The 56,402-nt window shown below is 58.9% G+C and carries 55 protein-coding genes and 1 pseudogene (1 of these 56 running past the window's edge); 21 read left to right on the forward strand and 35 right to left on the reverse strand.

Annotation, left to right across the window (positions count from 1 at the left end):
• Positions 1–135, reverse strand: a pseudogene (locus A37O_RS16590) (IS256 family transposase); the annotation flags it as partial.
• 126 nt (positions 136–261) lie between these two features.
• Between A37O_RS16590 and A37O_RS16300 the strand changes: the two are divergent.
• The 3 genes from A37O_RS16300 (at position 262) to A37O_RS0113120 (ending at position 3,133) form a co-directional block, all read left to right on the forward strand.
• Positions 262–678, forward strand: coding sequence for a PfkB family carbohydrate kinase (locus A37O_RS16300; protein ID WP_342661965.1), 417 nt, complete (start codon positions 262–264; stop codon positions 676–678).
• 26 nt (positions 679–704) lie between these two features.
• Complete coding sequence (locus tag A37O_RS0113115) at positions 705–2,789, forward strand: PTS fructose transporter subunit IIABC (protein WP_018297964.1); 2,085 nt, start codon at positions 705–707, stop codon at positions 2,787–2,789.
• 77 nt (positions 2,790–2,866) lie between these two features.
• On the forward strand, positions 2,867–3,133 hold the full coding sequence (locus A37O_RS0113120; RefSeq protein ID WP_018297965.1) for an HPr family phosphocarrier protein: 267 nt from the start codon (positions 2,867–2,869) through the stop codon (positions 3,131–3,133).
• A 74-nt stretch (positions 3,134–3,207) separates the two neighbouring features.
• Here the strand turns inward: A37O_RS0113120 and A37O_RS0113125 are convergent, their stop codons facing one another.
• Positions 3,208–4,500, reverse strand: coding sequence for a uracil-xanthine permease family protein (locus tag A37O_RS0113125; protein ID WP_018297966.1), 1,293 nt, complete (start codon positions 4,498–4,500; stop codon positions 3,208–3,210).
• A gap of 8 nt (positions 4,501–4,508) precedes the next feature.
• Positions 4,509–6,065: a GTPase HflX gene (hflX, locus tag A37O_RS0113130; protein WP_018297967.1), complete on the reverse strand. Its 1,557-nt coding sequence runs from the start codon at positions 6,063–6,065 to the stop codon at positions 4,509–4,511.
• A 150-nt stretch (positions 6,066–6,215) separates the two neighbouring features.
• On the opposite strand from hflX, the gene A37O_RS0113135 reads away from it, so the two are divergent.
• Together A37O_RS0113135 and A37O_RS0113140 are read left to right on the forward strand one after the other, a co-directional pair.
• Positions 6,216–6,953 (forward strand): hypothetical protein, encoded by a 738-nt coding sequence (locus A37O_RS0113135; RefSeq protein ID WP_018297968.1) that lies wholly within the window; start codon positions 6,216–6,218, stop codon positions 6,951–6,953.
• 23 nt (positions 6,954–6,976) lie between these two features.
• The gene (locus A37O_RS0113140; RefSeq protein ID WP_018297969.1) at positions 6,977–7,495 is read left to right on the forward strand and encodes a hypothetical protein; all 519 of its coding nucleotides are present in this window, start codon (positions 6,977–6,979) and stop codon (positions 7,493–7,495) included.
• Here the strand turns inward: A37O_RS0113140 and dapF are convergent.
• From dapF to A37O_RS0113155, 3 genes are read right to left on the reverse strand one after another with little or no spacing between them, the layout of a single operon-like run.
• Positions 7,492–8,292, reverse strand: coding sequence for a diaminopimelate epimerase (gene dapF, locus A37O_RS0113145; RefSeq protein WP_018297970.1), 801 nt, complete (start codon positions 8,290–8,292; stop codon positions 7,492–7,494). The genes A37O_RS0113140 and dapF overlap by 4 nt on opposite strands.
• On the reverse strand, positions 8,289–9,191 hold the full coding sequence (gene miaA, locus A37O_RS0113150; protein WP_018297971.1) for a tRNA (adenosine(37)-N6)-dimethylallyltransferase MiaA: 903 nt from the start codon (positions 9,189–9,191) through the stop codon (positions 8,289–8,291). The genes dapF and miaA overlap by 4 nt, the downstream gene beginning before the upstream one ends.
• The gene (locus A37O_RS0113155) at positions 9,188–9,784 is read right to left on the reverse strand and encodes a hypothetical protein (RefSeq protein WP_245533849.1); all 597 of its coding nucleotides are present in this window, start codon (positions 9,782–9,784) and stop codon (positions 9,188–9,190) included. Before A37O_RS0113155 ends, miaA begins: the two co-directional genes overlap by 4 nt.
• 166 nt (positions 9,785–9,950) lie before the next feature.
• Here A37O_RS0113155 and A37O_RS0113160 point away from each other — a divergent pair, with 166 nt between their 5' ends.
• Both A37O_RS0113160 and A37O_RS0113165 read left to right on the forward strand, forming a co-directional pair.
• Positions 9,951–11,321 carry a DUF349 domain-containing protein gene (locus A37O_RS0113160; protein WP_051078000.1) on the forward strand — a complete coding sequence of 457 codons (1,371 nt, stop codon included), beginning with the start codon at positions 9,951–9,953 and terminating at the stop codon, positions 11,319–11,321.
• Between the two features lie 2 nt (positions 11,322–11,323).
• On the forward strand, positions 11,324–12,427 hold the full coding sequence (locus A37O_RS0113165) for a GNAT family N-acetyltransferase (protein WP_018297974.1): 1,104 nt from the start codon (positions 11,324–11,326) through the stop codon (positions 12,425–12,427).
• Here A37O_RS0113165 and A37O_RS0113170 read toward each other — a convergent pair.
• The 3 genes from A37O_RS0113170 to miaB all read right to left on the reverse strand — a co-directional run bounded on the left by A37O_RS0113170 (position 12,424) and on the right by miaB (position 15,759).
• The gene (locus A37O_RS0113170; protein ID WP_156802610.1) at positions 12,424–13,269 is read right to left on the reverse strand and encodes a hypothetical protein; all 846 of its coding nucleotides are present in this window, start codon (positions 13,267–13,269) and stop codon (positions 12,424–12,426) included. The two genes, A37O_RS0113165 and A37O_RS0113170, sit on opposite strands and share 4 nt — an antisense overlap.
• Positions 13,270–13,456: 187 nt before the next feature.
• Positions 13,457–14,137, reverse strand: coding sequence for an Rv2732c family membrane protein (locus tag A37O_RS0113175; RefSeq protein ID WP_018297976.1), 681 nt, complete (start codon positions 14,135–14,137; stop codon positions 13,457–13,459).
• Positions 14,138–14,235: 98 nt separating this feature from the next.
• Positions 14,236–15,759, reverse strand: a complete 1,524-nt coding sequence (gene miaB / locus A37O_RS0113180) for a tRNA (N6-isopentenyl adenosine(37)-C2)-methylthiotransferase MiaB (protein ID WP_033378241.1) — start codon at positions 15,757–15,759, stop codon at positions 14,236–14,238.
• Between the two features lie 188 nt (positions 15,760–15,947).
• Here miaB and gluA point away from each other — a divergent pair, with 188 nt between their 5' ends.
• Genes gluA through A37O_RS0113200 form a run of 4 tightly spaced genes read left to right on the forward strand, consistent with a single transcriptional unit; the run spans position 15,948 to position 19,244 of the window.
• Positions 15,948–16,676, forward strand: a complete 729-nt coding sequence (gene gluA / locus A37O_RS0113185) for a glutamate ABC transporter ATP-binding protein GluA (protein ID WP_026196380.1) — start codon at positions 15,948–15,950, stop codon at positions 16,674–16,676.
• Positions 16,677–16,701: 25 nt separating this feature from the next.
• On the forward strand, positions 16,702–17,589 hold the full coding sequence (locus tag A37O_RS0113190; RefSeq protein ID WP_018297979.1) for a glutamate ABC transporter substrate-binding protein: 888 nt from the start codon (positions 16,702–16,704) through the stop codon (positions 17,587–17,589).
• Between the two features lie 30 nt (positions 17,590–17,619).
• Positions 17,620–18,306: a glutamate ABC transporter permease GluC gene (gene gluC / locus A37O_RS0113195; protein WP_018297980.1), complete on the forward strand. Its 687-nt coding sequence runs from the start codon at positions 17,620–17,622 to the stop codon at positions 18,304–18,306.
• Entirely contained in the window at positions 18,306–19,244 is a 939-nt protein-coding gene (locus tag A37O_RS0113200) for an amino acid ABC transporter permease (protein ID WP_018297981.1), read from the forward strand. Before gluC ends, A37O_RS0113200 begins: the two co-directional genes overlap by 1 nt.
• Before the next feature lie 91 nt (positions 19,245–19,335).
• Here A37O_RS0113200 and recX read toward each other — a convergent pair whose 3' ends face one another.
• From recX to A37O_RS0113215, 3 genes are all read right to left on the reverse strand, one after another.
• Entirely contained in the window at positions 19,336–19,923 is a 588-nt protein-coding gene (recX, locus tag A37O_RS0113205; protein WP_018297982.1) for a recombination regulator RecX, read from the reverse strand.
• 5 nt (positions 19,924–19,928) lie between these two features.
• The gene (recA, locus tag A37O_RS0113210; RefSeq protein ID WP_018297983.1) at positions 19,929–21,068 is read right to left on the reverse strand and encodes a recombinase RecA; all 1,140 of its coding nucleotides are present in this window, start codon (positions 21,066–21,068) and stop codon (positions 19,929–19,931) included.
• A gap of 239 nt (positions 21,069–21,307) precedes the next feature.
• A complete protein-coding gene (locus tag A37O_RS0113215; protein WP_018297984.1) occupies positions 21,308–21,523 on the reverse strand; it encodes a DUF3046 domain-containing protein in 216 nt (71 codons plus the stop codon).
• Positions 21,524–21,611: 88 nt separating this feature from the next.
• Between A37O_RS0113215 and A37O_RS0113220 the strand changes: the two genes are divergently transcribed.
• Genes A37O_RS0113220 through A37O_RS0113230 form a run of 3 tightly spaced genes read left to right on the forward strand, consistent with a single transcriptional unit; the run spans position 21,612 to position 23,493 of the window.
• A complete protein-coding gene (locus A37O_RS0113220) occupies positions 21,612–22,181 on the forward strand; it encodes a biotin transporter BioY (protein ID WP_018297985.1) in 570 nt (189 codons plus the stop codon).
• Between the two features lie 11 nt (positions 22,182–22,192).
• Positions 22,193–22,882, forward strand: a complete 690-nt coding sequence (locus A37O_RS0113225) for an energy-coupling factor ABC transporter ATP-binding protein (RefSeq protein ID WP_018297986.1) — start codon at positions 22,193–22,195, stop codon at positions 22,880–22,882.
• Entirely contained in the window at positions 22,879–23,493 is a 615-nt protein-coding gene (locus A37O_RS0113230; RefSeq protein ID WP_018297987.1) for an energy-coupling factor transporter transmembrane component T family protein, read from the forward strand. The genes A37O_RS0113225 and A37O_RS0113230 overlap by 4 nt, the downstream gene beginning before the upstream one ends.
• Before the next feature lie 68 nt (positions 23,494–23,561).
• Here A37O_RS0113230 and A37O_RS0113235 read toward each other — a convergent pair whose 3' ends face one another.
• From A37O_RS0113235 to pgsA, 4 genes are all read right to left on the reverse strand, one after another.
• Positions 23,562–24,392, reverse strand: a complete 831-nt coding sequence (locus A37O_RS0113235; protein ID WP_026196381.1) for a PspA/IM30 family protein — start codon at positions 24,390–24,392, stop codon at positions 23,562–23,564.
• 87 nt (positions 24,393–24,479) lie between these two features.
• Entirely contained in the window at positions 24,480–24,842 is a 363-nt protein-coding gene (locus A37O_RS0113240) for a helix-turn-helix domain-containing protein (RefSeq protein WP_018297989.1), read from the reverse strand.
• 23 nt (positions 24,843–24,865) lie between these two features.
• A complete protein-coding gene (locus A37O_RS0113245) occupies positions 24,866–25,405 on the reverse strand; it encodes a CinA family protein (protein WP_018297990.1) in 540 nt (179 codons plus the stop codon).
• Positions 25,398–25,961 carry a CDP-diacylglycerol--glycerol-3-phosphate 3-phosphatidyltransferase gene (pgsA, locus tag A37O_RS0113250; RefSeq protein WP_018297991.1) on the reverse strand — a complete coding sequence of 188 codons (564 nt, stop codon included), beginning with the start codon at positions 25,959–25,961 and terminating at the stop codon, positions 25,398–25,400. Before pgsA ends, A37O_RS0113245 begins: the two co-directional genes overlap by 8 nt.
• A 90-nt stretch (positions 25,962–26,051) precedes the next feature.
• Here pgsA and A37O_RS0113255 point away from each other — a divergent pair, with 90 nt between their 5' ends.
• Entirely contained in the window at positions 26,052–26,345 is a 294-nt protein-coding gene (locus tag A37O_RS0113255; RefSeq protein ID WP_018297992.1) for a YciI family protein, read from the forward strand.
• Between the two features lie 79 nt (positions 26,346–26,424).
• Here the strand turns inward: A37O_RS0113255 and A37O_RS0113260 are convergent, their stop codons facing one another.
• A complete protein-coding gene (locus A37O_RS0113260; RefSeq protein ID WP_018297993.1) occupies positions 26,425–27,600 on the reverse strand; it encodes a TerC family protein in 1,176 nt (391 codons plus the stop codon).
• Positions 27,601–27,866: 266 nt separating this feature from the next.
• Here A37O_RS0113260 and A37O_RS0113265 point away from each other — a divergent pair, with 266 nt between their 5' ends.
• Complete coding sequence (locus A37O_RS0113265; protein WP_018297994.1) at positions 27,867–29,615, forward strand: SulP family inorganic anion transporter; 1,749 nt, start codon at positions 27,867–27,869, stop codon at positions 29,613–29,615.
• Here A37O_RS0113265 and A37O_RS0113270 read toward each other — a convergent pair.
• The 6 genes from A37O_RS0113270 to dapB form a co-directional block, all read right to left on the reverse strand.
• Positions 29,612–32,716 carry an FtsK/SpoIIIE family DNA translocase gene (locus tag A37O_RS0113270; RefSeq protein WP_018297995.1) on the reverse strand — a complete coding sequence of 1,035 codons (3,105 nt, stop codon included), beginning with the start codon at positions 32,714–32,716 and terminating at the stop codon, positions 29,612–29,614. The genes A37O_RS0113265 and A37O_RS0113270 overlap by 4 nt on opposite strands.
• An 80-nt stretch (positions 32,717–32,796) precedes the next feature.
• The gene (locus tag A37O_RS0113275) at positions 32,797–33,402 is read right to left on the reverse strand and encodes a TIGR03085 family metal-binding protein (protein WP_018297996.1); all 606 of its coding nucleotides are present in this window, start codon (positions 33,400–33,402) and stop codon (positions 32,797–32,799) included.
• 37 nt (positions 33,403–33,439) lie between these two features.
• Entirely contained in the window at positions 33,440–35,461 is a 2,022-nt protein-coding gene (locus tag A37O_RS0113280; RefSeq protein WP_018297997.1) for a ribonuclease J, read from the reverse strand.
• Positions 35,462–35,463: 2 nt separating this feature from the next.
• Complete coding sequence (dapA, locus tag A37O_RS0113285; protein WP_018297998.1) at positions 35,464–36,372, reverse strand: 4-hydroxy-tetrahydrodipicolinate synthase; 909 nt, start codon at positions 36,370–36,372, stop codon at positions 35,464–35,466.
• A gap of 231 nt (positions 36,373–36,603) precedes the next feature.
• On the reverse strand, positions 36,604–37,362 hold the full coding sequence (gene thyX / locus A37O_RS0113290) for an FAD-dependent thymidylate synthase (protein WP_018297999.1): 759 nt from the start codon (positions 37,360–37,362) through the stop codon (positions 36,604–36,606).
• 42 nt (positions 37,363–37,404) lie between these two features.
• Positions 37,405–38,151, reverse strand: a complete 747-nt coding sequence (gene dapB, locus A37O_RS0113295; RefSeq protein ID WP_018298000.1) for a 4-hydroxy-tetrahydrodipicolinate reductase — start codon at positions 38,149–38,151, stop codon at positions 37,405–37,407.
• A 134-nt stretch (positions 38,152–38,285) separates the two neighbouring features.
• Here dapB and A37O_RS0113300 point away from each other — a divergent pair, with 134 nt between their 5' ends.
• Positions 38,286–38,681: a VOC family protein gene (locus A37O_RS0113300; RefSeq protein WP_018298001.1), complete on the forward strand. Its 396-nt coding sequence runs from the start codon at positions 38,286–38,288 to the stop codon at positions 38,679–38,681.
• Here the strand turns inward: A37O_RS0113300 and A37O_RS0113305 are convergent.
• A complete protein-coding gene (locus A37O_RS0113305; RefSeq protein WP_018298002.1) occupies positions 38,678–39,820 on the reverse strand; it encodes a D-serine ammonia-lyase in 1,143 nt (380 codons plus the stop codon). The genes A37O_RS0113300 and A37O_RS0113305 overlap by 4 nt on opposite strands.
• A gap of 82 nt (positions 39,821–39,902) precedes the next feature.
• Here A37O_RS0113305 and A37O_RS15530 point away from each other — a divergent pair, with 82 nt between their 5' ends.
• Positions 39,903–40,562, forward strand: a complete 660-nt coding sequence (locus A37O_RS15530; protein WP_018298003.1) for an AMIN-like domain-containing (lipo)protein — start codon at positions 39,903–39,905, stop codon at positions 40,560–40,562.
• A 66-nt stretch (positions 40,563–40,628) separates the two neighbouring features.
• On the opposite strand, the gene A37O_RS0113315 is transcribed toward A37O_RS15530, so the two are convergent.
• From A37O_RS0113315 to A37O_RS0113335, 5 genes are all read right to left on the reverse strand, one after another.
• Positions 40,629–42,896, reverse strand: a complete 2,268-nt coding sequence (locus A37O_RS0113315; RefSeq protein ID WP_018298004.1) for a polyribonucleotide nucleotidyltransferase — start codon at positions 42,894–42,896, stop codon at positions 40,629–40,631.
• Positions 42,897–43,011: 115 nt separating this feature from the next.
• Entirely contained in the window at positions 43,012–44,097 is a 1,086-nt protein-coding gene (locus tag A37O_RS0113320; protein WP_018298005.1) for a baeRF3 domain-containing protein, read from the reverse strand.
• 71 nt (positions 44,098–44,168) lie between these two features.
• Positions 44,169–44,438, reverse strand: a complete 270-nt coding sequence (gene rpsO, locus A37O_RS0113325; protein ID WP_018298006.1) for a 30S ribosomal protein S15 — start codon at positions 44,436–44,438, stop codon at positions 44,169–44,171.
• Between the two features lie 145 nt (positions 44,439–44,583).
• Positions 44,584–45,531, reverse strand: a complete 948-nt coding sequence (locus tag A37O_RS0113330) for a nucleoside hydrolase (protein ID WP_018298007.1) — start codon at positions 45,529–45,531, stop codon at positions 44,584–44,586.
• Positions 45,532–45,610: 79 nt separating this feature from the next.
• Positions 45,611–46,588: a bifunctional riboflavin kinase/FAD synthetase gene (locus tag A37O_RS0113335; RefSeq protein WP_018298008.1), complete on the reverse strand. Its 978-nt coding sequence runs from the start codon at positions 46,586–46,588 to the stop codon at positions 45,611–45,613.
• A gap of 30 nt (positions 46,589–46,618) precedes the next feature.
• On the opposite strand from A37O_RS0113335, the gene truB reads away from it, so the two are divergent.
• Positions 46,619–47,512, forward strand: coding sequence for a tRNA pseudouridine(55) synthase TruB (truB, locus tag A37O_RS0113340; protein WP_018298009.1), 894 nt, complete (start codon positions 46,619–46,621; stop codon positions 47,510–47,512).
• Here truB and A37O_RS0113345 read toward each other — a convergent pair.
• From A37O_RS0113345 to rbfA, 5 genes are read right to left on the reverse strand one after another with little or no spacing between them, the layout of a single operon-like run.
• Positions 47,507–48,163, reverse strand: coding sequence for a 4'-phosphopantetheinyl transferase family protein (locus A37O_RS0113345; RefSeq protein WP_018298010.1), 657 nt, complete (start codon positions 48,161–48,163; stop codon positions 47,507–47,509). The genes truB and A37O_RS0113345 overlap by 6 nt on opposite strands.
• Complete coding sequence (locus A37O_RS0113350; protein WP_018298011.1) at positions 48,163–48,960, reverse strand: metallophosphoesterase family protein; 798 nt, start codon at positions 48,958–48,960, stop codon at positions 48,163–48,165. The genes A37O_RS0113345 and A37O_RS0113350 overlap by 1 nt, the downstream gene beginning before the upstream one ends.
• 3 nt (positions 48,961–48,963) lie before the next feature.
• A complete protein-coding gene (locus tag A37O_RS0113355; RefSeq protein WP_018298012.1) occupies positions 48,964–50,265 on the reverse strand; it encodes an MATE family efflux transporter in 1,302 nt (433 codons plus the stop codon).
• The gene (locus A37O_RS0113360) at positions 50,262–51,227 is read right to left on the reverse strand and encodes a DHH family phosphoesterase (RefSeq protein WP_018298013.1); all 966 of its coding nucleotides are present in this window, start codon (positions 51,225–51,227) and stop codon (positions 50,262–50,264) included. The genes A37O_RS0113355 and A37O_RS0113360 overlap by 4 nt, the downstream gene beginning before the upstream one ends.
• Positions 51,228–51,668: a 30S ribosome-binding factor RbfA gene (rbfA, locus tag A37O_RS0113365; protein ID WP_018298014.1), complete on the reverse strand. Its 441-nt coding sequence runs from the start codon at positions 51,666–51,668 to the stop codon at positions 51,228–51,230.
• A 211-nt stretch (positions 51,669–51,879) separates the two neighbouring features.
• On the opposite strand from rbfA, the gene A37O_RS16595 reads away from it, so the two are divergent.
• Positions 51,880–52,020 carry a hypothetical protein gene (locus tag A37O_RS16595; protein WP_156802612.1) on the forward strand — a complete coding sequence of 47 codons (141 nt, stop codon included), beginning with the start codon at positions 51,880–51,882 and terminating at the stop codon, positions 52,018–52,020.
• 3 nt (positions 52,021–52,023) lie between these two features.
• Entirely contained in the window at positions 52,024–53,703 is a 1,680-nt protein-coding gene (locus A37O_RS15535) for a vWA domain-containing protein (protein WP_018298015.1), read from the forward strand.
• On the opposite strand, the gene infB is transcribed toward A37O_RS15535, so the two are convergent.
• On the reverse strand, positions 53,700–56,402 hold the 3' portion of the coding sequence (gene infB, locus A37O_RS0113375; RefSeq protein ID WP_018298016.1) for a translation initiation factor IF-2. 237 nt of this gene lie beyond the right edge of the window; only the last 2,703 of its 2,940 coding nucleotides appear in the window; its start codon lies beyond the right edge, outside the window; its stop codon occupies positions 53,700–53,702. The two genes, A37O_RS15535 and infB, sit on opposite strands and share 4 nt — an antisense overlap.

The raw sequence follows: 56,402 nt of genomic DNA on the forward strand, positions 1-56,402 counted from the left end.
GACCTGGTCGGCTTGGGCGGACAGCAGGAGGTTGATGGTGTCCTGGAGCATCTGGCGCATCAGATCGGGTGAGGCTTGGGCCAGCAGGTCGTCGAGGTATCCGGTGGGGTCGATATGATTGGGCGCGGAGGCCATCGTTGGTGTCCTTTCGAGGATGTGTAGGAGCTGAGTCGAAAGGTACCGCGGTGGTCTCCTTGCTGGTCGGCAGGGGGGGTTCACCAGGCGGTAGCTGTACACCACACTATTGGACGCAACCCGATTATTAAGCCCAACGGTTTAGAACTCGGCCAACTTACCGGACACGACGGGATACGCCTGGAAAAAGCAGCCGAACAAGGAGACTTCTCCCCTGCGCTCAACGCTGCCGAACCACTGCTTCAGCAAGGCGTGCAAGAAATAGTGCTCACCCTCGGTGGAGCCGGAGCCCTGTTGATAACTTCTGAAGGCGCATGGAAGGCTACACCGCCCCCTACTACCGTTTCTTCCACCGTCGGAGCCGGAGATTGTTCACTGGCGGGGTATCTCATTGCCCGACAGCAAGGGTTGTCTCCCGCAGAGTGCCTGCGCAGCGCAGTTGCCTATGGATCAGCCGCAGCAGCACTTCCCGGCACCCAGATTCCTGTTCCCAGCGAGGTCAATTTCACCGAAACCCTCGTTTCCCCGATTCCCGCTCAATAAAAACGCCCACAAAAGGATTGATGGCAATGAATGCACCATTAATTACCACTGACTTGGTCAACCTGGACGTCGACTTTGGCTCCACGCCGGAAAGCGTCATTACTTTACTCGCCGAAACGGTTGCAACGGCTGGTCGCGCCGTCGACGCCGGAATCTTAGCCTCCGATGCGCTCGCACGAGAATCCCAAGCTCCGACAGGTGTCAACGGTCGCGTCGCAATTCCCCACTGTCGATCTGAGGCAGTCAGCGAACCTACCCTCGCATTTGCCAGGTTAAACCGCGCGGTCGACTTCGGTGGACCCGACGGGGATGCCGAGCTGGTATTTCTTATCGCTGCCCCAGCTGGCGGCGGTAAGGAACACATGAAGATCCTGTCCAAACTCGCGCGGGCCCTGGTCCGAGGCACCTTTTTGGAGCAGCTCCGCAACGCGACAACAGAACAAGAGATCGTCGACGCGGTTCTTGAAGTGACATCGGCGGAGAAAAAGCCCAAAGAAGCAGCAGCGGCTACTGCAGCAACAGGTGCCGCAGCGGCCACGGCGTCGTCGACAAGCGAAAAAGCGAAAACCACCATCGTCGCTGTCACTGCCTGCCCCACCGGCATCGCGCATACGTATATGGCCGCTGATTCGCTGCAACAGGCGGCGGACGCGCGTGACGATGTGGAATTGTACGTGGAAACGCAGGGCTCTTCGGGTGGCGAACAGCTTGATCCGACCATCATTAATCGAGCCGACGCGGTGATCTTCGCCGTCGATGTCGCTGTGCGCGATAAATCACGCTTTGCGGGCAAGCCAGTCTTGCAGACCCCCGTCAAGCGTGGCATCAACGAGCCCAATGAAATGCTTGACGAGGCCATCGCCGCGGCGCACAACCCATCGGCGCCACGGGTAGCGGCAAGTGCCTCTGAGGGCAGCGAGACTGCCACGCAGGGCGAAAGCTGGCCGAAGCGGATTCAGCAGGCTGTGATGACTGGTGTGTCCTACATGGTGCCGTTCGTGGCGGCCGGCGGCTTGCTTCTCGCACTCGGCTTCTTGGTCGGCGGCTACGACGTGGCCAATGGCTGGCAAGCGATTTCTACCGGATATTCCGTGGGTAGTCTGCCCGGCCACGAGGTCATGGTCGATGGCACGATGGTCACCTTTGAACGCTCGGGTCTTGCCCTGTATCTCGGCGCGGTCCTCTTTGCCATTGGCCAGGCGGCCATGGGATTCGTGGTGGCTGCGCTCTCCGGTTATACCGCCTACTCGCTCGCGGGCAGACCTGGTATCGCACCTGGCTTCGTCGGCGGCGCAATTTCCGTGGCTCTCGGTGCGGGCTTCATCGGCGGTCTGATTACCGGTATTCTCGCAGGTCTTGTGGCCTACTGGATCGGTAGTTGGAAGGTCCCATCCTGGCTGCGATCTCTCATGCCAGTGGTGATCATCCCGCTGCTGACCTCTCTGATTGTTGGCCTGGTCATGTACCTCTTCCTTGGTCGCCCACTCGAGGCACTGATGACGGGACTGACCGATTGGCTCAGCTCCATGTCTGGTTCGTCGGCGGTGCTGCTGGGTATCATCATCGGCCTGATGATGTGTTTCGACCTGGGTGGCCCCGTGAACAAGGCGGCCTACCTCTTCGGTACCGCTGGCCTGTCGGCTGGCACCGAGGCCAGCTTCCAGATCATGGCCGCGGTTATGCTTAGTGGCATGGTCCCACCGATCGCCTTGTCGGTGGCAACCTGGCTGCGCAAGAACCTGTTTACGCCAGCGGAGCAGGAGAACGGCAAGTCCGCGTGGCTGCTCGGTCTGTCCTTTGTCTCCGAGGGTGCCATCCCGTTCGCTGCAGCTGACCCGTTCCGTGTGATTCCTTCGATGATGCTCGGCGGCGCCGTCACGGGTGCCGTGTCCATGGCACTCGGTGTCGGATCGCGCGCTCCTCATGGCGGTATCTTCGTCATCTTCGCCATCAGCCCGTGGTGGGGTGCCATCATCGCCTTGCTCGCAGGCATCGTCGTTTCTGCGGTGGCCGTCATCGTCATGAAGCAAGTTTGGCCGAACAAGGCTGTCGAGCAAGCCGCCGAGGAGGCAGCTCATCAAGAACACGATGCGGTAACGGCTGCCGCTTAAGTTGCCACCGACCGCCTTTAAATCACCTAGAATCGACCTAGGATCGAGAATAAATACCCTACGAAAGGAATCTCACTATGGCCTCCAAGACTGTGAAGGTTGGCTCCTCTGTTGGATTGCACGCCCGTCCTGCTACCGTCATCGCCGAGGAAGCAGCCAAGTACGACGATGAAATTTTGATCACCCTCGCTTCCGATGAGGACGAGGAGGCCGATGCTGCATCGTCTTTGATGATCATGGCGCTTGGCGCCGAGCAGGGCGATGAGGTTATCGTCTCCTCCGATAACGCGGAGGCCGTAAACACGATTGCTGCACTGATCGAGTCGGACCTCGACGCAGAGTAAGATTTCGCTTCACGACGAATCCCCCGCCGAGCACCCTTTCGGGCCGCTTAGCGGGGGATTTCTGTGTGCATAAGTTAGTTATAGAACTTTGCGCCCTGCTGGCCTTCTCCGAACGTGGTGTAGGCCCACTTCATGATCGGGTAGAGCACGATGATGCCCACTGATCCCAGTGCGATGCCCTCGAGGGGAACGCCGCCGATGGTGATGGAGAGGTTACCAATACCCACGACCATGGCCACGGCCGCCGCGGTGAGGTTGACGGGATTATTGAAGTTGACGTTATTGTCCTGCCAGATGCGCACACCCAGCATGCCGATTAGGCCGTAGAGCACCAAACACGCTCCGCCGAGGACGCCGGAGGGAATGGTGAAAATCAGGGCACCAAACTTCGGGATGAACGCAAGCATGATCGCGAAAATCGCCGCGACCCAATATGCCGCCGTGGAATAGACGCGGGTTGCCGCCATTACTCCGATGTTCTCGGCGTAGGTCGTGGTACCCGAACCACCGAAGCTGCCCGCCAACGTGGTGGCAATACCGTCGCCGATCAGGGCGTCGCCGGCAAGATCATCGAGGTCAGTCTTCGTCATTTCCGAGACCGCCTTGACGTGGCCGACGTTCTCGGCGATCAGCACCACCACGACAGGAATAGTGACCAGGATTGCCGGGATGGCCAACGACGGTGTGAAGTCCGGGATATGGAATGTGGGTAGACCGATCCAGGCAGCGTCCGCGATGGTTTGAGCTGCGTCGTCAGCAATATTGCCCGTCAGTGCGGCGAACACCCAGCCCACGACCACGCCGATGAGGATGGACAGGCGCGTCGCCATTCCGCGGGTAGCCACGGTAAAGAAAATGATGGTAGCCAAGGTCACCACGGCTACCAGCGGCTGCGTTTCGACATTGGCCACAGCGGTCGGCGCCAGGTTGAATCCGATCAAGGCGACGATCGCTCCAGTCACCGCCGGCGGCATGACCGCATCGATGACCTTCTTGCCCAGCGCCTTCACGATGAAGCCGACGATGATCAGCAGAACACCGGTGGCGAAGACACCAGCGATCTGCGCCCCCACTCCGTATTGTGCCGACGCCGTCAAAGGCGCGATGAAGGCAAACGACGAACCCAGATACGAAGGCAGCCGGTTCCGGGTCAGCAACAAGAAAATGATCGTGCCCACACCCGAGAACAGCAGCGTGGTGTTGACGGGGAAACCCGTCAACGTTGGTACCAAAAGTGTGGCACCGAACATTGCAACAACGTGTTGCATGCCGATGCCAATCGTGCGGGGCCAACTCAGCCGCTCGTTGGGAGCGACCACGGCCCCTGGAAGTACTTTCTTGCCGTCGCCGTGGAGGTCCCAGCTCATTTTATTAGTCACGAATCATAATTATCATCCAGATCCTGTTCCACAACAAACTCTACGAGCTGTTCAGCGAGCACCTGAGGCAGTCGAACGTCGATAAGCGTGCCCTCTGCTTGATGCTCTTCACTGCGGACGGTGCCTTCTTCGTGCACGCGCGAGACAATATCGCCTCTGGTGTACGGCACCAATAAGGAGACGTGGCGATCAAGCGTGTTGAGGAATTGTTCGATGCGCGCTTCGAGCTCATCGATCCCCTCGCCGGTCAGCGCCGAGACGTAAACAACGTTGTGTGTGTCCGCGAGCGCATGGCGCACCTCCGCCAGCGTCAGAGGATCTGCTGCATCCACCTTGTTGACCACGATGATCTCCGGTGGTGCCTCTTCGCCAGTGTCCCGGACAATATCGGAAATCACCGTGTTCACCGCCTCGATCTGCTTCAGCGGGAACGCATCGGAACCGTCGACGACGTGGAGCATCAGATCCGCACCGAGGACTTCCTCCAGCGTCGACTTGAACGCTTCGATCAGCTGCGTCGGCAGGTGACGCACGAAACCGACGGTATCGGTGATCACGATCGAGCGACCATCAGCGATCTGCGCCTTACGGGTTGCAGGGTCCAGGGTGGCAAAGAGCGCGTCCTCGACGAGAACGCCGGCGTCGGTCATCGCATTAATTAACGACGATTTACCGGCGTTGGTGTAGCCCGCAATAGCAATCTTGGGCAGCGTCGATTGCTGACGCTTCGCGCGCTTAATGTCGCGGGACGTCTTCATCGAGGCGAGTTCCTTGCGGATCTTCGCCATTTCAGTGCGCAGTCGGCGACGATCCGACTCAATGCGTGTTTCACCGGGACCACGCAGGCCCACGCCACCATTCGAACCAGCTCGACCACCGGCCTGACGCGACAGGTTGCCACCCCAACCACGAGTTCGCGTGTAGAGATACTGCATCTGCGCCAGCGAAACCTGTGCTTTACCCTCTTTAGACTTTGCGTGCTGCGCGAAGATATCCAGAATCAGCATGGTGCGGTCAATGACCTTGGTCTTGAGTGCTTCCTCGAGCGCGACCAGCTGACCTGGGGAAAGTTCACCGTCGACCACGACGGTATCCGCGCACGTGGCCTCAACAATACTGCGCAGATCCTTCACCTTACCGGAGCCAATATAGGTACCCGGATCGGGTTTGTCGCGCTTTTGGTACAGCAGTTCCACAACTTCGGCGCCGGCCGTTTCAGCCAGTGCTGCTAGCTCATCCATGTTGGCTTCTACCTCGGCGGTAGTGCCTTCTGTCCACACACCCACCAAAATGACCTGCTCGAGGCGCAGTTTACGATACTCAACTTCGTAAATGTCCTGCGCGTCCTGGGAGCGCACGGACTCCGAGCGCTCGACTCGGCGAAAAGCATTACGGGCTTCCAGATCGAGTTCGCCGACTGTTGGGCTCATCAGACCGCCAAGATCTACACCCGGGTCCTCTGCCTTATCTGGTTGTGGTGCGTTGTGACGAAACGCGTGCTCCAACAATTCATCATGAGTGGAGCGGTCACGATTTGTAGACGATTGAGTCATTCAGTCCTTTATGTTTTGAAATACAACCACGGTCTTTCACCATGGGGTTCTATCTATTTTAACCGACAACTGATTGATTCTGTTCCCAGATACTATCCGGATACTATTCTGTTATTTTTACTTTCCACGTCGCCGGGTAAGATGCAAATCATGAGTAGCGACCTGTTAAGCATCGGCCTGAAGTATGACAAGTGGCAGGACGCGGTGGAAGCCGCAATTGCCACCAATAACCTCGCAGTCACTGGCGAGGTGCGGGGCGGTCAGCTTGTTCAATTCACCGATGGCTCCGGCGCCCAGATCAACATCCTCGCCGTTGAGCCTTTTGCCACCTACGCGGGATTTGAGTCCAGTACCCGCACCAACGCGCACGTCACCATGCTCAACGACGTTGTTGCCTTCTGCGATATCTTAGATCCTTTTGGCAATGTGATCACCAGCGTTACCGTCAACCTCGCACAGGGCCCATTGCTCGCTGACGAGGACACCCAAGAATGGCAAGAGCTGGGTGTTACGGCCCTGGCCATTGAGCCAAAGTTCTACGCCGACGCCGACGAGTACTTGGCTGAGACCGGAGACGTGCTGGGCATGATCATCTCTGAGGGCGCGCAGGCAGTGGCCGCAGGTAACGGCAGCATCGTGCCTGACGCATCCGCTTCATTCTCCGCCCGTGTACTCGAAGCTGAGTACCGCAATAACCAGCTCACCGGCCAGCGTTTTATCCACGCCTCCGTTGACGGCGCCTTCCCCTTCGATGTGTGCCTCCCAGACGGTCAGCTCCCTCAGCGCGATTCCGTGATTGCCGGTACTGCCCTGCTGACCGGTGCACTCGTCCAGGCCGCTGGTGGCTGTGGTGGGTGTGGCGACAGCTGTGGCTGTGGCGGACACTAAACCCGCACGCGTTTCTTAGAATCATGTCTACTCGCGGCGACATTGTGAAAGTGCTGGCGTTCACGCTGGCCATCATGGTCGCCGTGCTTTTTATTGCCCGGTTCGGGGTCGCCGGCATCGCTATCGCAGTAGTGATCGGCATCGGGGCCATCTATATAGCCCGTCGCAGCGCTGGGTCATCCGATCCCGAAATCACCGGGCTGCGTGCGTCTTTGGCCATTACTCGCGACGATATCAACGACGTCATCGACGAGTATGACACCTTTCTCCATGGTTCCTCCACAGAGGCAATCGCCGACAGAACGCTACATTATCCAGCCCTCGCCGAGGATAATTCGGAAGAACCCGCAATTGTGGACTTCAAACTCCGGGTCAGCGCGGCTCGGCGCTTCAGCTCGCGGATCGATGCGCATCTCGCCGATCCGACGCTGAGCAAGGAAGCCCTTGAACGCCTGCTTGCAGTCAGCGACGAGCGCGTGGCCGAGCTCGCGCTCTCATGGGCAGATGCTCGTCGTGCAGCGAAGCGACTCGGCCCGAGCTAAAAAGAAGCACGCCCGCGCGCAACAATGCGCGAAGGACCGGTCATGATGGCGTTGTCGTCGTGAAGCGCGACGTGCACGGCGCCACCAGGGACATTGACGACGACTTCTCCGTCCTCAATGCCAGCGTCAGCCAATGCCGCGCGTGCGGACGCAACGGTGCCTGTGCCGCATGACCTGGTCTCCCCGACCCCGCGTTCCCAGACCCGCATGTGTACTGCGCCATCGGTGAGTTCGGTGAGGATCTCCACGTTGACAGCTTCGGGGAAGAATTCGGAGTCGAACACTGGTTGCTCGAAATCCATCTCTGCCAGCGACTCCTTGGTGAGACCGGGGATGACGGCGGCAAGATGTGGGTTGCCCACATCGACGCCGATGCCGGCGAAATCTCGGCCCGCCATTTGTGCGGTGGACACACCCGTGACCTCGACAGAGCCCATGTCCACCTGAACCTCGGCATGCTCCGCATCGGCCGAGAGCACCTTAATATGTTTGAGGCCAGCCCTGGTGGCAACGTCAAACTCGGAGGACTTCTCCAGGCCTTCGGCGACAAGAACGTGGGAAAACACCCGGATGCCGTTACCGCACATCTCGGCAATGGAACCATCCGCATTGCGGTAGTCCATGAACCAATGCCCATCCTGCGTGGTCACGCGCAAAAGACCATCGCCGCCGATGCCGGCGCGGCGGTCGCACAACAATGCGACCTGCTCCTGGCTAAGATCCAGTGCGTTGTCGGTATCGATGAGCACGACAAAGTCGTTTTCGGTGCCGTGGCCTTTGAGGAAGTCGATTTTCACCTCACCGAGTGTAGCGCCAACTCGATCAAGTGTGAATCGTCCGCGGGCAACCAGGTAATGCGCTTGTCGCGGTTGAACCACGACCGCTGCCTGCGCACGTACCTTCGCGTGCCGACGATCGTGCGCTCCACCGCATCCTCTTGACTCATCTCGCCAGCCAAAAGGTCCAGGACCTGGGAATACCCAATTGCTCGACCCGCAGTGGAGTCCTTGACCAATCCCTGCTCGAGAAGAGCCTGGACTTCTGCGATAAAGCCTTGCTCGAACATCAGCTGGGTACGCAGTTCAATGCGAGGGTTGAGCCACTCGGCGGTGGTGCGCAGCCCGAGGATCTTTGTTCCCCACCGCGGAGGTGCGTCCTTCGGGGGCTGCGAGGCCTGGAAGGGTTTGCCGGTCAGCTGGATGACTTCGAGGGCACGCACCGTGCGGCGCGGGTCCTTGTCCTCGATGATGGCCGCGGCGGCCGGATCGATGGCAGCGAGCTCAGCGTGCAGATTGTCGATGCCGATGTCTTCCAGCCTGGCCTCGTAGGTCGCCCGGACTTTCTTATCGGTGGGCGGGAATTCCCAGGCGTCAATCAACGATTGGACATACAGCATGGAACCACCCACCAAGATCGGAGTCTTGCCCCGAGCCTGGATCGCTTCCACGGTTGCCACTGCACGCTGCTGATATTCGGCGACCGAAGCGGTTTGAGTCACCGGCCAAATGTCCAGAAGGTGGTGCGGGATGCCCTCGCGCTCCTCTAAAGAAAGCTTCGCGGTACCGATGTCCATGCCCTGATAGAGCTGCATCGAGTCAACATTGACTACTTCCCCATCCAGCTCTTTCGCAAGAGCTATGCCGAGCGCGGATTTACCGGAGGCCGTGGGGCCAACCACTGCAATTGGGGTCGTCATGACAGCTCCCCCTGTAATTCCCATGCCGCGACGTAGCGCCCGACACCAAGTGAATCGTCTGCAAACAGGAGCTCGGCTTTGGTGGGTTGGAGGCGTGCCAGCTCCAGCCACAGCTGAGGTTCCACGACCCCGGCACTTTCTAGCTCTGCATGTGTTATCTGGACGTTCGCGCCGACGAGGAGCTGTTGGAACTTCTCGTGCGTTTGTGGTGCCTCGGGAATGAGCGAAAGCGGCGCTCGCGCAGTCAGGCCCGCCGGACCGTCCACAACCACTACAGTCAAGGCCTTTGGGTTGATTTCTCCGATGGAATCACGGAAGGAGGCGATCTCATCGACGAGATAGCGGGCTACTAATTCCGCCAAGTCGGTCCCTGCGCCCACGTTCACGTCAGCGCCCCACGCTTTAAAAGAGCCTTCCAGCGAGGTTTTCCACCTCGGATCGGAGCTGCCAATGACTTCGCGCGGGCGATCGTCGAGAAGCGATGCAACATGCTCGCGCACCTGCGCCGCGGCGCTGTCGGCGGGCGCGAGTTCCGTGACTACCGCTGGGCTGCCCGGAATCACGATCAACGAAGGAATAAATCCAATACTCACGCCCCCAGCCTAACCAGACATTGCTGGGGCCTGGGAATTGCTCCTTCCATTCATGCCTCAAGGGCGGTATATGGAGACAGCGCACCGACCATGGCTGTATATTTGTGAGACACACTCGTTGGCAGCCGTGTCGCGCGGCAAAGAATTGCAGAATAGGACGACCACCATGACTACCCCTTCGACCCCAACCCCGAAGCCTGGAGCATCAACTCCTGCACCTACTCCTGGGGCAATGCCGAGTCGCGCACCGAAGCCCGGTCCTCGCCCAGGGGCAGCCACGAACAATCGCCCCACCCCCGCTCCCGTTCCTGCTCCGGCCAAGAGCGACCCGAAGAAATTTGGTCGCATCGCCGAAGACGGCACCGTCTTTGTCACCCAGGGTGGCACCGAGCGCGAAATCGGCTCGTGGCAAGCAGGCACTCCTGAGGAGGGTCTCGCTCATTTCGGGCAGCGCTACGACGATCTGGCCACCGAGGTTGAACTGCTTGAGACTCGCCTCATCGCCCATCCTGAGGACGCCGCCACGATCCGCGAGACTGCCGAACAGCTGCGCGCGACGCTCGATTCCGCTGCCGTGATTGGTGATCTCGACTTGTTGGATCGTCGCCTTGGGGAGATCGCTACCCAGTCCGATGCCGCTGGCGAAAAGGCCAAGGAGCAAAAGGCCGAGCGACGCGCCGCTGCGATTGCGCAGAAGGAAAAGCTGGCCGCTGAGGCTGAGGATCTGGCGGAAAACTCCACCGATTGGAAGGGCACCGGCGACCGGATCCGCGCGATCTTGGATGAGTGGAAGACCATCCGCGGCATCGACCGCAAGACTGATGATCAATTGTGGAAGCGCTACTCGCGTGCCCGCGATGCCTTCAACCGCCGTCGCGGCTCCCACTTCGCCGAGCTTGACCGCACCCGCGCCACGGCGAAGAAGAAGAAGGAAGAACTGGTTGAACGCGCTGTAGCGCTGCAGAATTCCACTGACTGGAATGAGACCGCCCGGGCTTACCGCGACCTGATGACGGAGTGGAAGGCCGCCGGCCGCGCTCCCCGCGGTGACGACGACAAGCTGTGGGCTCAGTTCCGCGCCGCCCAGGACCACTTCTTTGATTCCCGCACCGCCGTCAACGACGAGCGCGACCGCGAATTCGAGGAGAACGCACAGGCCAAGGACGCACTGCTCGAGCAATACGACGCACAGATCGATCCCGCCACTGGTCTCGAGCAGGCCAAGAATAAGCTGCGCGAGCTGCAGGACAAGTGGGAAGAAATCGGTTTCGTCCCGCGCAACAAGGTTCGCGAGTACGAGGACAAGATCAGCGCCGTGGAAAAGCGCGTCTCGGATGCCGAGGATTCCCGCTGGCGTCGCACGGATCCTGAGGCGCAGGCGCGCATTGATCAGTTCCAGTCCCGTGCCGACGACCTGGCCGCACAGGCAGATAAGGCCGAGCAGGCGGGCAAATCTGCCGAGGCAACCAAGCTTCGCGAGCAGGCTGCCCAGTGGCAAGAGTTCGCTGATGTCGCTGCGAAGGCTGTCAACGACTAGTAATGTTTCACACTGTCGTATTCGCCCGCCCCACAGCAGGGGCGGGCGCTGCCGTCTCTTCTGCCCAGATCGCCGAGCCTTCAGAAGCATTGGGCCAGTACGCGTTCTCGTCGACGCTAGCGATCCAGGACATCACCAGCGATGTCACCTCCGGCACCTCCGCGTCTCGCCTCGCAGTGCGCCTAGCCGGATCCGCGGAGTCGGACGCTTATCTCTTTGCGCTGTGCACCTCACCGCCGGGCCCGCGCGATATCGGAGCCTTCGGCTATCCTGCAGTTCCCTCAACAGGTACCTCCGGCGATCCCCTCGAGGTGGCCGCCTGGGTAATGATTTCGCTGCCGCTTCTTGAGGACACGCGCGTCATCGAAGCGCACGTCACCATCGACGCCTCAATCGCACCGCTGCCAGGCGAACCGCTCGACGGCGATGTCACGCAGGCATGGGAGGGCGCACTTTCGCTTATCGACGAGCTGTCCCTCCGCCTCGAGCGCCCCATTCGCCAGCTCTGGATCACCCACGGTGCCAGCGATCTCCGAGGACCTGAACTGCTGGAGGCCAACGGGTACCGCGCGGCGTTCACGGAGATTCAAGCCAAAGTGTCTTTGGAACCAGCGACCCTGTCCCCTTCCGTGCACATCGCCTACGACATGCGGTTTCCTGCCGAGCACTCCGCGTCCATGGCCTCGATCTATACCGATTCTTCGGCGAGGCTTCCCCGCGGCGAGCTCATCATGGACACCATCGCGTGGTCTGAGCAGCGCATCCTCGATGCCTCGGGCAGGTTGCTCGCCAAAGGCGGCGAGCAAATCACGGCCTATATCCTGCGCGAGGGCACGGTTGTAGCTTTCAGCGAGGTGATGCGCTTTTCTGGCGCCGAGGACACCGTTATCGAATTGGGTGCAACCTTCGTTCTCGAAGCCTTCCGTAATCAGGGACTTGGCAAGGCTGTCATGTTTTCTGCCCTAGCCGAGGCACGTTCGCGCTGGCCGAAGGCTCGCACCGGATATACCTCCTACCCGGACACGGTGAAATCGATCGCGCACCTGAATCAGGAACTCGGAGAGGACATCATCTCGGCCACTACTGCTTGGCAGCGCGTGGACTAGGTCCCGACCTTGATGTGTCTCGCCGGAGGTTGGTGTGGCACTGGGTAGCGTTCAAGTGCTTGGCGCAGTCTGTTCACAAACGAACTCGCATCCGGATTTTCTGGGTCGAGTTCTGCCCAATGTGCGCGCACAATGGGAAAGCCCGCAGTGAGCAGGTGATGCTCCCTCATTCTTTCCTTAGCCAGTACATCCTGAACGGTCTCTCCAAACTTCTCCTGGTACTTCACTAACCCATCGAATTCACAGATTAGGAAGCCGTTGATCAGCGCATCGACTCTATAGTTGCTCAAGCGGCCCTGGGGATCCTCAAAAGTGATGTTGGCTTGGAATTCGAGTGATTTCACTTCCGGCAGGTCTGCGGCTTCAAGTGTCAACCTGGCACGGGTATCCAGTGCGCTATCCATATCGTCTCGGGAGGCATCAATGGCTTGTCGAAATTTCTTAATCCCCTTGCACCGAGCAATACTTTCGGCCCGCTGATGCAGCTCAGGTGTGGTCAGTGAGGGCCACTTCTTGCGCGCCGCATCGATGGCGGTCGCACCGGCGATCTCCCCGTAATAGCGGTGAGTATCGAACAGCGCACGAATCAGAGAGACTACCCGGACGCCTTCTTTGGTCCTGATGTGTTCGCTTGGTAAGTATCCTGACCGGAACCGCGAGTTCTTCGGCCACAAATGCCGCATAGAAGGATTGACTTGTCCGGGAAGGACCAGGTCAACTACTTCCACACGATCCAATGGCTTGATTCCATGAATCAATACAGCCGCTGGCCCGGTGACCGCCGAAGTTCGGGTCTTTGCTGCAGTATTTCTAATAAATGTGAGTTCATCAGGTTGTTCCATACCCTTTTAGACTGCGCAAAGGAGTAAAAGGATCCCTCCATTCTCATGTGCTCGATATTAGGGGGCTGCCAAACTCGAGCAATCGAAATCTGGATTAAATCATCGCAGGTCACATGCTCGATAAACGGACGAAAAAGCCGGATGCTCGATAATCAATATCGAGCATCCGGCGGAGCGCAGGCACCTGCTACTTGTCAGCCTGCTTGTCAGTGTCCTTTTGGGCCTGCTTGCGGTGTCGTTCGCTGGCGCGGGCGCGGCGATCGTCGATAAGCAATGGGTTGTCATCGCCGACCCTCTGCGCCGCATTCGTCGAGGCATCGAGCTGGACGTGGCCGACCTCGTCGGTGTCATCGATCTGGAAGCGCTGCTGGGCAATCTCTTCCTGCTGCGGATCGCGCTTGGTTACTAAGCTAATGAAAGTAATCTCAGCAACGATAACTGTAACAATCGCCAGGTAGATGCCGATTCCGGAGCCAGCCCCCGACGTGGTCTGACGCAGCCAGAGAGCGAGCACGGCCATGATGAGCGCTACCGTTGTAAGTGCCCACGCCAGGATGAACGGGGTCGAGCGCTTGGTAATGACCAGCACCGTTGTCATCACGGCAATTCCGAGGAAGCTTAACCAGACAAACACCGATTCGGTGATCTTGATATTCGCGTCCTGAGCGGACTGGGAATTGATCAGGATCTCGGCTCCACTCACGCTGCCCATGTACGGCAGGAACAGCGACAGAATGTAGACGACGATCACACCAACGAGGACCCACCGCGCGCTACCCATGGAAACGGTCTTGGCAATCTTGCGTTCCTGTGCAGCGAGGCGGTCGGCCTCTGCCGCACCAGTGGATACGGGTTGCTGGGAGCTCACGGTTTACAGCCTCTATCTACTCAGTGTGGTTCGAAGTGGTTCGAAAGTTTGATACTTGGGATAGTCTAGTGCACTCGCAAGGCGAATCCCATGTGGGCTTAAGCGTGGCAGCTTGGGGCCGCCGGCAAGTCAGCAGGCTTGCCCAGCGAAGGCAGCCCAAGGCCGACGCCAACTGGTGCTGTCGTGGGGACCTTGCCGGATTCGGTCATGTCGCCAGCCTTGGTGCGGCGGTGCGAGTGAATGCCGGAATCTGCAATCAGGAAGAAGGACTTCGCTTCGGTTACGGTGACGTGCACGATGTCGCCTGCACGGACTTCGCCATCGATGTTGCCTTCGACTGCGAAATGAACGAGGCGTCCATCGCGAGCGCGTCCCGACATCCGGTGGGTCTTGTCGTTCTTTCGTCCGTCTTCCTGGACCAGCAGCTCGACGTCTTCGCCCACGAGCTTCTTATTGTCCTCGAGTGAGATCGAATCCTGCAGTTCCACAAGGCGTTCGAAGCGGTCTTGCACAACTTCCTTGGGAATCTGATCTTCCATTTCCGCGGCAGGCGTACCTGGGCGCGGCGAGTATTGGAAGGTATAGGCGCTGGTGAAGCGGGCGCGGCGCACTGCATCCATGGTTGCTTGGAAATCCTCTTCGGTCTCTCCGGGGAACCCCACGATGATGTCGGTGGTGATGGAGGCGTGAGGGATTTTCTCGCGTACTTCGTCGAGAATTGCGAGGAATTTCTTCGAACGGTACGAGCGACGCATGTCCTTGAGCACCTTGTCTGAGCCCGACTGCAGCGGCATGTGCAGCTGCGGGCAGACGTTAGGTGTTTCGGCCATCGCGTCAATCACGTCGGAGGTGAATTCAGCGGGGTGCGGAGAAGTAAAACGCAGGCGCTCGAGGCCTTCGATGTTGCCGCAGGCGCGCAATAGCTTCGAGAATGCGGAGCGGTCACGGTCCATGTCTTCGTCGACGAAGTTCACGCCATAAGCATTGACGTTTTGGCCCAGCAGAGTCACTTCCGAGACTCCCTGGTCCACAAGCGCCTGGACCTCGGCGAGGATATCGCCTGGGCGCCGGTCGACTTCCTTGCCGCGCAGGCTCGGAACGATACAGAAGGTACACGTGTTGTTACAGCCCACCGAAATGGACACCCACCCTGCGTAGGCAGACTCGCGCTTCGCTGGCAGTACCGACGGGAACGCCTCGAGAGATTCAACGATCTCGACCTGGGCCTCGTCGTTATGCCGTGCACGCTCGAGCAGCGCCGGCAGTGCAGACATGTTGTGCGTGCCGAATACCGCGTCCACCCATGGTGCCTTTTCGACGACGGTGTCGCGGTCTTTTTGTGCCAGGCAGCCACCGACGGCGATCTGCATGCCTGGGTGGTTTTCTTTGGTTTCCCTTAAGTGCCCAAGAGTTCCGTAGAGCCGCTTGTCGGCATTTTCTCGTACGGCACAGGTATTGAACACGACTAGGTCCGGTTCACTGCCTTCGCTGGCTGCTTCATATCCTGCGTCTTCGAGCATGCCGGAAAGTCGCTCTGAGTCGTGCACGTTCATCTGGCACCCGAAGGTGCGAACTTCGTAAGTCCGAGGGGTTTCTACTGATTGGCTTGCCACGGTTCGCATTCTATCGCTGGTTGCAATGGTGTCATAACCGTGACGTCCGCTGTGCCCTACCTGCGAAATTAACCAGTCATTGCAACTTTGTTAAAACAACTTTGCCAATTATCTAGCAATTGTCTCTCAGACCAACTAAAACTATGTCTATGACTCAGGACACTTTCTCGTCTCACGGAGACTCGCGGAACACGCCGATGATCCGGATGACCAACGTGCAAAAGTACTTCGACGATTTTCATGCCCTCACAGACATCAACCTAGAAGTCCCAAAGGGGCAGGTCGTCGTCGTACTTGGCCCGTCGGGCTCGGGAAAGTCCACCCTGTGTCGCACCATCAACCGCCTCGAAACCATCGAGGAAGGCACCATCGAAATCGACGGAATTCCATTGCCTGAGGAAGGTAAGCAGCTTGCCACGCTACGCGCCGACGTGGGCATGGTGTTCCAACAATTTAATCTCTTCCCTCACCTGACTATTAAAGACAATGTGACGCTGGGCCCGAAGCGCGTGCGCAAAATGTCCAAGTCCGATGCCGACAAGCGAGCAATGGACCTATTGGAACGAGTGGGCATTGCCAACCAGGCAGACAAGTACCCCGCACAGCTCTCGGGTGGACAGCAGCAACGCGTTGCCATCGCACGTGCGCTGGCAATGAACCCCAAACTGATGCTTTTCGACGAGCCTACGTCCGCACTCGATCCCGAGATGGTCGGCGAGGTTCTGGATGTTATGGGCGGTCTTGCTCGTGAGGGAATGACGATGGTGGTGGTCACCCACGAGATGGGGTTCGCACGCAAAGCTGCGGATCGCATTCTATTTATGGCCGACGGTGAGATTGTCGAGGACACAGATCCCGAATCATTCTTCACCAACCCTGCGTCGGGCCGTGCCCGCGACTTCCTTGGCAAGATTTTGCCGCACTAAGTCACTTACCTCTAGGAGAATTGGCATGAAACGTTTTAACCGCACCCTTGCGATCCTTGCATCCATCGGTATTGCTTCGACGGGATTAGTAGCCTGTGGTGGCGATTCCGGCGGCTCTGGTGGCGAAGCAGGCTCGGGCCTGCTTGGCGCTATCGAGTCGGGCAATGTCACTGTCGGCACTAAGTTTGACCAGCCAGGCCTTGGCCTGCGTGAGCCAGACGGCTCTATGACCGGCTTCGATGTTGATGTTGCAACTTACGTTGTCAACAGCATTGCTACTGAAAATGGCTGGACCGAACCGGAAATCACCTGGCGCGAAACCCCTTCCGCACAGCGTGAAACCATGATCCAGAACGGTGAGGTGGACATGATCGCTGCCACCTACACCATCAACGCATCGCGCGCGGAGTCTGTCTCCTTCGGCGGTCCGTACACTCTGACCCATCAGGCTCTCTTGGTTAATTCCGACAATTCTGAGATCGATGGCCTCGAAGCCCTTGACGGAAAGATCCTCTGCTCCGTAACCGGTTCGACGCCTGCCCAGAAGGTCAAGGAGGAGCTTCCTTCCGTCCAGCTCCAGGAGTACGACACCTACTCTTCATGCGTTGAGGCACTGCGCCAGGGCAACGTCGATGCGATGACCACCGACGCAACCATCCTTGGTGGCTATGCTTCCCAGTCGCCTGGTGATTTCAAGGTCGTTGAGCTGTTGCGCGACGGCGAGCAGTTCACCGATGAGCCTTACGGCATCGGCGTGACAAAGGACGACCAAGCCTCAGTCGATGCGATCAACACTGCTTTGCAGGCAATGTACGACGATGGCACATTCCAGACCTTCCTCGATGAGAACTTGGCCGGTGGCGAAGGCGTGGAAGAAGCCACCCCTGGTGATCTCTCCTTCCTTGACCAGTAATTTCCCGCTCATTTCTTAGGAGGAACACGCATGGACGCTATGTGGGCTGATCTTTTGCCCAATCTATGGCCCGCCTTTTGGACCACGATCAAACTGACCATCTATTCGGCTATCGGGTCGATGATCCTTGGCACAATCCTGACGGCGATGCGTGTTTCTCCGGTGGGAATCCTCCGCAACATCGCAACTTTCTACATCAACACGGTGCGTAACACGCCACTGACTTTGGTCGTATTGTTCTGCTCCTTTGGCTTGTACCAAAACCTGGGCTTGACGCTTGCGAGTAGAGAATCCTCCACCTTCCTGGCGGATCAAAACTTCAGACTTGCGGTCTTAGGCTTCATTCTCTACACCTCGTGTTTCGTCGCTGAGTCTCTGCGCAGTGGTATCAATACCGTCGACTTTGGACAGGCCGAAGCGGCACGCTCAATTGGCCTGGGCTTCAACGACACCTTCCGGCTGATCGTCTTTCCTCAGGCGCTTCGCGCTGCCATCGTGCCGCTGGGTAACACGTTGATCGCATTAACCAAGAACACCACGATCGCATCTGTGATTGGCGTTGCGGAAGCGTCACTGCTGATGAAGTCCACGATTGAGTTCCATGCGAACCAACTCTTCGTCATCTTCGGTGTCTTCGCTCTTGGCTTTATCATCCTGACCCTTCCGATGGGCTTGTACCTGGGTCGACTCTCCGAACGTTTGGCGGTGAAGAAATAATGGCTGTACGCGCTACAGTTCTCTACGATGCACCCGGTCCAGTCGGGCGCCGGAGGAACCGCATCTACACAATCCTCACGCTCGTCGTGGTCGCGCTAATCCTCTGGTGGGTCATTGACTCCTTGGCGTCTAATGGCCAGCTCACAGCTGCAAAATGGACACCCTTCCTCCAGTCAAATACGTGGACAACCTACTTGCTTCCAGGTCTGTGGGGCACAATCCGCGCCGCGGTGTTCAGCATCATCTTAGCCATCGTCTTCGGTGTGGTGTTTGGGCTTGGTCGTCTCTCCGAAGTGAAATTCGTCCGCTGGATCTGTGGGATTGTCGTGGAATTCTTCCGCGCTATCCCGGTGCTGTTGCTGATGATTTTCGCCTACCAGCTCTTTGCGGTCTACGACGTCGTCCCGCCACGTCAGCTTGCATTCTCCGCAGTTGTCTTTGCCCTAACGCTATACAACGGCTCAGTGATCGCTGAGATCCTGCGCGCCGGAATTCGTTCCTTGCCGAAGGGACAAACAGAGGCCGCGCGTGCCCTCGGCTTGTCGCACAGACAAACCATGTGGCGGATTCTGCTGCCCCAATCCGTGGCCGCGATGCTTCCAGCATTGATTTCACAGATGGTCATTGCGCTGAAGGACTCCGCGCTGGGTTACCAAATTGGCTACATCGAAGTGGTCCGCTCCGGCATCCAGTCCGCTTCTGCGAACCAGAACTTCCTGGCATCCTTGGTGATTGTGGCCATCGTTATGATCGCGATCAACTACGCCCTCACAGAACTCGCAGTTCGAGTAGAAAAGCAGCTCCGTGCAGGGCGAGCACGTAAGAATGTGTTCGCCAAAGTTCCCGAGGCCAAGTCTCAGGGCCTCGATACCAAAGACAATGTGAACACCGACTGGCATGCACCGGGTTATACGAAGATCGATAATCCGGATGAATAACCCCGACAGTTAGACTCAATCCCGAATCAAAACCGGGCTGTACACAATCACTCGTGTACAGCCCGGTTTTGGTTTTTGTGGGGTGAAGCAATCAATCTAGTTCTTCAATACGCGTGTCCAACGCATTTTTCGCTAGAGAGAGGCTCATTCCGGAGGAGAATCCTCGCCGCGCGAGCACCCCGACGATGCGGCGTAAATACTTATCGTATTCAGTTCGGTCTTGCGGGACCGCCTTGATGGCGCGTGCCTTCTTTTCTGCCACCCCGCGCGCAATAGTTTCCTCGGTATCCTCAGAGATCTGCTCTAGTGCATCGGCGCGCACTTCAGCAGCCACCCCTTTGTCACGCAATTCAAGGTCCAGCGCGCGCGAAGACTTTCCCCTGCGCGCTGAACGCTGACGGACCCACTCTGTGGCAAAAGCGCGATCATCAATGAGGCCGGCTTCCTCGAGACCATCTAAGACATCATCGACAAGCTCCGCTTCAAATTCCGCGTCAATGAGGCGAGTGCGCAACTCCGAACGCGACCGAGCGCGCTGATCCAAAAGACCTAACGCGCGTTTACGAATTGGAGCGCGCGCCTCTTCTGCTGCCCGGTCAAACAATGCAGGTGACTCCCCTGCCTCGTAGGCCTCCAGCGCGGCTTGCAGTTTTGCGAGCTTTTCTGGATCAGGTTGCATGACTACTACTTGTCTGCGGTTTCCGTCTCCACCGCAAAGGTCTCAGACTCATCCTCATCGTCAAAATCGATGTTAGGAACCATATCTACAGGGTCATCGGTGAGTTCATCATCGGATGCGGCGAACTCTCCAACACCGAGCTTTTGGAAGATCTTTCGTTCGATCTCGTCTGCCAGCGCGGGGTTTTCCTTCAGGTTCAGGCGAGACTTTTCCTTGCCCTGACCAAGTTGGTCTCCCTCGTACGTAAACCAAGAGCCAGACTTCTTCACAATGCCCTGCTCAACTCCCATGTCAATAATGGAAGATTCACGAGAAATGCCTTCGCCGTACATGATGTCGAACTCCGCGATCTTGAACGGTGGCGACACCTTGTTCTTCACAATCTTCATGCGCGTGCGGTTACCAATTGCGTCCTGGCCCTCCTTGAGGGTCTGGATACGGCGCACGTCTGCGCGCACTGAAGCGTAGAACTTCAGCGCCTTACCGCCGGTTGTGGTTTCAGGAGAGCCGAACATGACGCCGATCTTTTCACGCAGCTGGTTAATGAAGATCGCGGTAGTACCGGTGTTATGGATGGCACCAGTCATCTTACGAAGTGCCTGGGACATCAGACGTGCCTGCAGGCCGACGTGGGAATCACCCATCTCGCCTTCAATTTCAGCCTTCGGGGTCAGCGCGGCAACAGAGTCAATGACGACCATGTCGATGGCACCGGAGCGCACCAGCATGTCTGCAATTTCAAGAGCCTGCTCACCGGTATCTGGCTGGGAAACCAGTAAATTGTCGGTGTCGACGCCCAGCTTCTTTGCATAATCAGGATCGAGTGCATGCTCTGCGTCAATGAACGCGGCGATGCCACCCGCTGCCTGAGTTTGGGCAATTGCGTGCAAAGCAACGGTGGTCTTACCGGAAGACTCTGGACCATAAATTTCGACGATGCGACCGCGTGGCCAGCCGCCGATACCTAGTGCAACGTCGATAGCGGTATTACCCGAAGAAATGGCCTGAATGGGAGGACGGTTTTCGTCCCCGAGACGCATAATGGCTCCCTTGCCAAAATCCTTCTCGATCATTGCCATTGCTGCATCGAGGGCCTTTTGACGGTCACCCGATGCGGACGCTGCAGTTTTCTTCTTTGCTGCCATGAATTGGTGCTTCTTTCTTCAGATACGTTGAGTGAGGCTATCTTCGCTGCAGATTCCCAGCCGCTGCTGCTTATTTCTAGCCAACCTGTCGTTGTATTAGACCCCGGCGAGGCCCGCAAGGTTCCCTCTGGTTTTAAACTCTTTGTGGCTTCACAATAAAATTTCCGCCTGACACAATCACTAACATACACGCACGGGTGTTCGATTACTAGTTCGAAATGCGCGTGTCGTGGAGGTGACTATTTTCCAGGTCGATCAATGCCGAATCGACGGCTTTCCGGGATATCAAAATCGTCGCAAAGCTTCTCCCAGACCACCTTCGGATCGACCCCATTTTCGATCAACATTTCGGGCGTGTCCCCCAGGTCGGCGATCACATGCGAATGGACGATCCACTCGCCATGCGCGCCCCCGAACTCGTCTTCAATGAGCTGGTGGAATTCAGTCAAACGCATGGGCCCTAATATACAAGAGAAGAAATTTTCAGCCGGGAACGCCACCTCAATTACGCGTCTTGAACGGTGTTCAAGTATGGTCTTTTGCATGACAAACACAACCCGGTCAGCAACGGCCGATATTGCCTATATCGCAGTCTTCGCTGCGCTCATCATCGTGCTTGCTTTCGTCTCGATCCCTGTCGGCACCGCGGGTATCCCCATCGTTTTGCAAAACGCAGCCTGCATCCTCGCTGGCCTCGTCCTCGGTGCACGACGTGGATTCTTCTCGGTCCTGCTCTTCCTGGTTCTTGGCCTGATCGGCATTCCGGTTCTGGCGGGTGGCCGCACGACGCTGGCTGCACTCGCGGGTACCTCCGTGGGCTACCTCGTGGGTTACATGCTCTCCGCACTGGTTGCGGGGTGGATTGCTTACGCGGCATTGTCCAAGACTGCCCTGGCACGCACTGCCGGATTCGTTCTTGCCGGTGTTGTGGGCCTGTTGATCCAATATGTCTGCGGTGCTATCGGTCTTGTTTTCCGCGCCGATCTCACCGTCGGTGCCGCCGCGGCCGCACAGCTTGCCTTCGTGGTACCTGACGCGGTGAAGGTCGCCGTCATGATTGTTATCGCGCTGGCAGTTCACCAGGCCTTTCCCAATCTTCGTCGCGGAAAGTAGACTTCTGACCCGTGCCCACCATTACTTTTTCTAACGCTGCCGTCGAGTATGACGGCACGACCATTCTGCACCCCGTCGAACTGAGTCTCGACGAGCAAAGGATCGGGATTATTGGTTCCAACGGCTCTGGAAAATCAACACTGGCACGGTTGATCAACGGCCTGATTAGTCCCACAAGTGGCAGCGTGTCTTACGACGGCCTGCGCACCGATAAAGACGGCAAACAGATCCGCAAAAGAGTCGGTTTCGTGTTTTCCGATGCGGAATCGCAGATTATTATGCCCCGCGTTGCCGACGACGTCGCCTTCTCATTGCGAGGCCGCAAACTCTCTAAAGACGAAAAGCACTCCCTGGTCCAGGACATGCTCACCCGCTTCCAGCTTGAGAGCCATAGCGACGATTCCCCACACACCCTATCCGGTGGTGAGAAACAGCTCCTCGCGCTTGCATCTGTGCTCATTTTAGAACCCGAGACGATCATTGCCGACGAGCCGACCACGCTTTTGGATCTGCGCAATCGCCGGCGCATTGCACGAGAATTCGCTGCCCTTGAACAACAGCTGATCGTCGTCACGCACGACCTCGATCTCATTGCTGACTTCGACCGCGTCCTCGTCCTCGACAACGGGAAAGTGTGCTTTGACGGCGATGCTCAGGCAGCTGGTGATTTCTACACGGCGCGAATGGACGTGCTGCCATGATCAGAACACTGCCTCTCGGGGCGTATGTCCCGGGCAATACGCTGCTTCACCGTCTTCCGGCGTGGCTCAAGCTGGTAGCCCTGATCGTTTTCGTCCTCGTCGTCGCATTCTTGGGAACCACTCCCCTGCGCAGCGGTATCGCACTGATCTGTGTGGCTGTCGGATTCCTGATCGGGCGTATCCCCTGGCGCACCGCTGCCGAACAGACGCTTCCGGTCGTGCCGCTGCTGCTCATTCTCGGTGCGTTCCAGGTCTGGAACAACTCCTGGGAGGCAGCGATTGCCCTTGTCATCGGGCTGTTTGCCTCGGTGGCGGCCGCGGCTCTTCTGACTTTGACCACCACGATCGCAGCGCTCATGGAATCGCTGGAACGCGCGATGGCACCTTTTGCTCGATTCGGGCTTCCCGTGGAAAACATCAGCCTCGCGATTTCGCTAACTATCCGGCTGATCCCGCTCATGCTGGCCACCGTCAACGAAGTCCTCGAGGCGAGAAAAGCCCGCGGTGCCGGAATGAGCCTGCAGGCCTTCGGTACTCCGGTGATCATTCGCAGTATTAGGCGCGCTCAGCAGCTCGCCGAAGCCTTGCAAGCTCGGGGTGTCGGAGACTAAATCCGCACATCAACGCGAAAGCCCGCCTCACTGGTCGTCAGTGAGGCGGGCTTAACTTTTCAAGTTATTTACTCGCCACGAAGTTCACGCATGCGCTGCTGCACCGCGTCATTGGAGACGTTGGAAGCGCCGGTATCAGCGGAGCCCTCGATGGCCTGCTTCTGGCCGGACTCGATCGAGCCACCGTGCATTTCGGCGCGGATCTGCTCGAGGCGGGAGTGACCAGCCATCTGGACACCAGCCTGCTCGACCTCAGCCATACGACCCTCAACGGAGTTCTGTGCAAGTTCGGCCTGCCCCAGAGCCTTGGAGTAACGACGCTCAATCTTGTCGCGGACCTGATCCAAGTTCGGGCTACCGTTTGCCGTAATGGAGTTCATCGACTGCAGGGACTCGGAGACCTTCTCCTGCATCTTCGCCTGCTCCAGCTGGCTCAGCAGCTTCGAGCGCTCAGCAACCTTCTGCTGCAGAGCTGCGGAGTTGCGCTCAACTGCCTTCTTAGCCTGGTCTGCCTGCTGCAGGGCCTGGTCGTGGAGCTGCTTGGTGTCCTCCACCGACTGCTCTGCAGTGACGAGCTGCGCAGCAAAAGCCTCAGCAGCGTTTTCGTACTCGATAGCCTTCTTCTCGTCGCCCTCAGCACGAGCCTTGTCAGCCAACTGCAGTGCCTGGCGGGTGTTCGCCTGCAACTTTTCAATATCGCCCAGGCGACGGTTCAGCTGCATTTCGAGCTGACGCTGGTTACCAATGACAGCTGCTGCCTGCTGAGAGAGCTCCTGGTGCTGACGCTGCGCCTCACCGATGGCCTGCTCGATTTGGACCTTCGGGTCGGCGTTTTCCTCAATCTTGCTGTCGAACAGCGCCATGAGGTAGTTCCAAAATTTCTTAAATGGGTTAGCCATTTGGAGTTAACCGACCTTTCGTGAAGGGAGAGCCTTTGCGTGAACTTTACCGTACGCGTCGGTTACATAGTACCGGAGCAGAGCCGTCTATGCTTCCGCTGCTGCAGGAGTTGTGGAGGCAAGTTCATCTGCCATGGTCTGCAGAGTCATATTCTGTGCCGCTTCCACCAGAACCTCCGCCACAGTAGTATCTAGCGCGTGACAGACGGAGGCGAGCAGCTCGGAAGAAACTTCCTTGCGCCCGCGTTCTAGCTCGGACAAATACCCGGGCGACACGCAGGCGTGTTCTGCAAGTTCACGCAGCGTCATGCCCTTATCCGCGCGAAAGGCGCGGAGGGATAAGCCTAGTGCTTCTCGAAGGAGTGGCTCTGGACGAGGCGCAGCAGCCACGGGACGATCGGCGACCTGCGGAGCCGCCCGATTCTCTAAAAGTGCTGTTGTAGTTGCCATCACTAATACCAACGTTCGGTTAACTAATTTTGTTCCCGTACAACTCGGAGGAGTCCTTCAAGGACCGCATCGACGGCGTGGGCACGGATTTCCTCCCGCGACCCCGCCAATACGTGCAGTGGTGTGCCATGTCCCTCCACCACGGTAAATCGCGCCACCTCAGGGGCGACCAATTCGGCAGCGGGCCACGCTGCAGTCCAGTTGGGGCCCGAGATGCCGATATAGACCTCGCCGACGGGATGCCCATCTTGGAGATCGGGACCGGCCACACCTGTCAGCGAGGCACCCCAGGTGGCACCGCAGACACGCCGCGCTCCCCGCGCCATCTCACGTGCGGTCTCAGGAGAAACAGGACCGTAGGCTTCCAGGACTCCCGAGGATACCCCGGCGAGGGATTCTTTGAGGTCGGTTGCATAGGTCACCAGCCCGCCGCGCAGCACCCTCGATGCGCCAGGAACGTCGGCGACGGTGGCGCAGGCGCGACCTGCTGTCAGCGACTCGCAGAATGCGATGGTGAAGTTGCGGGACACGAGCTCGTCGATAAGCTGTGCTGCCTTAAGCATTGGCGCGCTTCCCGTCGACGAGGTATTGAATACCGGTGACCACCGTGACAATAACGGCCACGAGCATGACCAGATAGGTTGGAATATCCATCCACGCGGGCAGCGGGCACAGGTAGAGGGCGACGCCAAGTGTCTGCAGGACGGTTTTCACCTTCCCACCCTTCGATGCTGGGACGACCTTGCCTTGGCGCAAGAGCACCATGCGCCACACAGTGATACCTAATTCCCTAATAACAATGAGCACCGTCATCCAAATTGGCAGCGTCGAGGCAATATTCAGCGTCACTAACGCGGTGATCATCAACGCCTTGTCGGCGATGGGATCCGCGATCTTGCCGAAATCGGTGACCAGGTTGCGCGCGCGAGCAATATCGCCGTCAAGCTTGTCCGTGGCCATCAGGACGACGAAAAGGCCAAATGCCCACCACCACTGCTGAGTCAGAACCAGCCAGGCAAAAACTGGGACAAAAATGATCCTTAACGAGGTCAGCACATTCGGCAGATTGAAGTTGGACGGTTTCGCCCCTGCCTGCTGATCATGTGTCTGGTCACTCACGTTCCCCAGCCTACCCTCCCAGATAATTCACTCGTATCTACGGCCCGTCAATGTGCCAATCAGGACATCAGGTCCGGGTATTATTCCCCTATGAAATATTTTGCAGTCCATTACACTTATGCCAACGAGGCTCCAGAGGTTGTTGCCCTGCGCCCGGTTCACCGCGAGTTCCTGGGCACGTTGTTGGATCAGGGAAAGCTTGTCGGTTCCGGACCGTACACGGATGGCCTCGGTTCCGCGCTGATCATTATTCGCCTGGAGGCTCCGGCCTCCATCGACGATGCCATTCAGCTGATGAACGATGATCCTTTCCACAAAGAAAAGGTCCTCGCCGGCCGTTCCATCCGCGAGTGGAATCCCGTCATCAACGTGTTCAAGGATTAAGTGCTTTTCGCTTTACGACGAAAAATCGGCTCCCGCCTGAAGTTCAGGCGGGAGCCGATTTTCTTGGCTCTATGTATTTTTAGTCGTCTTTGAAATCCGGGTGGATTTCTGGCTCCAAGTGATCCGTTTCCCGGGATCCGGTGGCCGTGTGATCGCCCTTGCCGGAGGTTGCGGGATCATCGATCCACTCGAGGTGGCGACCAGCGCTATCGACCCGACGACGGTTACCGTGATCGTCGTAGTCAATGCGCGTTGCTGGGCCGCGGTGACCACCTTGGGCCTCGTCGCGCTTGTCCTTGATCAGCGAGGCTATGACCGTGACCACCAATATGCCCACGATCACCAACAGTGATGTTGTCGTTCCGATTTCAGGGACCGCAATGTTCTCGCCACCGTTAATGAACGGCAGGTTGTTCTCGTGCAGAGCGTGTAGCAGCAACTTGACGCCAATGAAGCCCAGGATCGCTGCGAGGCCGTAGGCCAGGTAGACCAGACGATCGAGCAGTCCGTCGAGCAGGAAGTACATCTGACGCAGACCCATCAGGGAGAACGCGTTGGTGGTGAACACCAGGTACGCCTCGGAAGTGATGCCGTAGATCGCAGGGATCGAGTCGAATGCGAACATCACATCGACCAGGCCAATCGCGAGCAGCGCAACGAACAACGGGGTCAGAGCGAACTTGCCCAGGTGGTTCTTCGTGGTCAGCTTATCGCCGTGGTAGGACTCAGTAACCGGAACGACCTTACGCAGCCACTTGATAATGGCCATGTCGTTAGGGTCGGTCTCTGGCTGGTCAGTGGCCTCGTCGTAAAAGAGCTTGATTGCGGTGTAAAGCAGGAAGATAGCGAAGAGGTAGAACACATCGGACCAGGCCTCGATAACTGCTGCACCGAGCAGAATGAAGACGAGGCGGCAGATCAAGGCGATCACAATGCCCAGCAGCAGCACCTTTTGTTGGTACTTACGGGGGATCTTGAATGCGCCCATGATCAGGGCAAACACGAATAAGTTGTCCACCGACAAGGCCTTCTCAGTGACGTAGCCGGTTAAGTACTGCATGCCGTGCTCGCCGTCCCAGACGATCCACACGATCACGCCAAAGAGCAATGCGATGGAGACATAGACGATGGTCCAGAACCCAGATTCCTTCAAGGTGGGTTCATGGGGAGTTCGCACGTGCGAATAAAAGTCGAAGATGAAGAATCCGGCGATCACAACAATTGTGATGGCCCAGACCCAGAATGGAACAGACATATAAAGCGTCCTCCGGTCGTAGATACGTTGAATTGGTATGACCGGAGGTCTCTCCCACCCAAAATTAATTAGGCCGGTGTGGCCGGGTTCGAACTGCCTCTAAAATAAAGCGATCCAAATCCGTGTTGACGGCCAACACCGATTGTGGGGTACTCCCCTCCACGATACGGCCCAACTTTACAATATTTTGGTAATATTTGCACCTTTGACATACAGGATTAGACGGTTTCCGCAGGACAGTGGCCTTATTCTGTTAGTTTTGAGACATGCCTAAACAAAAGCCGGTGTGGGAACGTTTCCTCCCGGGAATCACCACCCTTCGCACCTACCAGAAAGCTTGGTTGCGCGGAGATATCATCGCTGGAATTACGGTAGCTGCCTACCTTGTCCCCCAGGTAATGGCATATGCAGTGATCGCCGGGCTGCCAGCAGTGGTGGGTTTATGGGCAGCACTTGCCCCACTGGTGATCTACTTCCTGTTCGGCACTTCGAAGAAGTTGTCCATGGGCCCCGAGTCCACGACCGCGCTGATGACCGCGGCCGGTGTTAGTGCTCTCGTCAGCGCAGCAGGAGGCCCGGAGCGCTATGCCGAAGTTGCCGCGCTTCTTGCTATTGCCGTCGGCATCGTCTGTATCGTCGGCTATGTTGCGCGTCTCGGGTTTCTCACGCGCCTGCTCTCCCGCCCAGTTCTGGTGGGCTATTTGATTGGTATCGCGGTACTCATGATCGTGAGCCAGTTGGGCAAAGTGACAAAGATTGATGTCCAGGGGGATACAGTCTGGCAGGAAGTCACGTCCTTCTTTTCCCAGATCGGCGAGGCACATCTGCCGACTGTGGTCCTCGCACTTGTCGTCTTGGTGTTTCTCTACCTCGGCAATTGGCTGGCCCCCAAAGCTCCCACAGCGCTGATTGTCTTGCTAGTGGCAGCGGCAGCCATCGCGCTTTTCAATCTCGATCGCTTTGGAATCGAGGTCATTGGTGCAGTACCGCAGGGGCTTCCAGCACCGCGAATCCCGGACCTCGGCAACATAGAGATCTGGTCGCTGCTGCCCTATGCCGTAGGTATTGCCATCGTGGGTTTCTCCGACAATATCTTGACGGCGCGTGCCTTCGCCTCCAAAAAAGACGACACCATCGATCCGAACCAAGAACTCTTGTCCTTAGGTATCGCCAATGTTGCCAACGGCTTCTTCCAGGGATTTCCGGTCTCATCGAGTGGTTCCCGCACCGTATTGGGCAACGCGGCTGGCGCAAAAACCCAAGTGCATTCCCTCATCGTTGCCGCACTCGTTGTCATGGTGCTGATGTTTGCGGGGCCGATTCTGGGTTCGTTCCCGCAGGCCGCACTCGGTGCTCTAGTCATCTACGCAGCAACCCAGCTCATTGACGTGGCGGAATTGCGGCGGATCGGCCGATTCCGCAGCAGCGAATTAATCATCACAGCCACGACCGCGCTTGCCGTAGTTTTCTACGACGTGTTGGTCGGAATCGGGGTAGCAGTCGTCTTGTCCATCCTCGACCTCATCCGCAGAATTACGGCACCCAATTCGGATGTATTGGGCTACGCACCCGGGGTGCCCGGAATGCACAGTTTGGACGATTACCACGACGCCAAACCCATCCGGGGCTTGGTTGTCTTCCGCTACGATTCTCCGCTCTTCTTCGCCAATGCTGACCATTTCGTCGAGCGCGCCTTGGAGGCAGTGGACAATTCGCAGCAACCAGTGGAGTGCTTCCTGCTCAACGCAGAGGCCAACACCGAGATTGATCTGACAGCGGTGGATGCCCTGGAAAAGTTGCGCTCGCACTTGGAAGCCGAGGGCATCGTCTTCGCCATGGCGCGCGTGAAACAAGATCTCTACCGGCAGCTGGAACCGACCGGATTCATTGAAAAAGTTGGCAAAGAAAACATTCACGAGACCCTGCCCACCGCGGTGCGTGCCTATGCCCGCACGTACAAGGATGAGCACGGCACGCTCCCCGCCGGGGCGCCGAAAGAAATTATCAATCCCTAGAAAGCCCCGCCCGAAGGGTTGTACGTGGCCTGAACAATGTGGGGGTGATCGTCATCAGAGTCTGAGTCGTACTCAGAATCAGGCTCGGAATCAGGTCCGGCAGGCGCGTCGTCGTAAAGCGATTGCTCCTCCCGGACTTCCTTCGGCGCATCGGCCGGGTCTGCGCCCTTGATCATCCAGATGATCGTTTCTAGCTCTTCCGGCTTGACCAGCACTTCGCGCGCCTTGGAGCCCTCGGAAGGACCGACGACGCCGCGCGATTCCATGAGGTCCATGAGGCGACCCGCCTTGGCAAAGCCGATGCGGAGCTTACGCTGCAGCATCGAGGTGGAGCCGAGCTGTGCCGTGACCACAAGCTCGACGGCCTCGAGGAGATCGTCCATGTCCTTGCCGATGTCATCGTCGATGACCTTCTTCTCGGAGGCCTTCTCCTCGGTCACACCTTCGGTGTAATCCGGCTCGGCCTGATCCTTCGCGGCCTCGACGACCGCCTGAATCTCCTCGTCGGTGACGAACGCGCCCTGCATACGCTGCGGCTTGCCGGCACCCTGCGGGATGAACAAACCGTCGCCCATGCCGATCAGCTTCTCGGCACCAGCCTGATCCAGGATGACGCGGGAGTCGGTCAGCGAGGAAGTCGCGAAGGCGAGACGAGACGGCACGTTGGTCTTGATCAGACCGGTGACCACGTCGACGGACGGACGCTGGGTCGCCAACACGAGGTGGATACCGGCGGCACGCGCCTTCTGAGTGATGCGCACGATGGAATCCTCGATCTCCTTCGGCGCGGTCATCATCAGGTCGGCAAGCTCGTCGACCACGCAAATGATCATCGGGTACGGCTTCATCTCGCGCTCGGATCCCGGAGGCGCCTGCAGCTCGCCGAAACGGACCTTGGCGTTGTAGTCCTTGATGTGGCGCACGCGCGCGGACTTCATGTCCATGTAGCGCTGCTCCATCTCTTCGACCAACCACTGCAATGCGGCGGTAGCCTTCTTCGGCTGCGTAATGATCGGAGTGATCAGGTGCGGGATGCCCTCGTATGGGGTCAGCTCGACCATCTTCGGGTCGACCAGGATCAGGCGTACTTCATCAGGCGTCGCGCGGGTGAGCAGCGAGACCAGCATCGAGTTCACAAACGCCGACTTACCGGAACCGGTCGAACCCGCCACGAGCAGGTGCGGCATCTTCTGGACGCTTGCTGCGACAAATTCGCCCTCAATGTCCTTACCCATACCGATCAGGGTCGGGTCCTGGTCATTGCGGATCTTTGGCGCGTCCAGCACGTCGCGCAGGCGCACCATCTCGCGGTCGCTATTAGGTACCTCGATACCCACGGCAGACTTGCCCGGGATCGGGGCCAGCAGGCGCACGTTGTCGGTGGCCACGGCATAAGCCAGGTTGGACTGCAGGTTAGTAATCTTCGATACCTTCACACCAGGGCCGAGCTCGACCTCGTAGCGAGTCACTGTCGGCCCGCGCGAGAAACCGGTCACCTGAGCGTCCACCTTGAACTCGTGGAAGACCTCGGTGATCGCCTCGATCATCCGGTCGTTGGTCTCGGTACGGGTCTTGGGTACCTGGCCCGGGGTGAGCAGGCTCGTCGACGGCAACGTGTAGTCACTCTCAGGCTGACGGGCAGGCTTGGGTGCCTCATCCGCGGTCGCCTTGTCCACTTCCGATTTCGGGGTGGTCGCGGGCACCGATCCCGCATCGATCCCGGAGCGCGCAATGATGGCTTGGCGCATCGCCTCGCGCGAGGAGGCGACGGCATCGCCCGCGTCGTGCTCGACAACGGGGATCGTGTCGGTGTCGTCAGCGTCGTGCACGGCAGGTGCCGGAGCAGATTTCGCTTGACGACGACGTGTGCTTGCCCGTTGCGGCGCGCTCGGAGGCGCAGCCGGTGTGGATTCTTCCTCGAGTTCAGGTTCCGCGTCGGGGTTGAACTCGTCGCTCGGCGAAGTGCTTCGACCGAACAGCGTCGGCTGTTCCGCTTCATCCGCTGGGTAGTTCTCCAGCGGGCTTGGCTTGCGCCGCGTGACGCGCGGAGTCGAGGCCCGTGGCCGTGCCCTGCGTGGGGAGCCGTCGGCGATGTCGCTGAGTTCATCGTCGACGTGTCCGTACATGTCGTCGCGGTTTCGGTCGAGGTCCTCAGGGTCTTCGGGGTCCTCCGTGTAATTGCGGGACCCCATCTGGGAGACAAGCTCGCCGATTTCGGAGAACAACTGACGCACAGTGATGCCAGTGACTTTGAGAGCACCATAGATGATCAGCAAGATCAGCAATGGTACGGCCACATAACTAGAGAATCCGGCGGATAGGCTTCCACCCAGCCAGGCACCGATTGCGCCGCCGGCGACCTTCCGGTCTTCCCACGAAGCAGGGTTGCCCGCAAAGATGTGGACCAAGCCCAACATAGCTACCACGATCAAGGTAACGCCGATACCAACCCGCACCTTGGTCGAGGAATCCGCGCGGAAGTCCATCATCAAGACGATCGCAATAGCCACTAGTGCGACTGGCAGAATGAGTGCACCTGCACCGATGACTAGGTGCACTGCCGATGCGATGGCGGCGCCAACTGGTCCAGCGATATCAAGCCAGACTGAGGCGCCGAGGATGGCGGCTAGGCCGAGCAGGATGAGCCCTGCGGTATCGCCGCTTTGCGAGCCCTCTCCCCGACTCGGGGTATCAGTAGTGTCTACCTCGTCATCTGCAGCGACGGGTTCGTGGCCTTTCTTGCTGCGGGCGATGGGCGTCTCCTTCTTGTCTTGTGTTTCTTGGTCATCCTCGTAAAGATTGTCGCCCTTGTCCTTGCGTCCGAAGTTTCCCCCGACGTTTGCCAGACCTCGCGTTGCCTTGCCCACGCCACGTGCGGTACTGCGCGCGATGGCACTAATGGTGCTGCCGACGACTTTCGTCGCCGAGCCTACTCGCTCGTCAGAAGTTTCTGCGGCGAGCTGAGTCGTCGCACCCGTGCGTGGGTGGGTCACCGCGGCAGGGGCCGAAGATTTGCGCGTTTGTCGCGACTGGCCTGAACGGGCTTTGGGCCCAGTACTCGGGCGCGACTTTTTGCGCGAGGAAGAACTTTTGACAGACATGGCTTTAAGACTAGTACCAGTTGTCACATTCTTCACATCTGCCACTCCGAGATCAGTGGCAAACTTTTACAGGATCTTGGTCAGGCTTTGCCCCTTGACTGTGCGATGTGCTCAGGGCTGCCCTGCAGCTTAACATCGACAACATCGCGACCGAACACCCAGAGCAGAAGCTCGCCGGGTTCCCCGATGACCCGCACCACATTGTCCCCTTGTACCGTGACACCGCGGCGGTCCGCCACCGTGATTGGAGGGAGCGTGGTCGGGGAAAGAATGACCGGAACCGGGGACTTACCCAGTAGCATTTTGCCGAACTGGGCAGCGGCCTTCGCCAACTGCTTGTCCACGGCCTTGCTGAAATCACGTACGCGCACGACACCATCTCCCCGGCGGACATCCTCGTGGTGCACGAAGTTCTCGGCGGTATTCATTAGGGAGTCGATGGGTTGAAGAAGTTTCGGTGGGCCTGCCACCCACGCGGCGACGACTTGTTCATAGGACCAATTCTTCACACGGTTCCGGGCCCGCTGGCCCACCTTGTCCAAGTGCGAAGTTGGCTGATTTTCCCGGTTGTACAGGTGCTCAGCGAGATCTCGCGTGGTCCACCCTTCGCACAGAGTCGGGGCATCTGGGCCCACATCGAGGAGAGTTTCTGCGAGACGAGCGCGTTCTGCTTGAGCAAAAGACATGCACCCCAGCATAGCTGAGGTGCATTGTTTCTTTTGGTTAGAGCGACTCGCGCTCTGCTGCGATCTCGTCGTCTTCGACTGGCTCGTGATCGTCGGCCGACATTGGCACGACGGTTGGCAGGATGACAGGCTCGCGCTTGTACTTCTGCTCGATGGAACGAGACACTTTACGACGAAGCGCCTGCACCATTCGGTAAGGGTCATTCTCGCCCTCGGCCGCGAGGTCGTTCATGAGGTTTTCTACCCATTCCGCGACCTCTGGAACCAAGCTGCGGTCGTCTTCTGCGAAACCAGTGGTTGAGACAGTCGGGCGCTCAAGCAAGCGGCCGGTACGAGAATCAATCACACAGGTTACGGAGATAACGCCACCAGCTGCGAGGTTGGTACGATCCGCCAAAACGTCCGCTTCCACTTCGCCCATGGTTTCACCATCGACGTAGAGGTTACCCACCTGGTACTGGCCAGCGACCTGCGCACGACCGTTGACCAAGTCAACCACGACGCCGTTTTGAGCCAGGACTGTGTTTTCGCGCTTCACACCGGTGGACACTGCGAGTTCGTTGTTCGCGCGCATGTGACGCCACTCGCCGTGGACTGGCATCGCGTTCTTTGGTCGCGCCGCGTTGTAGAGGAACAGCAGCTCACCGGAGTAGCCGTGGCCGGTTGCGTGAATATGAGCATCCTTGTTGGTCACAACAGTGGCGCCGATCTGCGCCAGGTTATTAATAACCGCGTAGATCGCCTCTTCGTTGCCTGGAATCATCGAGGACGACAGGAGGATCAAGTCGCCATCGCGCACCGTGATCTGGCGGTGCTCGCGACGAGACATGCGCGACAGAGCAGCCATTGGCTCACCCTGGGTACCGGTGGTGATCAAAAGTACCTTGTGAGGAGCCATCTTTGAGGCTTCATCGATAGAGACGATCGTACCGCGAGGTGCCTTGAGCAGGCCCATCTTCTCGGCGATCTCCATGTTGCGGATCATCGAGCGACCGTTGAACGCGACCTTGCGGCCATTGGCAACAGCGGCGTTGACGGCCATCTGCACGCGCGACACGTTCGACGCGAAGGAGGACAGGATCACTCGCTGCTTGGCGCCGCCGATGAGGCGAATGAAGTTTTCCTCGATGCCCTTCTCGGACTCAGAGAAGCCCGGGGTGGTGGCGTTCGTGGAGTCACACATCATCAGATCGACGCCCTCATCGCCGAAGCGAGACAGCGCAGGAAGGTCGGTTGGCTTGCCGTCGTACGGGGTCTGATCCAGCTTGATATCGCCGGTCATGATGACTTGACCCGCTCCGGTGCGGATCGACAGGCCGAGAGCATCCGGGATGGAGTGACCAACGGTCCAGAAACGAACATTGAATGGACCAACGCTGATCTCGGACTTGTTGTTCACCTCATGCAGCTTTGGACGCTGACGATGTTCCTTCGTCTTCGCCGCAATCAGTGCGTTGGTGAACTTAGCCGAGTAGATCGGAATATCCGGGCGCAGCTTCAGCAGCCAAGGAATGGCGCCGATGTGGTCCTCGTGGCCGTGCGTGACGACGAGTGCCTCAATCTTGTCCAGCTTCTTCTCGATTGGGCCGAAGTCAGGCAGGATGAGATCCACGCCAGGCTCGCCGGACGAAGGGAACAGCACGCCACAGTCAACGACAAGCAAGCGACCGTTGTACTCGAAAACGGTCATGTTACGGCCGATTTCCGAGATACCACCGAGCGCGTAAATGCGCAGACCGTTAGCTGGGGCCTTCCCTGGTGCAGGAAGACGCTTCGTCATATCTGCACCCTGCATCGACTTCACGGGGTTGCGACGGTTGCCGCCACCATTGCCGCGACCGCGACCGCCACGACGGCCACTGTTGCCTCCGCGGTTGCCGTTATTGCCGGATCCCTTTTGGGATTCGTTGGACGACTGACCAGAGTTCTCCTGGTTCTGTGTCTCCTGCTTTTGAGAAGCCTGGTTGTCCGGAGCCTGGAATACAGGCGCCTGGTCACCGGCCTCCGGCGGGCCAGCCTTGCGGGTGACCTTACGTGGCCGATTACGTGGTTCGTTCATATTTATAGGACTCCAGCCTTTTTCATATCACGGCGGAGAACCTCCATCTGTGCATCGTCCGCGGGGACGACAGGAAGACGTGGGTCCCCCACCTCAATGCCCTGCAGACGCAGAGCAGCTTTAGCGAAAGTAGCACCACCAAGTAATGCTTGCTGTACAGCAAGTACCTGCATGGTGTTGGCATTGATTTCCCGTGTTCGGGCGAGGTCGCCTTCCTCGAAGCTTGTACGTAGTTCACGCAATAATGCGGGCGCAGCGTGCCCGACTACTGAAATGAAGCCGGTAGCGCCGAGAGCGAGCCACGGCACATTGAGCGGATCGTCGCCAGAATACCAGGCAAGTCCTGTCTCTTGGATCAGGGGTGCGGCTTCGAACATATTGCCCTTTGCATCTTTCATTGCCTTAACTGTGGGCAGTTCTGCAATGCGGCGAATTGTGTCCGACTCGACTGGGATTCCCGAGCGACCGGGGATGTCATACAGACAAATAGGCAAATCAGTCGCGGACGCCACGGCTGTGTAGTGCTGCACCAAACCCTCTTGGGTGGGCTTGGAGTAATAAGGGGTCACCACGAGGAGTGAATCTGCGCCAGCCTCTGCCGACGCTTGCGCTGCAGCGATAGAGGTCGCGGTGCTGTTCGTTCCAGCTCCCGCGATAATCTTTGCGCTATCGCCAATCTCTTCGCGAACCGCCTTGATGAGTGCGACCTTTTCGTCCAACGTGGTCGTTGGAGATTCACCGGTGGTGCCAGCCAAGACAAGTGCATCGATGCCGTTGCTGACGAGGTGTGCAGCAAGCTTTCGACCAGCGTTTACGTCCAAGGCACCGTCACGGTCAAAAGGAGTGACCATGGCGACGCCGACGGTTCCGAAGTACTCAGCTCCGGTATTTGCTGTCAATGAAATGCCCATGACGCTTTAGATTACCTTCTTGATAGTAGTGTCGCGCAATTACGTCGAACAGCCGGTGTGTCTATGTCTTCAGAGATAACAGGGATAACAGGGATAACTGAATTTTCACCGGCAGAACCAGTTGCACAATTATGGAGTTGAGCTCAATTTAAGATTCAATCTGCCTCTTACTGCGACTTTAGTGCGCCGCAAGGGATTCGGAAAGTACTTCTCCCCCTCCCCCGAGGCCGTTTATAAAGCAGTTTCGTACGGGCTTGCTGCCATTTCGGACCCATCGCTGAGCTTGGTGACCTGGAAATCGTCGAAAAGCGTCGGTGCCTGCTCTTGTAAAATACGCAAACACGTTACTGCCAGAGTACGGATCTCAACGTCAGCGTGTTCGGCTGCGCGCGCCCCAATGAAATGGCGCCAGGTGCGGTAATTACCACTGACAACGATGCGCGTTTCCGTGGCGTTCGGAAGAACGGCGCGGGCAGCCTGGCGGGCCTGCTTCTTGCGCAACAACGCGTTGGGTTCTTCTTCGAGGCGCTCCTCTAGGGCGTGCAACAGCTCTTCGTACACAAACCGCGACTCGTCGGCGGCGCGCAGGAAAAGCCGGTTGAGTTCCTCATCCTGGGCAATCAGCGGAGGCACGACGATCTCATTGGTCTCTGTTGGCACAAAGCGCTGCGATAACTGCGAAAACGAGAAGTGGCGGTGCCGAATCAGCTCGTGAGTTGCTGCCCGCGAAATGCCCCGAATGTACATGGTGGCGCTTGCATGCTCGAGAAGCGCGGTATGCCCCACCTCCATGATGTGCCTGAGATAGGACTCATTGGATTGGGTGTGCGGGTTTGGCTTGTCAAAGGTTTCATAGCAGGCGCGACCAGCGAATTCGACGAGTGCCTCAGAATCGGTGGCACTCTCGTCAGCACTCCAGTCGATGTCAGCGGGAGCGTTGAACTGGGTAGCGGCAATGAGTTTGACGTCGAGGTGTTTGACCTCTGCCATAAAAGACCCTTTCTTTAAGGTGGATCTAGACGAAAGGCCCTTTTATAGGCCCAGGTAAGAATCAAGCCCGACGGTCAGCCCGGGGTGCTGATCAACCTGACGCACACCGGTCAGAACACCTGGAACGAAAGAGTCACGTCCGTAGGAATCCTGCTTGATGGTCAGGGACTGATCCTTCGTACCAAAGATGATGTCCTCGTGTGCCACCATGCCGGTCATGCGCACGGCGTGGACGCTGACCCCGTCGACGTTGGCGCCGCGGGAGCCTTCCAATGCCTGCTCGGTGGCATCGGGCATAGGTCCCATGCCGGCGTCCTTGCGCGCCTGGGCAATGCCCTGGGCGGTCTTCACTGCGGTACCGGATGGGGCATCAAGCTTGTTCGGGTGGTGGTATTCCACGACCTCAGCCGACTCAAAGAAAGGTGCTGCCTGCTTCGCAAATGCCATGGCCAGCACGGCAGAGATGGCAAAGTTCGGGGCAATCAGCACGCCCACCGAGGGTTGAGCCTCCAGCCAGGTGCGCAGCTGGTTGTAGCGCTCCTCATCGAAGCCGGTGGTGCCCACGACGGCGTGGATGCCGTTGGCAATGCAGAATTCAAGGTTGCCCATCACTGCTGCGGGGGTGGTGAAATCCACAACGACCTCGACACCTGCGGCGACGAGTGCGTCCAAAGAGTCGCCCGCGTCAATCTCTGCGACGAGCTCAAGGTCGTCCGATTCGTTTACGCCGTTGACTACAGCCGAACCGACGCGGCCTTTTGCACCCAGTACGCCAACTTTTGTTGCCATGTGTGTCACTCCTTTATAGTCTTCGGCACACAATTGTGTACCGGCAATGATGACCAGTGTATTAGTTTCACGCAGACAATCCTCAACTCGGTGCCCAGTGTCCGCCGGAATTGTTTTTCCGGCACAATAGGGCCATGCGTATAAACATCACATCTATCTATGTCGACGACCAGGAAAAGGCCCTCGATTTTTACACGAACATCCTCGGTTTTCAGGTCAAGCACGACGTTCCCGCTGGCGGTGCGCGCTGGCTCACCCTCGTGTCCCCAGAAGACCCCGACGGAGTAGAGCTCCTGCTCGAGCCCACCGGCCACCCCGCGTCCAAGGTATTCAACGAGGCGCTTTATAACGACAACATGCCGTTTACCCAGTTTGCCGTCACTGATCTCGATGCCACCTTCGCCGAGCTCAGCGCTAAGGGTGTTGAGTTTCAAATGGAGCCGACAGTCATGGGTGTGGTCAAGATTGCCGTGCTCGATGACACCTGTGGCCACTACATCCAGCTCGTCGAGCCGGTCGCCGATTACTAGAGCGCAAGCAAATCCGCCCGCTCGTCCTCAGGCACCGTCGATCCCCCGGTTGCCCACACAAGGTGGGTACCGGGCAGATGGGCGAAAGCTCGGTGGCCTGCGAATCCGGCCGCCGCGGACGGTTCAATAAATATTCCATGCGCGGCGTGGAAGCGCCGCATATCCTGCAGGAAGGTCTTATCGTGGGCCGTCACGCAGGCAGTGATGAGGCGTCGCATTCGCTTGCCGACGAAGGCGCTGGTCCTGCCTACTGCCAATCCGTCCGCGATGGTCCGTCCGTCCAGCCCGATATCGGCAACTGAGATCTCGTTGAACATTTGGGTGGCCATGCCCAGCAGCATCGAGGGTGCGTGCGTGGGTTCGACAAAGTAGCCGTGGACATTGTCGCCGAACTCGGTCTTCAACCCGAAGAGCACACCCCCTGGTCCTCCGCCAACGCCACAGGGCAGATAGACATGTAAGGGGTGCTCTGCATTGACCTCCACACCGTTGCGGCTCAGTTGCTCCTTGAGGCGACGCGCGGCGACTGCGTAGCCCAAAAATAGGTCGCGCGAATTTTCGTCGTCGATAAAGTACGTGTCTGGGTGTTGGGAGGCCTCCCGTGCGAATTCCACAGCAGCGGAGAAATCTCCGTCGTGTTCGATGACGGTGCAGCCCTTTTCACGCAGCAATTGTTTCTTCCATTCGCGGGCATCGCGGCTCATGTGGACCTCCACGTTGAAGCCAATCGCTGCCGACATAATTCCGATGGACAGCCCGAGGTTTCCCGTGGAGGCTACCGTGATTGTGTACTTGGAATACCACTCGGTGTCTCCCAGTGTTCCGCCTAAGTCCTCGGCGAGTTTCAACACCGCGTAGATCCCACCTCGGGCCTTGATGGACCCGCTGATGGGTAAGTGTGAATCAAGCTTGACCCACACATTGCCGTACAGCATCAAAGGCGATTCGATGATCCCTTCCTCGGTATCGGGAAAGTTTTCCGCCAGCCATGGGGCCGCGCGAATCAGGAGCGCCTCGGCCTCGTCGATGTCCGCTTTGGTCAGGTCGTTGTCGGCCTGTGCGATCTGGAACGAGGAGAGGTCCGGGTTGATCCAGACCGTCGGTTGGGCGGCGCGAAGGTCGCTGAGAGTGGAAGCCATATCCTAAGCCTACTTGCAACGATTCTCTTACGATTCCCCAGATCACCCTGTGAGATCGCGATGAAATCGTTAAAATTGCACTATGAAACAGAAGTCACTTGCGTTGATCGCTCTCCCACTGGTTACGGGTTTGGTGTTGGCGGGTTGCTCCGATAGTGGCAACGAGCAAGCAGCAGGCACAACCACCAGCACGGTCCAAACAACTGTTGAGTCCAACGTGGATTCAGCCAACGGCACGACCTCGGCGTCGCAGACCAGCACGGGTGAGGCTGCGCCGACGACGACAAATACCGATACTCGGATGCTGGGCACCGCAGTGACCGGTTCAACGTCGTTTACGGAACCCCCGCTTGCCGAACTCGTCATTAAAGACGTCAGGGTTGCCAGCCATAATGGCTTCGACCGCGTGGTCTTTGAATACGAGGGCACGGGAAGTCCCGGCTACCATGCTGGCTACACCGACGAACCCCGCCAACAGGCCTCCGGTTACCCTGTGGAAGTTGCTGGCCAGGCTTACCTCGAGCTGATGATCCACGGCACCCCGATGGGGATGGGCGACCCGAATAGTCAATGGGTCCAACCCGGTCCGTGGGACTTGAAGGCGGGCAATATCGCCGGAGTTTCCCACGGTGCCGTCTTTGAAGGCGACACTCAGGTATTCATCGGGCTTGATAAGCAGCGCCCCTACTCCGTGACCATCTTGGAGAACCCGACGCGCGTGGTTGTCGACATCGAAGATTAGCCAGAGACACAAAAACTGGCCCGGAGAAGAATCCGGGCCAGTTTTTCGTCGTCAAGCGAAATGCTCTTAATCGTCCTTGACTGGAACCAGCGAAATCTTGCCGCGGTTGTCCACGTCCGCGATCTCCACCTGGATCTTGTCGCCGACGTTGACCACGTCCTCGACCTTGTCAATGCGCTTGCCATCGCCGAGCTTGGAGATGTGGATCAAGCCGTCGCGGCCCGGGGTCAGGGACACGAATGCGCCGAAGGCGACCGTCTTCACAACGGCGCCCAGGAAACGCTCGCCGACCTTAGGCAGCTGAGGGTTCGCAATCGCGTTGATCTTGGCGATCGCGGCATCAGCTTCCTCACCGGTGGCTGCCGAGACGAACACGGTGCCGTCGTCCTCGATGGAGACGTCCGCGCCGGTGTCCTCGGTGATCTGGTTGATGGTCTTGCCCTTGGGGCCGATGACCTCACCGATCTTGGACACGGGGACGTTGACCGTGGTGATCTTTGGAGCCAGTGGGCTCATCTCGTCGGGTCCGTCGATGACCTCTGCCATGGTCTCCAGGATCGCGTCACGGGCGTCCTTGGCCTGGTTCAACGCATCGGAGAGCACCTGGGATGGGATGCCGTCGAGCTTGGTGTCCAGCTGCAGCGCGGTGATGAACTCGGAGGTACCTGCGACCTTGAAGTCCATGTCGCCGAACGCATCCTCTGCGCCGAGGATATCGGTGAGAGCAACGTACTCGGTCTCGCCGTTGACCTCGCCAGAGACGAGGCCCATAGCGATACCAGCAACCGGAGCCTTCAGTGGAACACCTGCGTTGTACAGCGCCAGAGTCGACGCACAGACAGAGCCCATGGAGGTGGAACCGTTGGAACCCAGCGCCTCAGAGACCTGGCGGATCGTGTACGGGAACTCCTCGCGGGAAGGAATCACTGGGGTCAGGGCGCGCTCGGCGAGAGCACCGTGGCCGATTTCGCGGCGCTTCGGGGAGCCCACACGACCGGTCTCACCAGTGGAGTATGGCGGGAAGTTGTAGTGGTGGATGTAGCGCTTGGACTTCTGCGGGTGCAGGGAATCCAGCTGCTGCTCCATCTTGAGCATGTCCAGGGTGGTCACGCCGAGGATCTGGGTCTCGCCGCGCTCGAAGAGAGCGGAACCGTGGGCGCGTGGAACGAGGTCCACTTCGACACCAAGGTCGCGGATGTCCGTGGTGCCACGGCCATCGATGCGGTACTCCTCGGTGAGGATCTTGTTGCGCACAACGTCCTTCATCACGGCGTTGTAGGCGGCGCGGATCTGCTTGGAAGCATCCTCGAACTCGTCCTCGAACTGGCCGAGAAGCTGTGCTTCGACCTGCTCCATGTGCGCATTCGTGGCATCGTCGCGGTCGGCCTTGCCGGCGATGGTCATCAGGGAGCCGAGCTTCTTGCGGGAAGCCTTCTCCACGGCCTTGAACACCTCGTCGGTGTAGGACGGGAAGAGTGGGAACTCCTGTGGCTCGCGGGCTGCGCGCTCAGCAAGGCCAGCCTGTGCCTCGCACAAGGTCTTGATGAATGGCTTTGCAGCCTCAAGGCCTTCGGAGACAACGGATTCGGTTGGAGCTGGTGCGCCGCCGGCGACCTGCTCGACAACGTTCGAGCCTGCGCCTGCCTCGACCATCATGATGGCAACATCTTCCACAGACTTGTTGCCGCGCTTGCGGGTAACAATGCGACCTGCGACAACCATCTCGAAGAGAGCGCGCTCGTGCTGGGTGTGGTTCGGGAATGCGACCCACTCGCCTTCTGGGTGCTTATCGTCAGCGATCAGCGCCATGCGCACGCCACCGACAGGGCCAGAAACTGGCAGGCCGGAGAGCTGGGTTGCAGCAGAAGCGCCGTTAATAGCAACGACGTCGTAGTAATCCTCTGGGTTCTGCGACATGACGGTGATGACAACCTGGACCTCGTTGCGCAGGCCCTTGACGAAGGTTGGGCGCAGAGGACGGTCAATCAGACGGCAAGCGAGGATGGCTTCGGTGGAAGGGCGACCTTCACGACGAAAGAACCCACCTGGAATCTGACCTGCCGCGTACATCCGCTCTTCGACGTCAACGGTGAGCGGGAAGAAATCAAAACCCTCGCGAGGGTTGTTCGAGGCAGTGGTGGTGGCCAACAACATGTTGTCGTCGTCCAAGTATGTGGTCACGGAGCCGCCTGCCTGGCGGGCGAGCTGACCGGTTTCAAAACGAATGGTGCGTGTACCGAAATCGCCATTATCGATGGTGGCGACGGCTTCGGTGATTCCGTAGTCCTCGTCTACATGAAAATCGACGGAGTTTTTCGGAGTATGGTTGCTCAAATGGATCCCTTTCCTTGGGGTTAATCCCGGCGATCATCGGTGTCGCCGAATAGTGAACTTTTGCAACTCGCGTCATTTTAGCAGGCAGCGCACCTATTGGCCAGTTCAACTACCGCTAGTATCGGAACACGGCTCCGACCCCGTGTCCTCCGGCCAGCTCCGGCACCACGTCGATCACGCCACGATTGATCAAGGTATGTGCAATCGCCGCATCAAGGTCTTCTGCGCGTGCGGTCTCCTCAAGCACTCGTTCGGCAAGAACCAGAGTTGCCACGCGTCCTGCAGCGGAGTCCTGGCTGATCAGCGCCGGGTCATTGGTGGCTAGGCCGGTGCCGAGCGCCTGCTCAACCTGGCCCACCAGATCGTCGTGAAGCTTTTTATTCTCTTTGGCGACAATGGGCCACGCCGCCTCGTGGAGTTGGACCTCGCTGAGGTGATCGGGGTTGCCGGAGACGACGTCGTCGAGGAGGGTGACGTTGTTGAGGTAGCTGCTGATCGCTCCGCGGTATTCATCGACCGTGGCCAGCACCAATGGGCGGCCATCGCCGGTAAAGCGCTTTTCTATTGCCTTGCCCACGGCTTGGAGGAATCCGTTGAGCACGTTGTAGTCGCGGGGGCCGTGTCCGTGCGCACCGGAGAGCTCGCTGCTTTGGTGTTGCAGCTGCGGCTCGCGGGTCGAGACTCCTTCGACATCGTCGGAGGACTCAGGGAGCTCACCTAAAGGTAACTCCGTGATCGTGGCGCGGTCGGCGGCAAATAGGCGCACCTTGTTGCGGCTCATGGCGAGCAGCAGGAATTCGAGGTCCGAGGTAACAAGCGGGAGCAGCGGTCGCAGGTTGGGGTGATCACCGACGCTCACCTGCGGCAAGTAGTCGCGATCGACGCGGAAGTAGCGCGCGTGCCCGGGCTGAACGTAAATGGCCAGGCCGTCACACTGGGACTGCCAGAATCGATCGGAGTTGGCCAGCGTTTCCACCGGCGCAAGCAACGCTTCGGCATCGGTTTCGGGATAGCGCTCGGCGAGGCGTTCCCGCGCTTGCCCCAGAAGTGGCCGCAAGCGCTGGGAGTCGGTGAATGTTTCGGGACCGCCGCGGTGGGTGGGAATCACGAAGGAAACCGCAGGGCCGGGCTGCCGTGCCAGGCCACGCAGATCATCGTGCCGAATAGGGTCGGAATTCTTGATGATGTTTTTGGTGTCCATAGTTCAACCCTACTAAATTCATAAGAAAAGCCGCCTCCCTTTTGGGAGACGGCTTACACGCAGGGCTTCGCTTAGCGACGAAGGCCCAGGCGGGAGATCAGATCGCGGTAACGCTCAACGTTGTTCTCAGCCAAGTACTTCAGCATGGAACGACGGCGACCCACCATCAGCAGCAGACCACGACGGGAGTGGTGATCGTGCTTATGGAACTTCAGGTGCTCGGTCAGGGTGTTGATGCGCGAGGTCAGCAGTGCAACCTGTGCCTCTGGGGAACCGGTGTCAGTCTCGTGAACGCCGTACTCCTTGAGGATTTCAGCCTTCTTCTCAGTGCTCAATGCCATGAGGGTACTCCTTGTTTATTTCAGTCCACATTCATCGGAAAAGTCTTTGTGCTGCGTTTACCGCTGTGGACCACAGTAAGAATGCAACAGACCTTGAAAGACTTTACGCGATGGGTACCGGTTTAACCAAAAACTACCGGGCCGATTACTTGGCCAGGGCTGTCAGACGCGCCATGAACTCGTCGACAAAGCGCTCTGCATCAACGGCGACAGCAACCTTGGCGGTCTTGATCGGATCGTTGAGGCGCTCTTCGTCGGCGATGGTGCGACCGCGGGTGCAGCCTTCCACGTCCGTCTTCATGTTGACGTCGATGGTGGTGACCAGCGATGGATCGACTGCGACTGCGACGGCCAGTGGGTCGTGCAGGCCACAGCCCCCGAGGTGAGGAGAGGTGGTCTCGTAGGCCTTGATGTAGTAATCGGTGGCGGTGGCGAGGAAATCGCCGCCCGGGGTACCCAGTGCGTGCCACTTCGCGGTGTGCTCGGAGGTCAACAGGGTCTGCAGAGTGACATCCAGGCCAATCATGGTGACGTCCTTGGCCCGCTGGAAAAGCAGGTCGGTTGCCTCTGGGTCCTGGTTGACGTTCGCCTCTGCCCAAGCGGAGACGTTGCCCGGTACGGTCAGCGCGCCACCCATCATGACGATGTGGGCGTTCTCGGCGAAGGATTCATCTGCTTCGATAGCAGCTGCGATGGTGGTGGATGGGCCGGTAGGCACAATCACCAGGTCATCGCCGTACTTGCGTACCGATTCCACGAGGAAGTCAATGGCGGACTTGCGCTCTACGTGGCGCTTTGGCTCAGGCAGCTTTGCCTCGCCGATGCCGTTGCGTCCGTGGATGAACTCGGAGATTTCCAGAACCTCGAAGGAGTCACGCTTGCGTGCGTGATCTGGGCCAGCGAACACTGGGACGTCGTCGCGGCCGAAGAGCTCGAGGATTGCCAGGCTGTTGCGCACACCCGTCTCAACGAGGACGTTGCCGTAGGTGCCTGTGACACCGATGAGGTCGAGCTCCTCGGACCCCAAAGCGTAGGCCAGGGCCAGCGTGTCGTCGACACCCGTGTCGAGATCGAGAATGATCTTTCGTGCCATATGGCAGTTATCTCCTTAAAAGAAATGTGAAAGTAAATCCGGCAGTCAATTAAAGCCAAGACGTTACTGTAGACCTATTTTAGGAATTAAGTCCAAGTACGGTACGCGTTTTCTGTACATCGTTGGACATATTCTCCAGCAATTCGTCGACAGAATGGAATTTCACCATGTCACGGACCTTTTCTACGAACTCCACCGTGGCCATGCGACCATATAAGTCGGCCTTTTGATCCAGGATGAACGATTCCACTGAGCGCTCGTTATCCCCAAATGTGGGGTTCGTGCCAATCGAGATCGCCGTCGGGTACTTCACCCCAGGGACCATGTCTCCATCGATCGGCCCCTTCTCCTCGCCGTCCACGATGGTGATCCAGCCCGCATACACACCGTCGGCCGGGAGCGCTTCGGACTCGGAGAAATATTGGTTGGCGGTGGGATACCCAAGCTCTGTCCCTCCACGCCCCGCACCGTGTTCGACCTCACCGGTCACCGTGAAGTTGCGGCCTAATGCCTGAGCTGCCACGTCCGCATTACCGGAGCTGAGCTGTTCGCGAATATATGTCGAACACACCCGCTGGCCTTCCTCGACCAAAAGCTCCACCACGGTCACGTCCACGCCATATTGCGAGCCGAGTTCCCGCATGGTCTCAGCGGTGCCCGCGCCTTGGGCGCCGAAGGTGAAGTTCTCCCCCACCACCACGTGGGTTGCCTTCAGCGTGTTCACTAGGACGCAGCGGAAATAGTCCTCAGGCAATTCGCCAGCGAGTTCCTTAGTGAAGTCAATGATCAGCATGTGATCGACCCCGAAGGATTCTAATAGCGCGGCGCGGTCCTGCAAGGAGGTCAGCGTCGTCGGGGTGCGCTCGGGGGCAAATACCTCGATCGGGTGCGGATCAAAGGTCATCACAACGCTCTCGTGACCACCCTGACGTGCTAATTCCACTGCCTGCTTAATCAGCCGCTGGTGTCCCCTGTGCACTCCGTCGAAAACACCGATGGTCACCACGGTGCGCCCGGGCAACTCGGGAACTGCATCTAGTCCGTACCAAATATCCACGTTTTAAAGATTACGGCATAGTGTTGAAATATGACCGATCCCCTAATTGATTCCGGCATTGTGGTGGTAGACAAGCCGGGCGGCATGACAAGCCACGACGTCGTCTCCCGCCTGCGCCGCTTCTTCAAAACGAAGAAGGTCGGCCACGCCGGCACCCTCGATCCCATGGCCACCGGCGTGCTGGTGCTGGGTATTGGGCGTGGCACCAAGCTGCTCGCCCATTTCGTTGCCCACGACAAGACGTATGCGGCGACCATCCGGCTCGGCCAGGCCACCACCACCGAGGATGCGGAAGGTGAGCTGGTCAGTGAGGCAGATGCGTCGTCGCTAAGCGACGATGCCCTGCGCACCGCCATCGGCGAGCTGACTGGCACCATCATGCAGGTCCCGTCGAAGGTATCTGCGATTAAGGTCAACGGGCGTCGCGCGCACGAGCTGGTGCGCGAGGGTGTCGAGTTTGAGCTCGATCCGCGCGAGATCACGGTGTTTAGCTTCGATGTGTTAGACATTCGTCGCCACGGGAGCCTCGTGGATGTGGACGTGCGCGTGCACTGTTCCTCGGGCACATATATCCGCGCGATCGCGCGCGACCTCGGCGCGAAGCTCGGCGTGGGTGGGCATTTGATCGCTTTGCGACGAGAGACTGTCGGCTCCTTCACCCTCGATTCCGCCCGCACGCTCGAGCAGTTGGAGGAGGCGCCGGAGTTTTCCATGAGCCTGGATGAGGCGATGCAGCGCGCCTGGCCCACCTTCGATGTCACCGCCGCGGAATACGAGGCGCTGGCGATGGGCAAATGGCTCGAGCCGCACGGCCTCGAAGGAGTCCAGGCCGCGGTGGGGCCCGATGGGCGCGTGGTTGCCTTGGTGGCCGAAAAGGGCAAGCGCCTGTCTACCGTGTTCGTGGCCAGGCCGTCGACCTTATAGGACGTAGGTCGAGGCGATCACGTACTTGCTGCGGGTGACCCAGCGCCCCTCGATGAACGGGACGGGTGTGGGCCGCACGAGCAGGTAGGCGATGAATGTGCCGTCGGCACGCAGATCGATCTCGGCGTCATCGAAACCAAGCCACCGATGCGTCATGGGGAACCAGGCCTTGTACACGGCTTCCTTGGCGCAGAAGAGCAGCCGGTCGGCAAAGTTCACCCCTTGGGCCTCGAGCTCCTCGAGTTGTGGACGCTCGCCTGGCCTAGCGATCTGGTCCAGAACCCCGGCGGGCAATTCCATCGCCGGTTCGGCATCAATGCCCAGCGAGCGAACCTGCGAAATCGGGGCGACCACGGCGGCACGGAAACCGTCGGTGTGCGTCATGGAGCCGGTATAGCCCTTCGGCCACAGCGGCATGCCGCGCTCCCCTTTCAGGATCGGCCCCGGATTATCTACTCCCAACTCCTGCAGAGCGCGGTGGGCACACCAGCGCGCATCGCCGAACTCCGCGCGACGCCTGCCCACGGAGTGCGCGACCACGTATTGCTCGAGCGGATCGAGTTCGGAAAAATTCGTCAGGTCGGATTCTTCCTCGTCGGTGAGGATGTAGACGTAGCGCGCGCTGGCGGGAAACAACTCGAGGTCTTGCATCACTTGACCTCCAGTACCGGATACGGCCATGGCAGGCCGTGTTCGTGCCTGGTCCACTCTTTGGGGTAGCCAAGTGAGACTTCCACGTGCACGACATCGTCGACAAGCATCTCGGAAGGCATATGCAAGTGACCGTAAATCACCTTCTTGGCGTTATAGCGCTTCGCCCAGCCGCGTGTGTGCCTAGTGCCGCACCACAGCGCGATCTCCGCCCAGCGCAGTCCCAGCGTCGGTTCCTGGACGAGCGGCCAGTGATTGACCAACACGGTGGGGCCGTCAATTTTGGAAAGGCGCTTGATTGAGTACGTCAATCGATCCCAGCACCACGCACGGATGTCGACGAAGGGCGCAATGGCCACCTCGTCCGTCATCATGATCTGCTTTTCCTTGGCGGATTCGACGGCTTCTTCCACGCTCATGCCGGGGCCGCGAAACGAGTAATCGTACAAGGTAAACAGGGGCACGACGGTGACGTCTCCGAAGACCGGATAATCGTCCTCCGGGGTTACCACCCCGATCTGGCGGAGTTCTCGGACCAGCTCCTCGTACTTGTTGCGACCGCGGAACCGGTCGGCGCTGCGCGAGAACAACTCGTGATTGCCCGGTACCCAAATGACTTTCGCGTAGCGACGAGACAACTCCCACAACACGCGCACGACCATTTCTGAGCGCTCAGCGACATCACCCGCGACGATGAGCCAATCATCCGGGTTCGGCGGAACAAGCGTGTCGATCCGCTCGTGGTTCGATTTGACCGCGGCGTGAAGATCCGACACGGCCCACAAGGTGGTGGTCATACCCTACTTGTCTACCACGGCCCAGGCCATCGAACGGAAACGAACCACCACACCGACCATGCGGATCAGGATGAACACCAAAAGACCCACCCAGATTCCGGTCAGTCCGCCGTCGACGAGATAGCTAATCCAGACTCCCGGCAAAAAGCCCAACAGCACCGAGGCGATGGTGAGATTGCGCAAAAATACCGCGTCGCTGGCGCCGAGGAGCACGCCGTCGAGGGCGAAGACGACACCACCGGCCACGATCATGGCCAGCAACAGCCACCACGGGGTAGACATCTGCTCGAGTACGGCCTCATCGGTGGTGAAGATGCGTTGAATCCACGGGGCACCGATGCCGAAAACTAGTGCCAGGCCCGCGGCGAAAACCGTGGAATAGAACGTCACCTTCGTGCCCACTTGCCGGGCATTGTTGACGTTCCCGCTGCCCAATGCCGAGCCGGTCAGCGTCTGCGCGGCAATAGCCAGGGAGTCAAGAACCAGAGTGATGAAGTTCCACAGCTGCAGCATGATCTGGTGCGCTGCCAACGCCACCACACCAACGCGTGCGGCCACCGCAGCGGCCGAAATGAACGCTACCTGGAAGGACAACGAACGCATGATCAAATCGCGTCCCAGTACCAGCTGCCGTTTCATAATCGACCAGCGCGGCCGCCAATCACCGTGGTGTTGTTTGATCAGCGCGGTTAGGAAACAACTCGACGTAATGGCCACACCCAGTACGTTTGCTGCGGCCGAGCCCACCAGGCCCCACCACTGGACGAAAATTGGGATCGCAATCGCTCCCGGAATCACACCTGCCAGGGTGAAATAGAGTGGCCACCGCACATTTTGAATGCCACGCAGCCAGCCGTTGCCCGCCATCACGATCAAGGTCAGTGGGATCGCAAAGGCAGAGACATGCAGCCACGACGTCGTGCGTTCTGCGGTTGCTGGGTCACCGGTGAGTGCAAGAGCAATGGGATAGGCAAAGATCCACACGATGGCAGCCAGCAGCAGTCCGACAGCAATCCCGACCCAGGTGGCCTGGACTCCTTCGGCGATGGCTTCGTCGCGTTTGCCTTGGCCATAGAGCCGCGACGAGCGCGCTGTGGTGCCGTAAGAGAGGAAGGTCAGCTGGGTCGTCACCGTGGATTGCACGGTGGTTCCTGCTGCCAGTGCCGCGAGCTCTGCGGCTCCGAGCCGGCCGATAATGGCCGTATCTAATAACAAATAGAGCGGGCTAGCCGCCAACACGCCTAGAGCGGGGAACGCGAGCGAGAAGATGGTGCGCGCTGAGATGTCGCTCGCGCGGGTGCTCACTGCGCGATGAGGGCGCCGAGCAGCTTATCGACGACCTCTTGGGGAGTGCCACTGGAGGAATATCCAGCAGCAGGCGCATGTCCGCCACCACCGAGCCGGCCCGCGATCTTGGACACGTCCACGGTCGCCGAACGCAACGAGACCGACCACCAGCCGTAATCAATTTCCTTGAACACAACACCGATATCGGTGCCGCGCAGCACGCGGACATAATCGATGAGCATCTCAACCGCCGACTGAGTCATCTTGCTGTAGTGATCGTGGCCCGCGGTCAGCACTGCCACCTTGATGCCGTGGCGTTCCACGATCTGGACACCCGACATGACTTCACCGATCAGGCGGATGTCTTCCGAGGTGAGCTCGTCCATAAGATCCATGGCGATCTGGCGGGTATTGAGCCCGTAGGACATGAGTTCGGCTGCGAGCGTATGCATTCGCTCAGTTCCCCACCGGAAGCTTCCCGTATCCGTGACCAAACCCGAGTACAGGGCAAAGGCCAGGTTGTAATCCATCTCGACATCGAGGTGCTCAAAAATGCCGCGCAGCACCGTCGTGGTGGATTCTGCCGTTTGGATAATGTTGTATGCACCGTAGGCTGGGTTCGACTTGTGATGGTCGATAACCAGTACCTTCTCCGCCACCAAAGCAATTGCTGGCTCAAGCATGCCGGTGCGGTCGCGGGAGGCACAATCCACGGTGACAACGAGATCTGTCGCCGGGAGCTGATCCGTCAAGGCAACGTCTTCGGAGCCAGGGATACAATTTAGGTTCTCTGGGTAGTCAAAGGGTTGACCGATCAGCGTGTACACAGTCTTGCCCATCTGCTTGAGAGCCTGTGACAGCGCACTTGCCGAACCGATCGCGTCGGCATCCGGTTGCACGTGGGTGATCACGGCGACCGAGTCGGCGTTGGTGAGCAGGGCTGCTGCTCCCGCGGCATCCACCATTTCGGAACGAGCCATCTATTCACCATCGCTTTCGGTTTTATACGGATTAGCATCGCCCGCAGGTTGCGCGTTTTCTTTGAGCTTTGCCAATTCTGCGTCGCGAGCCTTCGCCTTCGCAAGTAGTTCCTCCATGCGGGCGGATGCCTCCGGCACGGTGTCGAGCTCGAAAGCCAGAGTCGGAGTGAAACGCACCGAGAGATCGTCGCCTACGATCTTGCGCAGCTGGCCACGGGCACGATTGAGTGCCTCCGCCGCTTGCTCGTAGTCCGGCTCTTCGTCAATGGTTTTGCCGCGGACCGTGTAGTACACAGTTGCGTCGTGGAGGTCACCGGTCACGCGGGTATCCGTGATTGTCACGAGTTCGAGCCGGCGGTCTTTGATCTGGCGCTCAATTGCACTAGCGACGATCGTCTGAATCCTCTTCGCCAACCGACCTGCACGTGGATTGTCAGCCATCTCAGACCACTCCCTTATCTCAAGACTTTCACAATTCTTGCCAAATCGTACCCTGTGCTGCCTGCAATGTGTAAGTAGGGCAGATTTGTGGGGTTTACAGGCGCAACGGAATTAGTTTCTCTCTCCAATGCACTTTTGCTCACTTGACGATAGCCTGGACAAATATCGGCCTCACAGACACCAAACAGAATCCACCGCCCTGGGAGTTTCCATGTCTTTGTCACCGTCCGTGTTCCCGTCCACAAAAACTATCCTCGCCGTACTCCTCGCGGGAAACCCAGTACAAGCCCAGTCCCAGCCCGGCTCCCCTGCCCGCGGCGTGCCGACGATGTTGGTGCTGGACAATTCCTGATCAATGACGACACAGGATGCCGGTGATCAGACCCGTTCTGACGCGGCCAAAGCCGCCACCTCCACGTATATCGACGAGCTCTCGAACACCGTTGACCTTGGTCTGGTTACTTACGGTGGCAACACCGGCGACTCCTCTGACGAATACGAAGCCGGCTGCCAGGATGTCACGCTCGTCCGCGGGCCGGAGGCCGGCACACCTGCGGAGCTCACCGACCATATCGACGAACTCGAGCTACGCGGGTTCACCCCCATCGGGCTGTCGTTGACCACCGCCGCCGACGCACTTCCAGCCGAGGGTGGCACGATCGTACTCGTCTCCGACGGCCTTGACACCTGTGCCCCGCCCCCTGTCTGCGAGGTCGCGGCTGACCTCTACAACGAGGGCGTTGACTTGGTTATCAACACCGTCGGGTTCAACGTCGACGCAGAGGCACGCCAAGAGCTCGAGTGCATCGCCGAGTCCGCGGGTGGCACGTATGCCGACGCGTCCGACGCTGATTCGCTTATCGACGAGCTCCGCAAGGCCACTCGCCTCGGTGTTGGGTACACCTCCGATCTGCCCCGCATCGACGGTGGAGACACCTCCGCGGAAGCGACCCCAATCCCCGACGATGTCGTTGAATTCCAGGGGGAGTTGCCTGCCCTCACCAACCACGGCGATGACAATTACTCGGAGCAATTTTGGTCGCTACCAGTCGAAGGCCTCGACCGTGTCCAGGTCACCACCACATACTGGGAAGACTTACAAGAAATGAGAGGTGGATCCCGCGACTACCTCGTGCTTGAAAACGAACTTCTAGTTCCGGGTTCCGACGAGACCTGCCATCGCGGGTTCACCACGAATAACAGCTTCGATAACAACATTTTCTTCCCGTCCACGGCTTCCGTAGAATCGGATCAGATCGCCGTCGAGTGTGACACCGACGAGATCATCCTGCGCGTGCAGCGCAGTGCGGAACGCATCGCCAACGACCCGATCACAGTCGAGCTCCACGTCGTACGACTCGCCCCAGCCAACACCGAAGGCCTTCCGGTCGGCGACTTGCCCGCCGAGATTGATTCCATCGATGGAGCGCGTATCGACGAATGGTCCCCCGCAACCCCCGGTAACTGGTTCACCACGGCGACCCCCATCGAGACCGAGATCGTTGGAGGCGAAAACCACTTCTACAAAATCCCGATGCGCACCGGTCAGCAATTGCGAGGCTACCTCGAAGCAGGTGACACTACCCTGTCGGGATCCCAAAGCCTGTCCCTTGGGATGCGCGCCTTCTCCCCAACCCGCCAAGAAGGAGAATCAGACAACACCATCTTCTTTACCGCGAGTGAAGGCGCGTCGGATACTTTCGAGCCGCCAGTCCCGCTGACCTATATTACTTCCTTTTCCACAGCCGACGACAGCACGCTGAACTCAGCCCGCTCGATGTACACGCTCGAAGGCGACTATTACCTTGTCGTGCGTTTTAACAACTGGTTTAGCGAGGACACTGACGTCAGTAACGTCGCACAGGAAACCATGACCTATCGCCTCGTCGCGGAAACGGTCGGCGAACCGCAACCCGGTCCGGTTTTCGAAGAGGCGGCCGCTCCCGCAGCAGAACCTGAAGAAACCGTTGAAGAAAATAGGCAAAAGCACCCCACCGTGGCGGTGGGGTGCTTCGTCGTTAAGCGAACGCTTTAGCCTTCGCGTGGGACCTCGACCATTTCGTAGACCTGAATCTGGTCGTCGACCTGGATGTCTGGGTAGGACAGAACCATACCGCACTCGTAGCCCTTGAGGACCTCGGTGACATCGTCCTTCTCGCGACGCAGGGACTCGATGGTGACACTGTCGTTGATGACATTGCCATCGCGGACAAGGCGGGCCTTGCCGTTGCGGATGACCTTGCCCTCGGTGACCATACAACCTGCGATGAGGCCGACTGCGGAAGCCTTGAAGATCTGACGGATCTCCGCGACACCCACCTCGCGCTCTTCGTAGATTGGCTTGAGCATGCCCTTAAGAGCTGCCTCGACGTCGTCGATTGCCTGGTAGATGACGGAGTAGTAGCGAATATCTACGCCCTCTTCGTTCGCTTCCTCGGTGGCCTTGCCCTCAGCGCGAACGTTGAAGGCAATGATCACTGCGTCGGAAGCTGCCGCCAGGGTGACGTTGGTCTGGGTCACGGCACCGACGCCACGGTCGATGATGTTGACCTCGACCTCGTCGTCGATCTCGATCTTGAGCAACGCATCCTCGAGCGCCTCGACAGAACCTGCGTTGTCGCCCTTGAGGATGAGGTTGAGCGTGGAGGTTTCCTTGAGCACCTGATCCAGGTTCTCCAGGGACACACGCTTCTTGCGACGAGCCTGCATTGCGGAACGCTGACGAGCATCACGCTGCGCAGCGATCTGACGAGCCACGCGGTCATCTTCAACAACGAGCAGGTTGTCGCCAGGACCAGGAACGCCATTGAGGCCCTGGACCTGCACTGGACGGGAAGGTCCAGCCTCTTCGACGTCCTTGCCCCACTCATCGACCATGCGACGAACGCGGCCGAAGTTGGAACCAACGACGATCGACTCGCCGACATGCAAGGTACCGCGCTGAACGATGACTGTGGCAACAGGGCCACGGCCGCGGTCGAGGTGCGCCTCGATCGCGATGCCCTGCGCGTCCATGTCTGGGTTAGCGGTGAGCTCGAGCTCCGCATCGGCGGTCAGGGTGATGGCTTCCAGAAGGTCGTCGATACCCGTGCCCTCCTTCGCGGAGATGTTGATGAACATGGTGTCGCCGCCATACTCTTCCGGCACCAGACCGTACTCGGTCAGCTGACCGCGGATCTTGTCCGGCTGAGCCTCAGGCTTATCCACCTTGTTCACGGCAACGACGATCGGCAGGTTTGCCGCCTTCGCGTGGTTGATCGCCTCAACGGTCTGTGGCATGACGCCGTCGTCTGCAGCGACAACGAGGACAGCCAAGTCCGTGGACTGAGCACCGCGGGCACGCATGGCCGTGAAGGCCTCGTGACCTGGGGTATCCAGGAAGGTGATCTGGCGCTCGTCACCGTCGACATCAACGTTGACCTGGTATGCACCAATGCCCTGGGTAATGCCGCCGGCCTCGCCGGAACCCACGTTGGTCTTACGGATGGTATCCAGCAAGCGGGTCTTACCGTGGTCGACGTGACCCATGACGGAGACAACTGGAGGACGCTGCTCCAGCATCTCCTCGCCGCCTTCATCCTCGCCGTACTGCAAGTCGAAGGACTCGAGCAGCTCGCGGTCCTCGTCCTCAGGGGAGACCAGCTGAACTTCGAAGTTCATCTCGGCACCGAGCAGCTGCAGAGTCTCCTCCGGAACCGACTGGGTAGCCGTAACCATTTCGCCCATGTTGAACAGAGCCTGCACCAAGTTCGATGCTTCGGTGCCGATCTTCTCAGCGAAGTCCGACAACGTTGCACCATGACGCAAACGCAAGGTTTCACCACGGCCGTCAGGCAGACGCACGCCACCAATTACGTTTGGTGCCTGCTGCTCTTCGTACTCGACGCGCTTTTGACGCTTCGACTTCCGACCGCGTCCCGGTGCGCCACCTGGGCGACCGAATGCACCAGCGGTGCCACCGCGACGTCCACCGCGACCGCGGAAACCGCCGCCTGCTCCGCCTTGACCCTGGCCTGGTCCACCCTGGCCCTGGCCTTGACCGCCACGGCCGCGGCCTCCGCCTCGTCCGCCACGGCTGCTTGCCTTAGCAGGCATCTGACCTGGACTTGGGTGTGCCGGCATCTCCGAAGGAGTTGGTGCTGGGCGACCGCCACCGCGGTTACCACCTGGGCGTGGAGCTGGACGGTCTCCCGTACGCTGCTGTCCGCCACCGCGGTTACCGCCTGGCTTCTGACCGCCTTGGCCTTCGCCACGACGACCCTGACCTGGGCCTCCCTGGTCACGGCCCTGGCCCCGGCCAGCGCCTTCACCACGACGACCTTGCTGGCCACCGCGGGTGCCACCTGGGCGTGGAGCTGGACGACCAGATCCGCCACCGGTGGAGAATGGGTTATTCGCTACTCGAGGAGCCCCGCCCGGCTTCGGACGTGGGCGTGGCATACCGCCTGGCTTCGGTGCATCCGCAGCCTTGTCGCCGGCCTGCTTGGCCACCTGATCTGGGGTCGGTGCGGCCGACTTCGGTGTTGCAGGCTTGGGTGCCTGGGGGGTTGCTGGCTTTGGAGCAGCAGGCTTTGCCGCCTGGGCAGCCGCAGGCTTGGGCGACTGAGGAGCTGCTGGCTTTTGGGCAGCAGGCTTTGGCGCCTGGGTAGGCGCTGGCTTCGCGGCACCTGGCTTTGGTGCGGAAGGCGCAGGCTTCGACGCTGCTGGCTTTGGCGCTGCTGGCTTCGCGGCACC

Source organism: Corynebacterium lubricantis DSM 45231, from assembly GCF_000379425.1.
Lineage (GTDB): Bacteria > Actinomycetota > Actinomycetes > Mycobacteriales > Mycobacteriaceae > Corynebacterium > Corynebacterium lubricantis.

Bases quoted from the DNA above. Each gene is read 5' to 3' on its own strand.
- A37O_RS0113115 (WP_018297964.1), top strand. From the start codon at position 705: ATGAATGCACCATTAATTACCACTGACTTGGTCAACCTGGACGTCGAC.
- A37O_RS0113120 (WP_018297965.1), top strand. From the start codon at position 2,867: ATGGCCTCCAAGACTGTGAAGGTTGGCTCCTCTGTTGGATTGCACGCC.
- A37O_RS0113125 (WP_018297966.1), bottom strand. From the start codon at position 4,500: ATGAGCTGGGACCTCCACGGCGACGGCAAGAAAGTACTTCCAGGGGCC.
- hflX (WP_018297967.1), bottom strand. From the start codon at position 6,065: ATGACTCAATCGTCTACAAATCGTGACCGCTCCACTCATGATGAATTG.
- A37O_RS0113135 (WP_018297968.1), top strand. From the start codon at position 6,216: ATGAGTAGCGACCTGTTAAGCATCGGCCTGAAGTATGACAAGTGGCAG.
- A37O_RS0113140 (WP_018297969.1), top strand. From the start codon at position 6,977: ATGTCTACTCGCGGCGACATTGTGAAAGTGCTGGCGTTCACGCTGGCC.
- miaA (WP_018297971.1), bottom strand. From the start codon at position 9,191: ATGACGACCCCAATTGCAGTGGTTGGCCCCACGGCCTCCGGTAAATCC.
- A37O_RS0113160 (WP_051078000.1), top strand. From the start codon at position 9,951: ATGACTACCCCTTCGACCCCAACCCCGAAGCCTGGAGCATCAACTCCT.
- A37O_RS0113165 (WP_018297974.1), top strand. From the start codon at position 11,324: ATGTTTCACACTGTCGTATTCGCCCGCCCCACAGCAGGGGCGGGCGCT.
- A37O_RS0113170 (WP_156802610.1), bottom strand. From the start codon at position 13,269: ATGGAACAACCTGATGAACTCACATTTATTAGAAATACTGCAGCAAAG.
- miaB (WP_033378241.1), bottom strand. From the start codon at position 15,759: ATGCGAACCGTGGCAAGCCAATCAGTAGAAACCCCTCGGACTTACGAA.
- gluA (WP_026196380.1), top strand. From the start codon at position 15,948: ATGATCCGGATGACCAACGTGCAAAAGTACTTCGACGATTTTCATGCC.
- A37O_RS0113190 (WP_018297979.1), top strand. From the start codon at position 16,702: ATGAAACGTTTTAACCGCACCCTTGCGATCCTTGCATCCATCGGTATT.
- gluC (WP_018297980.1), top strand. From the start codon at position 17,620: ATGGACGCTATGTGGGCTGATCTTTTGCCCAATCTATGGCCCGCCTTT.
- A37O_RS0113200 (WP_018297981.1), top strand. From the start codon at position 18,306: ATGGCTGTACGCGCTACAGTTCTCTACGATGCACCCGGTCCAGTCGGG.
- recX (WP_018297982.1), bottom strand. From the start codon at position 19,923: ATGCAACCTGATCCAGAAAAGCTCGCAAAACTGCAAGCCGCGCTGGAG.
- recA (WP_018297983.1), bottom strand. From the start codon at position 21,068: ATGGCAGCAAAGAAGAAAACTGCAGCGTCCGCATCGGGTGACCGTCAA.
- A37O_RS0113215 (WP_018297984.1), bottom strand. From the start codon at position 21,523: ATGCGTTTGACTGAATTCCACCAGCTCATTGAAGACGAGTTCGGGGGC.
- A37O_RS0113220 (WP_018297985.1), top strand. From the start codon at position 21,612: ATGACAAACACAACCCGGTCAGCAACGGCCGATATTGCCTATATCGCA.
- A37O_RS0113230 (WP_018297987.1), top strand. From the start codon at position 22,879: ATGATCAGAACACTGCCTCTCGGGGCGTATGTCCCGGGCAATACGCTG.
- A37O_RS0113235 (WP_026196381.1), bottom strand. From the start codon at position 24,392: ATGGCTAACCCATTTAAGAAATTTTGGAACTACCTCATGGCGCTGTTC.
- A37O_RS0113240 (WP_018297989.1), bottom strand. From the start codon at position 24,842: ATGGCAACTACAACAGCACTTTTAGAGAATCGGGCGGCTCCGCAGGTC.
- A37O_RS0113245 (WP_018297990.1), bottom strand. From the start codon at position 25,405: ATGCTTAAGGCAGCACAGCTTATCGACGAGCTCGTGTCCCGCAACTTC.
- A37O_RS0113255 (WP_018297992.1), top strand. From the start codon at position 26,052: ATGAAATATTTTGCAGTCCATTACACTTATGCCAACGAGGCTCCAGAG.
- A37O_RS0113260 (WP_018297993.1), bottom strand. From the start codon at position 27,600: ATGTCTGTTCCATTCTGGGTCTGGGCCATCACAATTGTTGTGATCGCC.
- A37O_RS0113265 (WP_018297994.1), top strand. From the start codon at position 27,867: ATGCCTAAACAAAAGCCGGTGTGGGAACGTTTCCTCCCGGGAATCACC.
- A37O_RS0113270 (WP_018297995.1), bottom strand. From the start codon at position 32,716: ATGTCTGTCAAAAGTTCTTCCTCGCGCAAAAAGTCGCGCCCGAGTACT.
- A37O_RS0113275 (WP_018297996.1), bottom strand. From the start codon at position 33,402: ATGTCTTTTGCTCAAGCAGAACGCGCTCGTCTCGCAGAAACTCTCCTC.
- A37O_RS0113280 (WP_018297997.1), bottom strand. From the start codon at position 35,461: ATGAACGAACCACGTAATCGGCCACGTAAGGTCACCCGCAAGGCTGGC.
- dapA (WP_018297998.1), bottom strand. From the start codon at position 36,372: ATGGGCATTTCATTGACAGCAAATACCGGAGCTGAGTACTTCGGAACC.
- thyX (WP_018297999.1), bottom strand. From the start codon at position 37,362: ATGGCAGAGGTCAAACACCTCGACGTCAAACTCATTGCCGCTACCCAG.
- dapB (WP_018298000.1), bottom strand. From the start codon at position 38,151: ATGGCAACAAAAGTTGGCGTACTGGGTGCAAAAGGCCGCGTCGGTTCG.
- A37O_RS0113300 (WP_018298001.1), top strand. From the start codon at position 38,286: ATGCGTATAAACATCACATCTATCTATGTCGACGACCAGGAAAAGGCC.
- A37O_RS0113305 (WP_018298002.1), bottom strand. From the start codon at position 39,820: ATGGCTTCCACTCTCAGCGACCTTCGCGCCGCCCAACCGACGGTCTGG.
- A37O_RS15530 (WP_018298003.1), top strand. From the start codon at position 39,903: ATGAAACAGAAGTCACTTGCGTTGATCGCTCTCCCACTGGTTACGGGT.
- A37O_RS0113320 (WP_018298005.1), bottom strand. From the start codon at position 44,097: ATGGACACCAAAAACATCATCAAGAATTCCGACCCTATTCGGCACGAT.
- rpsO (WP_018298006.1), bottom strand. From the start codon at position 44,438: ATGGCATTGAGCACTGAGAAGAAGGCTGAAATCCTCAAGGAGTACGGC.
- A37O_RS0113330 (WP_018298007.1), bottom strand. From the start codon at position 45,531: ATGGCACGAAAGATCATTCTCGATCTCGACACGGGTGTCGACGACACG.
- truB (WP_018298009.1), top strand. From the start codon at position 46,619: ATGACCGATCCCCTAATTGATTCCGGCATTGTGGTGGTAGACAAGCCG.
- A37O_RS0113345 (WP_018298010.1), bottom strand. From the start codon at position 48,163: ATGCAAGACCTCGAGTTGTTTCCCGCCAGCGCGCGCTACGTCTACATC.
- A37O_RS0113350 (WP_018298011.1), bottom strand. From the start codon at position 48,960: ATGACCACCACCTTGTGGGCCGTGTCGGATCTTCACGCCGCGGTCAAA.
- A37O_RS0113360 (WP_018298013.1), bottom strand. From the start codon at position 51,227: ATGGCTCGTTCCGAAATGGTGGATGCCGCGGGAGCAGCAGCCCTGCTC.
- rbfA (WP_018298014.1), bottom strand. From the start codon at position 51,668: ATGGCTGACAATCCACGTGCAGGTCGGTTGGCGAAGAGGATTCAGACG.
- A37O_RS16595 (WP_156802612.1), top strand. From the start codon at position 51,880: ATGTCTTTGTCACCGTCCGTGTTCCCGTCCACAAAAACTATCCTCGCC.
- A37O_RS15535 (WP_018298015.1), top strand. From the start codon at position 52,024: ATGACGACACAGGATGCCGGTGATCAGACCCGTTCTGACGCGGCCAAA.